Genomic DNA, 56550 nt, shown 5'->3' with positions numbered 1-56550 from the left:
GGATGGAAGGGCAGTTTGCAGAGCTGTTTCAAGCGGCCCAATCGGCTGGATACATCGATAAAGCGCTTGATCCGAAAGTGCTCGCCCGTCGATATCAGTCTGATCTTTTGGGACTGCGCGTGTCAGCGGAACGCGAAGGTGTCGACGCAAAAGCGATTGCAACTGAGATCGCAGACAGCCTGAGCAGGCTTTAAATCAACCTGCGGCGAGCGAACTTGATTTGCTAGTGAGCATATATCAAGCCGGGTAAAATGCCCAAGCGAGTTAAAGAGAACTGCTTTGCTAAGATTGGCATGAGAAACCGTTCTCGCCACCCACTGCTAATGATGTCAGTCAGATTTGTTCCGCATAGCCGTCATTCACGCAGCTCGCAGCGAAGGTCGGATTCTCTAATTGGGTGTTTGGGTCAAGCTCGTTTTCCTTGTTTTCTGGGTCATTGTCACTCATCCGGGTCACACTTCTCTTCGCAGTCTGGTTGATGCTCATTTGGCACCGCTGCACGCATGTGTTGGATCGGCTGTGGGGAGCCCCGCTAACTGGCGCGCTTCAGGATGCGCAGCGAACTTTTTCGGCTTCTTCCACAAACCTCGTCCGGTGAGGACGATCCCGTCAGGGCTGGGTATTTGGCGATTTATGTCATGCCGTGCTCCCCAGCTGTTCCTGACGGAATTCCGCGCCGTCGACCCACATACGATGCAGTAAAACGGCTAATTTTCGAGCCACAGCAACAACCGCACGGCGGCGGCCTTTGGTCCGCATCAAGCGCATTCCCCAAGACTTGATTTGCGATTGTGCCATACTTCGCATGAGCAATGCATTGCCCGCCGCATAAAGTGCAGCGCGGACATCACTATCTCCAGCCTTTGATATGCGGCCAGGGTTGTCGTGCTCTCCTGACTGGTATCGCCGGGGAGTAAGTCCAAAATGCGCGCCAACCGTTCTGGACCTTTTGAACCGAGTTGGATCATCGACGGCTGCCTTAAACGTCAGTGCTGTAATGGGCCCAACTCCGGGAACGGTCATCAGTCTCAGGCAAACTTCATCCTGACTGGCAGCCTGTTTTACGCGCCGGTCCAGCTCCAGGTATTGCTGATACAGCGCCACCCTTGCGTCGAGCAGCGGCACAAGGGCATGCGCCAGAACATCATCCATTTCGATGATAGGACGTACGATGCCATCAAAACTTCCATGCGAAACGGTTTTGGGCAGGCGGATGCCAAATATCTTCAGCAACCCACGGGTTTCATTTGCCAGATCCATCGTCTTCTTGAGCAATGCCTTGCGTGTACTGAGGAGCGCTCTAAGACCATGGGCCTCACGGCTCTTCATGTGCACCGGGCTGAACCAACCGGTGCGCAAAACATGCGCAATGCCTTTGGCATCATTTTTGTCGGTCTTGTTTCTCATTGCGGACAGGGCAGCGTTCACTTGCCGTGACTCCATGCAAACCACATCAAAACCGGCAGCCTGCAGTCCAAAGTAAAGATGCTGGCTCATGGTTCCGGCTTCCAGGCCGACACATTCTATCGGGAATTCGAACTCGGAAAGGCACTCTGCAATGTCATCGACCTCGCAGGCCAGCTCGCGCTCTAGAAGAACATTACCCTTTGTATCAACAATACAGAGCGCACATGAGCGAAGCGACACATCAAGTCCAACAAAGTAGTCCATCATTTATCTCCCTTGTTCACGGCTATCTTGTGATCATACCGGGAGCTCGACCTCAAAACAGAGGTAGCCCAATTACGCATGCTAACCGCCCTTAGTGTCGGATGCTGCACTATGCACCAAGGTCGCGAAAGTGCAGTTAGCTGACATTGCGGAGATGTGTCCAACAAACCCCAGCAAGGCAATTCCTTGTTCTAACGTTGACCGACAGTCACAGACGCATTTTGACTGCGACATTTTGCGCCAACAGGCTGGTGACGCGGTAATCCCCCCCGAAACTAAGGGGATGTGGAAGTAGAATTTTCTCGGCAGAATGCATGAGGAGATTTTGATGAAGATGACGAGATATAGCGAACCCCAAATTCTTGCGATCCTACGCCAAGCCGAAGGCGGTGTGCCTGTAACGGAGCTGTGCCGCGAGCACGGGATGAGCAACGCGTCGTTCTACAAATGGCGATCAAAATACGGTGGTATGGACGCGTCGATGATCAGCCAAATGAAGGCGCTTGAAGACGAGAACCGGCGGCTGAAAAAGATGTATGCCGAGATGAGCATGCAAGCAGAATTACTGAAGGAAGCCCTGGGAAAAAAGTGATCCGGCCAGCCTTGCGACGGGGTCTGGCCGAGAAAGCGGTGGCGCGCCACGGTATCAGCATTGCGCTGGCCTGCCGCACGTTTGATGTCAGTGAGACGTGCTATCGTTACAGCCCGCTCTTGAGCGATGAGAACGAAGAGATTGCCGATCTGCTGGTTGGGCTGACGGCCGCACGGAAGACTTGGGGGTTTGGGCTATGTTTCCTGCATCTACGTAACGTGCAAGGTCATTCGTGGAACCACAAAAGGGTTTACCGGATTTACTGCGAACTGGAACTGAACTTGCGGATCAAACCTCGGAAACGGTTAAAGCGGGACAAACCCGATGCGCTGGCAGTGCCGGACGCCCCGAACATGACCTGGTCGATGGACTTCATGGCGGATCGCCTCGGGGATGGTCGGGCGTTTCGGCTCTTGAACGTGCTGGATGATTTTAACCGCGAGGGTTTGGGCATCGAGGTCGATTTTTCTTTGCCAGCCGAACGGGTTATTCGCAGCCTTAATCGGATCATTGAATGGCGTGGGAAACCAGGAACCATTCGGGTCGATAATGGGCCGGAGTACATCAGTGGTAAGCTGCTGGAATGGGCTGAGAAACAAGGTATTATCATCCAGTACATTCAACCCGGAAAGCCGCAGCAGAACGCTTACATCGAGCGCTATAATCGCACCGTCAGGCATGAATGGTTGGACCAACATATCATCGAAAACATAGAGGAGGCACAGGACTTTGCCACACAATGGCTATGGACTTACAATAATGACCGCCCGAATATGGGCCTCGGCGGCATCACACCCGCAATGAAACTGAAAATGGCCGCGTAAATTCTACGACCGCCCCCTGTTAAAAATGGGGGGATTACCCGGATTGCCCAAGTTCACTTCGATTTCTCCTTACTTGGGTTGAGCCGCCCAAGCCACCACCCGGACAAAAGTGAACCGCAGAGCAAGTTTGGTAACGAGCCCTGCGGTTCCAATTGAAAAGTTACTGATGAAAAACGTCCACTCACTAGCCCGAAGCAAACTCCGAAACTCTACTGTGAGGTAGTCTCACTATGATACCCACTAGGGTTTTCCTGACTTTACTCAACGCCGGATGTCAGCAACTATGCGCCCAAGTATCCTCCTTATTTGGACGTTTAGGCGGCACTTACATCCGGGTCCAAAGGGACTGTTCGCAAACTTCCATCTTGCAGCCTATGACTTTCAGCGAATTGCCTTTCAGGGACATCTTAGGCGTGACTTTCACATTCACCAGCGGTACCCAGAATATACCGCCGCCATAACGGCCAGCTCCTGTCCGCTTCACGCCCCAGAACAGTGGTTTACCGATATTTGGTGTGGTCATTTCTTTGCCCGACTGGTCAAAGGCGGCCAGGATCAGGCCGCAGAATCCATCCCGGCAACTGCTGATCTGAATGTGGGAGGTTAGGTTCTTGCGGTCCGGCTGGGTCTGCCATTTCCCGACAATCGGGTCCGCCGCCCATGCCGTATTTGTGCAGGCCGCAACAACTACGGCAAGCGTCCACAATATTCTCAACGCATGAGGCTTCATTTCTACAACCTTTCCAGAACCCAAGGGCGCAGTCGTATCCTTGTCGGTGCATACTGCAAAATGCACCCGCTGGCCTCCAAGGCAAAGGAATTCCAGAAATATTATGGCGGAGCAGTCTTTGGAAGGCTGGGATGGGGAAGATCTGGGAGCCGGGAAATCCCTTACGAGAGCTTCGTAAGAACTCTCCTTTTCTGGACGGCATGCAGTCGCCTAATTGGTGAGCGGCACATTAAGGCCGCACACCTTTATGCGTCCATTTTGGACCGCTCATTTACTGTTGTTTGCGTTCTTCTGGGACTTGCCGGGGTCAATCTCAACCTTCGGCGCTTTTGCATCGTGCGACGGGTCGTCAGGATTTTCAGAACTGTCAGGTATGCTGGTGAAGTATCTCTCGCCATCATCGGTTGACCAGTCCGACCCATTTCCGATGCCGGCATTCGATCCAATCGTTTGTTCCAAGCTAATCCCCGATTCTCCCGGAGACGTCTGTGCCGCCACCACGACAGGCACGATTAAAAAAATCAAGAAGATACTCGCGGATGAGACGATGCGATGCATACCAAAACCCTCCAACTCGTGAAACCACGCCCCATTTTACCACAAAAACCTGAAATTGTCGCTCAGTACTCTGCAAGAATTCCTCCTTTGATGGACTGTCCGATGACCGCTTCGGTGCAGGCTTCTCGGACATTCTTGCTGGCAGTTTTAAAGGTCTGGACCTGTCCCGCTTTCGTTCCGCCCCTTGTGCTCATTTAGGCGGCGATCTTTTCAAAAGCCAAGGGACTTTTCCAGCCTAATGCCGAGTGTCTCCGGCGGGGATTATAGAACCCATTAATGTACTCGAAGATGGCGATCTCAGCAGCCCTGCGGGTTTGCCAAGAGTGCCGCCAGATCAATTCCGCTTTGATGGTTTTGAAGAAGGTTTCCATTGCGGCGTTATCATAGCAATTACCCTTGCCGCTCATGGATACCTTGAAGCCATACCGGCGCAGGATTTTCTGGTAATCCTGCGAGCAATATTGGCTGCCCCTATCAGAATGATGGATGCATCCTTTGGGCGGCCTGCGCAGGGTTATGGCCATGTTCAGCGCCCGTATGGCCAGATCGCGCTTCATCCGGTTGCTGACAGCCCAACCGACCACGCGCCTGGAGTACAGGTCCAGAACCACGGCCAGATAGAGCCAGCCCTCGCGGGTCCAGATGTGGCTGATATCAACAACCCATTTTTGATTGGGTCGATCTGCTGAGAAGTTCCGGTTCAGCAGGTTTGGCGTGATGTTGAACTTGTGATTGCTGTCCGTTGTGGCCTTGTACTTACGGGTTCTGACAACAGATATGCCGTTCTGGCGCATCAATCGGCCGACACGGCGGTGACCAATATCCAGACCAAGCTCTTTCAGTTCTTCGACCATTCTCGGTCGGCCGTAGCTCTGCAAACTCAGGCGGTGCTGCTCCCGGATGTGGGCCAACAGAACCATATCCCCACGTTGACGCTGGCAGGCAGGGCGTTTGCGCCAGGCTCGGTAGCCACGTGGGGTGACATCCACAATCCGGCAAAGTCGCTCTGTGGGAATGCTATTGCGGTGCTTTTCAACAAATGAAAACCTCATTTGCTTTGGTCCGCAAAGAAGATTGTTGCTTTTTTTAGCAGCTCCCTCTCCTCACGTAGAAGGCGGTTTTCCCGGCGAAGGCGCTCGTTCTCATTGGCCAGTTCCTGATCCTCTTTCGAAACAACGTCCGCGTCACGATAGGTTCCGATCCACTTGCACAGGGTGGACATACCAACCCCAAGATCGGAGGACGCCTGTCGGCGGGTCAGCCCGCTGGTCAGTGCGATCCGCACTGCGTCGCGTTTGAATTCTTCGGATGGTCGTGGTGCCATGGTGTATCTCCTTTGGGGCAGAATATGCTCTCAAAGGGGCGGAACAATACCGTGACAGGTCCACTTGAGGGATCGGGCATCATTGGGTCTCACTATGACGTATGGCGAAGGATCATCGATTTTGATGTCTTCGACTTTAAGGCCAACGACTTCGCCAAGACGCATGCCAGTGTCGATCATCAATGCAATAATCCAACGCATATCATCATCTTGTTGAACACAAGCCGACCAGATGGTCTGGAGTTCCGTATTGGTGAATGGGAGCCGGTCCTTGGAATCCTCTCCAAGATTGGGAATGTGGTTCCCCTCAAAGATCTGGCGATCAGTCAGCTCAAACTCACGACACACAGTCTTGAATACAGGTCTCAAACCATTGAGTCGGCGCTTTACCGTTGCCGTCTTGTTGCCCTTCTCTGTGAGCAAGTAGTGAATGTACTCGTTTGCGTGTTCTCGACTGTAATCTAGGATCTGAAGGTTACCGACAAGACCAATGAAGTCTTCAACAACACGAACTCTATCAGCACCCTTCTTGGTGGTTGGGTCTTCCCCCTTAAGTTCCTGAAATTTCACCAATGCGTCGGACAGGAACAATGGCGCTTTCTTCCCGTTGAACAAATCTTGGGCCATTTGATACTCAGGAGGCACCTCACGAAACCAATTTGGTCGGGCTCGAGTGTCATCGGCCGAGTGCACATCAGCTTCCATCCGCAAGGTCGACATGAAATCCTCTGGCTCAATACAGTAGGTATCATATTCAGCTTTTTGGCCGGGCTTCAAATCGTGAGCATCAAGGATGGCATGAGCGACCTCAACCGTTTCAGGCCCAACTAGATTAACATTGCCACGCACTGAATCCCAGAGACTATCTTGCTGGGTTGCCAACTTATCAGCCATTCTTGCTGCTTCCATTGGATCTTTCGTCTTGAGCGAATGGAAGATCTCACCGCGCTTACCCAATTTGGGGTAGTAGTGGCGAACATCCTCAGGAACACGACGACGGAAGTACCAAACCTCTGAGTTCTTCTTAAGATGAATATACTTAGCCAAAACGACTATGGCTCCAAGTTCAAAGATGACGACTGACACGCTTGTGTCTCCTAATGTGTCACCTATGAGGAACGCACTTCAACCCTATATGCATGATTATACACGCAAAATGCTGGATGAAATGGTGCCCCCACACGGACTCGAACCGCGGACCTACTGATTACAAATCTTACGGACCGCACTTTCCACTGCTTCTACACATTTCTCTTCCGCTCCATATTGCCCATAAATGTAAAGGGATTCTGACACTTCACTTCGATCCCCTTTACATTACTTCTTACAAATTCTCTCGTTTATGCTTACCTAGCGCTTACCCAGTGCTTACCCAATTTTAGCCAGAGAGCAAAAAATGCCAAAGCAACGATTATCAAAATCTGTCGTCGACAAACTCCAACCTCTGACTGCGGAATTGATCTACTGGGACATATCTTTCCCGGGCTTCGGCGTTCGTGTCAAACTCAACGGCACGAAGTCCTACGTCGTCCAATACAGAACGCGATCCACCGGTAGATCGCGCCGAAAGACTATTGGCCAGCACGGCCCCTTAATGTCCTTTGCTCAAGCTAAGGACATTGCGACGGGACTGCTTTCGGATGTGTTGCGCGGCGGAGATCCAGTTACAGAAGCACAGATGGTCCGCGAAGCACCCATCATGCAAGATCTCTGTCAGCAATACTTGGACGTGCACGCGATCCCCAAAAAGCGGCCAAAGAGCGTGGCCAATGACAGATCCATGCTTACGCGCCTAATCTTGCCAAGGTTCACCTCGCAAAAGATCCGCGACGTTCGTCACAAGGATATTCAGACGTTTCACAATTCGCTCAAAGTGACGCCATATCAAGCCAATCGTGCTCTCGCACTTCTGTCAAAGATGTTCGAGTTGTCGATCAAATGGGGAATGCGATCAGATAACCCTGCCAAAGGTATCGAGAGATTTCACGAAGAAAAAAGGCACCGATGGTTGTCTAGCGACGAGTTGACCCGTCTGTGCGTGGCTTTGGACAATCATCCGAACCAGAAAGCTGCGAATGCGATCCGCCTGCAACTGCTAACCGGCGCACGGATCGGGGAAGTTTTGACTTCCAAATGGGAAAATTTCGACCTCGACCGCGGTGTATGGATCAAGCCCTCTCACCATACCAAACAGAAGCGAACAGAGCACTTGCCGCTCTCCAAAGCAGCCGCGGCCCTATTGAGCCGGATCAAGAACGGTGCCGCCGGGTCGGAGTTCGTCTTTCCGGGCAGATCTAAGAACAAGCCGATTGTGGATCTCAAGAAATTCTGGCGATCCGTTCTTTCGAAGGCCGGTATCAGCGACTACCGCATCCACGACAATCGCCACACACACGCATCACAGCTTGTGTCGAGCGGGATGAGTCTCGCAATCGTTGGGCGCCTGCTTGGGCACACAAATCCTATGACGACGCAGCGCTATGCCCATATTGCCGGTGACCCACTAAGGGAGGCGGCGGAAGTGATGGCAGAAAAAATGAGCCTAGGCACCCGGATGCGCGATCGTAGCACCTGACCGGGCTCTAATCCGCTTACCGCCGGGTGTCTGCCTTGTTAAGAGACGCAGGCTGGCCCCTCTCGGCGGTGTAGACACCGCCTGTCGGCAATGGGTGAATAACAAACGTGTTGAGCGTTTGTGGAAACGTGAGGGGCTTAAAGTGCCAATGAAACAATCGAAGAAGGGGCGGCTCTGGCTAAACGATGGATTCTGTGTCCGGTTTTCGCTCGCAGCCAGATGAGGCATCAGCGACCGTCGCGACGCCGCAACCGTTGGTTGGCCCAACGCGCCGCTGGAATGTCAGTCTTCTCTTGCTGATCCCCTACCAGCCCTGCGCCAGGTCGCGCTGGATGCGGGCGGCGCCGGGGAAGCCGCCCTCCTCGCGGCGGCGTTTCTGCATCGCGATCAGCGCCCGACTAAAAATCTCGGTGACCTCGATGCCGTCCAGATGGCTGGCCATATGCGGGATGTCCTGATCGCGCATCGAGGCGTTGACCACCACAAACAGGTGATCGCCAGCATTGGCGACGATCAGGTCATCCATGATGCCGCCATCGTCATTGGTGAAGAAGGTATAGCGCGCCCTGCCTTCTTTCAGAGGGTTATGGCGGCAGGGGATCAGTCGCGGATAACCATGACGGTGCAATGGGCATTGCGCACCACACGGGCCAGGTTAGGGCCGATTTCGTAATTGGGGAAGTCACCCTTGGCGGAGGCGATGACGATCATGTCAAAACCATCTTTGTGGGCGAGTTTGAGGATTTCACGGTAGACGCTGCCTTCTTTGATATGCACCGGAACATCTGATGCATTGCCTTGATCGAGGATCGCCTGCACCGCCTTGCGCACGAATTCTTTGGCGCCAGCCCCATAGTTAGCAGGCAGATTTGGCAATTGGATGATTTCGGGGATGACCTCGACAGTGTGCAGTTCGGCGCCGTAGAATTTGGCCTGTTCCAGTGCAATCGGCAGTGCTTTTTTCCACGAAGTGTCATCGGTGTGATCAATCGTCAGCAGGATTTTGGTGGCCATCTGTCATCTCCTTAAGAGGTTATCTTAAATTGGGGATCCGAGGGGCCAGCTGGCCAGCCCTTCGGAGTTTTGTAGGGGTCGCTTATTTGGTCTGCGTCCCGGGGCCTTCGGTAGCGCCACCGGAGGCGAAGAATTCGCGGGTGAGCTTGAAGACGACCGGGCTTAGCAGGGCCAGCGCGATCAGGTTCGGAATGGCCATCATGGCGTTCAGCGTATCGGCCAGCAGCCAGATAAAGCCGAGGTCAGCAGTCGCACCAAAGTAGATCATCACAATCCACATCACACGGTAGGGCATCAGCGCCTTTGGGCCAAAGAAGAAACCGACACATTTTTCGCCATAGAAGGACCAGCCAAGGATGGTGGTGAAGGCAAAGATCGACAGGGCTACCGCGATCAGGGCGCCACCGATGCCGGGCAGCGAGGTTTCAAAAGCCAGCGAGGTGAGCGCCGCTCCGGATTCACCCGAGGTCCAGGCACCGGACGCGATGATTGCGAGACCGGTGATTGTGCAAACAATGATGGTGTCAATGAAGGTACCCAGCATCGCAACCAAACCCTGGTTTACTGGACCAGCAGTGGAGGCAGCAGCATGGGCGATTGGCGCCGAGCCAAGACCAGCTTCGTTGGAGAACACGCCACGGGCAACACCAAAGCGGATCGCCATCCAGACCGCCGCACCAGCAAAGCCACCTTCGGCAGCCGAAGGCGTGAAGGCATGGGTGAAGACCAGGTTCAGCGCATTGCCGATACCATCAATGTTGATCAATAGAACCAACAAGCCGGCAATGATGTAGCTGACGGCCATGAAGGGCACCAGTTTACCGGCAACCGCACCAATGCGGGTGATACCGCCAAGGATAACGGCAGCGGTCAGTACCATCAGAATAACGCCGGTGACCGAGGTATTGACGCCGAAGTTCGATTCCAGAACCGAGGCAACACCATTGGCCTGCACACCGTTGCCGATGCCAAAGGCTGCAATGGCACCAAACAGTGCAAATGCACCGCCAAGCCAGGCCCATTTGGCGCCAAGACCGTTTTTGATGTAATACATCGGGCCGCCAACAAAGTTGCCCAGCTCGTCCTGTTCACGGTATTTCACCGCCAGCACCGCTTCGGCATATTTGGTGGCCATGCCAACAAGTGCAGTCATCCACATCCAGAACAGCGCACCCGGACCGCCCAGATAGACGGCGGTGGCGACACCGGCGATATTGCCGGTACCGATGGTGGCCGAAAGCGAGGTCATCAGGGCGTTGAAGGGGCTGATTTGCCCTTCCCCCTGTGTTTCGCGGCCTTTGAACAGCAGCCTAAAGCCGGTGCCCAGTTTCAGGATCGGCATGAATTTCAGACCGGCCATCAGGAAAAAGCCGACGCCCAGAATGAGAACCAACATTAGTGGTCCCCAGACTATGCCGTTGATGGCTCCGACTATTGAAGTTAACGCTTCCATGGTATTCCTCCCTTTGCGTTGTACTATTTGCTCACACTGCCAACATGTGTTGGCGTGCTTTTTTGAGAGCGGCGAAATCTTCGTCAGCGTGGAACGAGGATCGGTCAGCGGTGTGGCTGACACGCCCAAGAACCCTTTGGCGCGGGCAATCTGCTCCAGCTGGGCGAATTCTTCCGGTGACCAGAACCGGTCAATCGGGTGGTGTTTAGCGGTGGGCTGTAAATATTGGCCCACGGTCAGGAAATCGACATTTGCGGCCCGTAGATCGTCCATCACCTGACGGATTTCGTCAAGTGTTTCGCCAAGTCCAACCATCAGGCCGGATTTGGTGAATATCTGCGGCTGCGCCCGTTTGGCGTCATCCAGCAGTCTCAGCGAACTGTAATACCGCGCCCCGGGGCGCACCCGCGGATAGAGCCGCGGTACGGTTTCAAGGTTGTGATTGAACACGTCAGGCGCCGCCTCAAACACCAGCTGGCCCGCCTCTCCCTTGCCGAGAAAGTCGGGGGTCAGCACTTCGATTGTGGTGTTTGGGGTTTGGTGACGCACAGCGCGGATGGTCGTCGCAGACATGATCGAACTGACGCGTCAGTGCGGTCGATATGGCTATCGCCGGGTGGCTGCTTTGCTGAGGGACGCGGGCTGGCAGGTGAATGACAAACGTGTCGAGCGTTTGTGGAAACGTGAGGGGCTGAAAGTGCCCATGAAGCAACCCAAAAAGGGGCGACTGTGGCTGAACGACGGATCATGTGTCCGGCTGCGTCCCGAATATCGCAATCATGTCTGGTCGTACGACTTCGTCCATCACCGAAAGAGGACGGCCCGACCGCCAAAGCACGCAATGAAATCCTCCGCGCGTCAAGGCACTTCGGACGAGCATTTTGGAAACGATGGAGCGGCTATCACACCCGAAGTCGCGTCGAAGCCAAGATGCGATGCCTCAAAGCATTCGGCGAACGTATCATGGCGCGAGACCCCGACCGACAAACCGCCGAAATCCACATCCGCATCGCACTGATGAACCGCTTCTCGGCCCTCGGCACGGCCGAGATCGTTCGCGTGGATTGAACTCAATGGGGAAAGGGGAAATCACGCCTCAGGCGTCAGTTCTGCAACAACGCCCTTCACAACAGACAATGCCCAAACAAGGCTAAAACAACTCTACCCGGCGTTTTAGGTGATACAGCGCACTAGTAACAATTTGCGGTGATAGTCGTATCGGTTACAAATGGGACGAACCGGCTGCTTCGGCCAAAAAGTCTGGCGACCTGATGTCCACAACAAAAGCAAAAGTAAAATATGGTCCGCATCGAATACAACACCGACACTCTGGACGGCTCTGTTGCACAACTCAGCCTGAGGTCGGACTTCCCCTTACGCCAGGCGGACTTATCCTACGGCCTCTGTCTGGGGTATGCCAAGAGCTGTGAAGCCATTGAGGATCGCGGCGCGGATTTGGATCTCAGCAACCTGGCGCTCGAAGTCTCTTGCGGAGAGGCGCTGACCTAAAAGTTTCATACAATGCATCTTCGTTTCGACGCGGCTACGGCGGTGGTATCCGGCCAGTTGCCTCCACAACGCGCGACCCAAATACTTTGAGCACCGGACCGCTTCGTTTCGTGCTTGTGCCCCAGGCGTGTCGGACTTCCATAACTTGGCATTCTTGCGCGGTGGGATCACAGCATGGGCATTGCGAGCAGCAATTGCGTCGTGGCATTTGCGCGTATCATATGCCCCGTCTGCTGTGACGCTGCCGATCTCCTGACCTGGCGGGATCTGATCGAGGAGTTCGGGTAGAATGGGTGCGTCACCGACGCCGTTGCTGGTCACTTCGATTGCACGTATTTCCATGGTATTGTCGTCAATCCCAATGTGGATCTTGCGCCAGATACGGCGCTTCGTGCCACCATGTTTGCGCGCATTCCACTCACCTTCTCCCTCGGCTTTGATGCCGGTGCTGTCCACAAGAAGGTGCAGCGGCCCTGCTGAACCCCGGTAAGGAATGGTAACTGACAGGGCTTTTTGCCGCCTGCTAAGCGTACTGAAATCCGGCACCTCCCAGTCGAGATCAATCAGCTTCAGCAAGCTTTCAACAAACCCAGTTGCCTGCCTCAAGGGCAGCCCGAACAGCACTTTCAGCGTTAAACAAGCTTGGATCGCAGCGTCGCTATAGGCTTGCTGCCGCCCCGGCTTGCCTGAAGGCTTGGCCTCCCAATCCATTCCAGCGTCAAACCAGATCGATAGCGAACCGCGTCGCTTCAAGGAAAGGTTATAGTGCGACCAGTTCTTGGTCTTGTATCTCGTCGGTGCCCAGCTGCTCATGGCAACCAGCTACCATGCTGGATTCACAACATGAATCCCTAAACTGAGTTGTGCAACAAAGCCGTTCCACGAATGACCTTGCACGTTACGTAGATGCAGGAAACATAGCCCAAACCCCCAAGTCTTCCGTGCGGCCGTCAGCCCAACCAGCAGATCGGCAATCTCTTCGTTCTCATCGCTCAAGAGCGGGCTGTAACGATAGCACGTCTCACTGACATCAAACGTGCGGCAGGCCAGCGCAATGCTGATACCGTGGCGCGCCACCGCTTTCTCGGCCAGACCCCGTCGTAAGGCTGGCCGGATCACTTTTTTCCCAGGGCTTCCTTCAGTAATTCTGCTTGCATGCTCATCTCGGCATACATCTTTTTCAGCCGCCGGTTCTCGTCTTCAAGCGCCTTCATTTGGCTGATCATCGACGCGTCCATACCACCGTATTTTGATCGCCATTTGTAGAACGACGCGTTGCTCATCCCGTGCTCGCGGCACAGCTCCGTTACAGGCACACCGCCTTCGGCTTGGCGTAGGATCGCAAGAATTTGGGGTTCGCTATATCTCGTCATCTTCATCAAAATCTCCTCATGCATTCTGCCGAGAAAATTCTACTTCCACATCCCCTTAGTTTCGGGGGGGATTACCGATGCACGGCATGTCGGGCCAGGGCGGACAGAAGATCGGGAACATTGTGAGAGAAAGGTGTGTAACAGCCCACTGCGGTCATTGGCGCCAAACACGTCTAACGGCAGCTCCCAGCCCCTCTACGACATTGATTCTCAAAATTGGTTCTCAAGACTAGTTTTATGCTCTACGATTCAACAGTCGGGTAGTGCATGAAAACAACATCAGCTCCATCGTAAGCACTATCCCCACGCAAGATAAAGGTTAGGTTTTCTAGGTTGCTCTGGTTGGAAAACGCAATATTGAGATCGCTGGTGTTTGGAAGGGAAAGAACATTCTCTCCATCGTACTGGATTTGAAGCGAAGTACCGTCGTGAATCAGTTCGAACAGTTCATTTTGAATGGGCGCCACAGCCCCCTCCACACTTGGTTCCTCCGGAAGAAACGAGATTATGCTGTCACTTCCGACTTCAAAATCCTGAACTGAATTGTGATACCCGAAGAGGAAAATTTCATCAGAGCCGGTTCCAGAGTTAACAATGTCCCCGCTCGACGCAACGATAACATCATCTCCTGCTCCACCTGAAATCGTGTCTATACTAGTATCAGAATAGTCCTCAAATCGACTAGTTGCCGAGGGGGTGACCCAGTCACCGTTGTAGGCAAAAATTGTATCGTTACCTTCACCTCCATCAAGATACGCCGCTCCACTATCAGAAACCAGGAGATCATCCCCCCCTCCAGCCCGAATCAAATTCCCATCATTCAGGGCTACAAATATCCCATCACCGTCTCCGCCTTCTACAACAGAACCTCCGCCAGAGATCACGGCAAACTGATCGCCCTCTGGGTGGTCATCGCCACCAATCACTGTATCGCCCTCACCCGAATAAACAATGGCGTGCGTCCATGCGGAGACATCAACATTTTCGGCAAGTTCAGTATCGGCAACGTAAACCGCCTGAGCCGTGTTAATAGAATTACCCATGAGTTCCTCTGGAGAAAGAGACTGGAAGTTTTCAGTGTCCCAATGAGCTTCATCAAGATCTGAAAAGACGATGCCAGGAAAGGCCGGTGCAGATCCACCATCAGTAGGGCCTTCCTGATCTCCCTCGTCGTCGCCCCCAAATATTCCAGTCACTAAATCTGGTCCATTGTTGTCTTCTTCATCTAAGACATCCTCAGGCATTTCATCATCCCCAAAGAGACTACCAATAGCTAGGGAAGCAAGCATTGCTACACCCATCAACATTAGAGCTCCCATAGCATTACCTCCGGCTAAAAATTGAAGTGATATTCTTTCGGAACGCTGCGAGCGCTAATCCCAAGATTTTAGGCGTCCATACCAACATGAGAACGCTTGATAAGTTCGGAATTGGGCCTGCCTGTGCAATAAAATCAGCCATACTCAACCCATCCCGAGCAGGGCTAGCAATGGTAAAAAGGCCAACAGTATCCCAGATATTCCTGAACTATCATCACCGCCGTCATCAGAATCGACTTCGGGGTTTTCTGGATCTTCGATTGGTGGATCCGTTTCTGGAATTACTGGTTCGTCATCTGGATCCGGGTCGTTACCTTCAACGTTGGACCAGTAGTTTTCCATGTCCTCGGTCCAAGTCGGGGAAGTTATTACCACTTGCATAATTTCATACGCATCAAGATCGACTTGCACCATTCCGTCAACAAAGATTTCCTGCTGTACTTCTTTCGCCGAGGGCTCTTCGACGAGGGCGCCTGACGTAACGCCTCCAGGTGCGTCGCCTGGCTGAACACCTAGGTATGTCACGTAGGCGGAATCATCCTCGTTCAGCAAGTTACGCAGGTCGATAGTAGTGCTGGTCACTTCGTCTGATGTGGAAGCCAAATACATGACAAACTTTTCAGGGTTGGCGAAGGTATGCACATCAATATCAGAGACTGTTATTTCTGTCTCTCTTCCTTCCGACCCGATGAGATCAAGCGGCCTAGTTCCAGTAAGCTCCTCTTCCATTAGGCGGAACATTTCTCCTGGAGGCGAAAGCTCATCATACTCAAATCCTCGGCTTAAAGCGTTGCTCGTATTTTGAGACAGGGGCCAGACGTGAGCCGCGTCTACGCCATGGTCTGAAAATGCTTCGAGGATATTCAGCATCTCATGGGCTTGTTTAAGCCCGTAATCGCCACTGTCTAATGCTCCGACCCCTGACTTTAGATTCCACTCAGTGATATAGGTTTCTAAATCTGGAAATTTTTCAAGCCAGGAGTTATCTATCTCCTTTAGAAAAAAATCACGAGTTCCTGGGACTTCTGGCTCTCGTGAGTAAACATGTGCCGCAACAGCATCTAAACCGCCTATCTCCTCAGGGGTATCGAACTCTCTCATAATCAGTTCATTGTTAATCGCTGTCCAATTTAGAGCGCCCGAACCAAATTTAAAGTCTGCTTCAAGATCTAAGCCGTAATCTTCCGCAAGAGCTTCCAAAATTTCATCAGGATCGGAAATGTAAGAATACTGGTCGTCCAGTTGAGAGTAAGAAAAATTTGTTCCTGATTGAACGACAATGTCAATTGCATTAGAAGGAAAGGTATCATTAGAAACAGAATCTAATGCAGCATCCAATACCTCCACCATCCTGCTGGAGACACGCCCGTATTCGACGGACGACATCTCACCTGATCCCCAATACTCATTACCGATTTCGAAGGCATCAATCTGGACGTTGCCATAGACACCAGATGCGACATCTATAGCGAACTGAGAAAGAACCTGCTCATCAAACTCCACGAAACGATTGTCATTCATGTCCGTTTCATCGGAGAAATAAGACCTCGTAGGCAACACAATTGTCACTGAATGAGCCTCTTGTTCCGCAAACGCCATAAATTCAGAAAGCGGGACAATTTCAACATTCGCGCCTGCGTGATCGTCAAAAGCTATGCTTCGATCCGGATCAGAAACATCAAACAATCGTTCAGTAATGGACCCCCCAGGGTATCTGATGTTTTCAGTACCTAAAGCAGCTGAAAGCTCGTCATAAGTACCTTCATCACCTAGCTGATCACGGGTAAACAGAAAGTTCCCCCCAAATAGAGCTTGTGACATCGGGTTTCCGATTTCGGAACTTATTTCTAACGCAACCATTTTCAACCCCCACAGTTTGTAGGAGGGAGTGTTGAAGTGTTATTGATAATAAAACGGAAACAATAAAATTTTACACGCCTCAGTGTTGGCGTGTTTTGGGCGTCATTACCTCGAGGGCGACCCTCAATTTTCGGTTTGAGGGGATACTATTTCCTGATCGAAAACAGTATTGTTTCGCCATTCCCGCATGTCGATAATATGAAAGTGACCCCAGGGCGCTGCATTTGTCGACCTTTCTTGTCAGTAAGTTAGGAGGTTGCTAGCTCTGTAATTCACCAAAAATTGGAGCAGAAAACAAACCTCTCATCTGAGTTGCTAAAGTGAGGCACTTCTCTATTTGCTTTTTAGGCATTTTTAACGCAAATGAATTACATTTAGGCGGATCTGCGAACAATTCACCACCAGCCCAAGCCAATCCAAGTGAGTGGTTGTGAAACCAAGGCCGATCTCTTGGATGCACTTGCTTTCCTCAGATTGGCACAATGAACGGTCGTCGATGAAGTAAATATGTCCGGCCTGTCAGCATCCAAGTGTCCTCGCTTCTAGGTCACAAGGGACTTTTGAGTTCAAAAGGTCATCCACTATTTCTTCGTAAAAACATTGTCAAAATGTGTTCAAAGCGCGAACACCATGTCGGACTTTAACTTTCCGTTAATCATCCTTGTTCACATTATGTTCACCAACGCAACTGATTCAATTTAAAGGTGAACGAGATGCTGGAAACGCTCCAATCTGGCTCAATATCGCAAAATGTCTATGCACTCTCTGAGGTGCGGGGATTATTGAGTATAAACAAGAGGGACCTGAGCGTTCTACTCAGTGACAATATCCATATTGCACGTTACCGAGGTAACGATGAGTCTATGCTTCACTCAGCTCTAGATATTCTGGCAGTCCACCTATATCTCACAGTTGCGACTAGCCAGGAGCGACCGCCCACAAGGCATTTGCTGAGTTTTATGGCAATTTTTGTTTGTGAAGAATTGCTTTCCCAAATTGAAACAAAGCCGCCGCCATCTAGTCCAACAGAAATTGAGGCGAGGCTTATAAATGACAGCACACTCACCTTGATGCACTTGGATCACTATTACAGCGATCTCGCTAAAGAGATTCACAGGTTTTGGACCAAGTTGCGTAACCACAACATGCAGATTGGCAGGGGCTAGGCTTAAAATGTTTAGATGGATGTCAAACCATTTTCCCTCTGGCAGCCTCGAATGGCACTGCCCACCAATAAGAAAATTACTTTGAGGTCATGTCAGCTAAATATGCTGACTGAGCAATAAATATTTCTCTAACCATAATTTTGAGATTTTCAGCCATGTTGGCTGGATTTCTTTTTCTTATGGTCGGAAGGCAATTAAATGGAATGCTCAAATCAAATTAAGGAAAAACCTCATGCCGACTCACATTTTCGCGAACTCAGCTAACAGAGTTGGAATATGTTCTGATCGATCAGCGTTGACATTACCAGAACACATGGGGCCGTGGCATTCCATCACCCTGAAAAGGGCAAGGTTCAAAAAACCAAAAATTCGCGAACCTACCCGAGGGTTTCGTGATGAAGAGGTGATGTCCAAAATTCTGGACAGGCTTGATGAAGACCTATTTAAAGAACTAATAAAGCACCTCGAAGATAGCGGATTTGAAGTAATAAAATACCCGACTGATTGTTGAGGATTTTACTGATACAATTCGCTAATTAAAATTTCGTTCGGTGCGATCCATTGATTTTATACAATATGCAGCCTGATTTTCAAATTCGAACGAAAGGAACTTGAGATGCAGGCGGATAGTGACGAGTGAATGTTTAGTATCAATGCGCATTGGCCGGTCGTGAGGTCAATGACTAACGACCGGTGCCAACCTTCGGTGCAGAAACATTGCAGTTAGAAAATGGGAAAAGGGCTTGTTCCGGCCATCCTCTCGAAGTGATCGCGGACAGGGGCGCTTGGCCCTTATAACTGCATTATTGTTCAGCTTCTAATGGGCGCCCCAGATATGGCCGCCCCCTGGGCGAGCGGAAATATGTCGGAGTTTTTGGGCTGTTGAGAATGCAGCCCGTCTTTCGGTTCTGTGAACCGCCCGCGCCCTATCAGGACACTCGGTAGTCCAGATTTTGCAAACGGCGCTATCCACACATGCCGTTGGAGTTGACCGCAGCGAAGGTCCGGTATCGTCGGTCATCTACTGTCGCCTCTACTGCTCGACGACAAATGTAGCTGCTACGCAACTGCAAGTATAGCATTGATGCGCAGAGCAGCATATCTACTGACATACGAGTATGAATAAGCAGCATTGGAGCAAAAGATGAGCCGCGGATGGATACTATTCTGGGCAATCGTGTGTTTCCCGATTGCTATACTCGGATACATGACCCCTGAAAAATCACCACCACCACCACACGACTATACCAAAGACGGAGACTGGAACGAGGAAGGGTACCGCGACCCTGACACCGGCCAGCTCCTTACAAAAGACCAAGTAAGAAAGGAAAAGAACCGCTGGAATGAGCAGAACCGCTGGGCGCTAGCAATACTCATATCGGTTATTTTAGTCATTGCACTTGCAAACGCATAAACGAAGGCAATGGACTCCATAAGCGCATTGGACCTGTCCCGCTTTCGTTCCGCCCCTTGTGCTCATTTAGGCGGCGATCTTTTCAAAAGCCAAGGGACTTTTCCAGCCTAATGCCGAGTGTCTCCGGCGGGGATTATAGAACCCATTAATGTACTCGAAGATGGCGATCTCAGCAGCCCTGCGGGTTTGCCAAGAGTGCCGCCAGATCAATTCCGCTTTGATGGTTTTGAAGAAGGTTTCCATTGCGGCGTTATCATAGCAATTACCCTTGCCGCTCATGGATACCTTGAAGCCATACCGGCGCAGGATTTTCTGGTAATCCTGCGCCGGTATGGCTGCCCCTATCAGAATGATGGATGCATCCTTTGGGCGGCCTGCGCAGGGCTATGGCCATGTTCAGCGCCCGTATGGCCAGATCGCGCTTCATCCGGTTGCTGACAGCCCAACCGACCACGCGCCTGGAGTACAGGTCCAGAACCACGGCCAGATAGAGCCAGCCCTCGCGGGTCCAGATGTAGCTGATATCAACAACCCATTTTTGATTGGGTCGATCTGCTGAGAAGTTCCGGTTCAGCAGGTTTGGCGTGATGTTGAACTTGTGATTGCTGTCCGTTGTGGCCTTGTACTTACGGGTTCTGACAACAGATATGCCGTTCTGGCGCATCAATCGGCCGACACGGCGGTGACCAATATCCAGACCAAGCTCTTTCAGTTCTTCGACCATTCTCGGTCGGCCGTAGCTCTGCAAACTCAGGCGGTGCTGCTCCCGGATGTGGGCCAACAGAACCATATCCCCACGTTGACGCTGGCAGGCAGGGCGTTTGCGCCAGGCTCGGTAGCCACGTGGGGTGACATCCACAATCCGGCAAAGTCGCTCTGTGGGAATGCTATTGCGGTGCTTTTCAACAAATGAAAACCTCATTTGCTTTGGTCCGCAAAGAAGATTGTTGCTTTTTTTAGCAGCTCCCTCTCCTCACGTAGAAGGCGGTTTTCCCGGCGAAGGCGCTCGTTCTCATTGGCCAGTTCCTGATCCTCTTTCGAAACAACGTCCGCGTCACGATAGGTTCTGATCCACTTGCACAGGGTGGACATACCAACCCCAAGATCGGAGGACACCTGTCGGCGGGTCAGCCCGCTGGTCAGTGCGATCCGCACTGCGTCGCGTTTGAATTCTTCGGATGGTCGTGGTGCCATGGTGTATCTCCTTTGGGGCAGAATATGCTCTCAAAGGGGCGGAACAATACCGTGACAGGTCCAGTCTTGACCGCAGAAGAGGCCCGAACTCAGGCTAAGAAGCTGTTGGGGGACGTCGCCAAAGGGGAAGACCCCTCCGGCACGCGACAGGCCCACAGGCAGGCCCCAACGGTTGCCGCGCTATGTGGCAGGTTCCTCAGCGAATATGCAGAGCGGCATTGTAAACCTTCGACCGTGCGTGACTATGCCAGCAGTTCTCGTCGTTTCGTAATTCCTGCCTTGGGGCCAATGCTGATCAACGACGTCAGTCGCGCAGACGTGGCTGCACTGCACCTCAAAATCAGTGAAAAGACCCCCTATCAGGCAAACCGCGTTTTGGGGCTGATTTCCAAGATGTTTAACACCGCCGAAGATTGGGGCCTGCGCACAGAAGGCACCAACCCTGCCCGCCGGATTAAGAAAAACCGCGAAGAGGAAAAGAAGCGCTATCTTCGTGACGAAGAACAATCACGCCTTGGGCAAGTCCTGATGCGTTCGCTCGAAGATGAGACTGAAACAGTACATATCGTGTCTGCAATCATGCTTTTGATGTTGACCGGCTGTCGCATGAGCGAAATCACCACCCTTAAATGGGACTACGTGACGTATAGCCACTTGGAATTGCCCGACAGCAAGACGGGACGGCGGCACATCCCCCTGCCCCGCGAGGCCCATGACATTCTGATGGGTCTGCCACGCTTGCAGGGAAACCCCTATGTCATCTTGGGGAACACTGAGGACGGTCACCGAACCGACCTCGAAAAACCGTGGCGGCGCATTCGCAAGCGCGCAGGTCTCGAAGATGTTCGGTTGCATGACCTGAGACATACCTATGCATCCGTTGCGGTTACAAACGGTATTGATCCGTTCATGCTCAAGGAAATCATGGGCCACAAGAACCTGAGCACGACGTTGCGATACGCGCATTTGGCGGATGATGCCGTGCAAAGGGCCGCTGGCTCCGTTGCCAGCCGATTGGCGGGGGCATTGCAGGCTCAGACAACGGCAAGGCACAAGTTGAGGGTTGTTTCTTAAGGGCTGAACGGTTGCGCCAGCCCGTAGCAGAACCGTTCGATCCAACCGTTCAACCGTCTAATAGGGCCACTCGTAGACCATACGCATTGGTCCGTGATCTGCTTGCATCCTTAACAATAGGGCGCAACAGTGCAGCTGCTAAATAACGGATGACCCGAGGAAATATATGGTAAATCTACGGCTTGATCTGCGGTCAAAATATTCATTACTGCACGCATTTGATGAAGTAGGTCGCGCACAGTTTCCAAAGGATTGGCAGGGTGACGAAGCCTGGGCCAAGCCTGCCCCGACTGACCTTGTTGATGTCCAGCGGCAGCGCCAGGAGGCAGAAGCCAATTTGGCGAACGTGCTCAAAAAAATCCTCCAGATCAAAACGGAATTTGATGTCAGCCGAACCATGGTGGAACGAGATATTTTCTCATCACTCTTGTCAAAGCTCTATCAGGAGCAAGCCGGCCATAGAGAGGTAATTATCTCACTACCCAACCCGAACCAGGGCGAAATTGAAGATGGCGAACGGTTCGCCCGCCGAGCTGCTGCCGAGAGGCACTTGAACGCGGCTTTTTGCTCGGGTGAGCTGATGGTTCAATTTGGTCGAAACTGTTTGGTGCCATGGAATGATTGCGTTCGAGAAGATGGGCTAACGATCAATTACATCTTGTCGCAAGTCACCCTGCCCGCCGACAAGGCTCCCGCAGGTTCGCATCCAGCCTTCATAGATCGCGCGCAGCTTGATGATTGGCTAGGCCGCATGTTCGAACTCCAAGAGGATGGAAACGCGGTCTTGACCACCTCCGAACTCTTGCGGCGGCGGCTGGAAGAACAGGTTCGAGATCTGCAACCCCGCGAAAAAACCAAAACCGCTCTCAAAAGGGAAGCGATGAAGAAATATCCAGACCTAACCAATCGAAAGTTCGATCACGTCTGGGCCAACACAGTGCCGGAAAGCTGGACAAAAGCCGGTCGCAGGTAACTAAATCATCACATCGCGCGTGATGATTATCCAGCATGTATTTTTTTACTCAATTAAATCAACGGTATAAATCATTACATTCATGCGTTGTGATTAAAGAAAACCGTGCAGACTATTTGCATCATCCCCGCTGCTTTACCCTTTGTCACATGAAGTCTGGCGCAAATTGCAGACACAGCAACGGGGGATAAACCCATGATTAAACTGAACAATGATCCGATCATCGACCATAACCGTTTGATGGACGAAAAAGAAGCGGCGAGCCTGATTTGCTACTCGGTGCGCGCCTTGCAGAACTGGCGTCATCGCGGCGGAGGACCGAAGTTCATTCGCGTCTCGTCCCGCTCCATTCGTTATGCCTATGGCGACGTAATGGCATGGATCGACCAGCGCCGCGTGGCCAACACCTCGCAACTACTTTGAGTTTTGCCCGTGCGGGCTTGGCAGCACCGTACGGGATTTTGGGGCCGGATGGCTTCACGAAGGCGCGGGATCAAATGGTATTCCGCGCCTTTCCCACATTCAAATTCAACCTAACGATCAATTTTGGAGACATACCATGTCCAACCTTCCCGCCCATAAAATCAAGCTGGGCCTGACAACCGCAACCATCTGGAAAAATGAAGGGTCTTACTCGGTCGACATCACCCGTTCCTACAAAACCGGCGATGGCGATTGGAAAAACTCATCTGGTTTTTTCCATTCTGACCTTCTGAACATCGCCAAGTGTGCCGAACGTGCTGAAATCTGGATCAGCCGACAGCTTAGCACCCAGCAATAACAACCGAGCCGGGCACCAGCCCGGCCCCAAAACACAAGCTGCCCCGCCGGAGGCACCACTTACGGCGGGCAACACCCAATCAAACACTCCAAAATTCGCATCGCCATAACGGCGCAATTAAGGGGGGTCTTGTAACACCCCCCTCCACGAATACGAAAGCGAAGGTCAGCGCATATGAACGTGGAGATCCTGCATAGTGGCTTTGACGGGCTGAAGTTCACCCTGCAAACTGACATTCCGCCAGAGCTTCGTGCTAAACTGGCCTCTGCCAAGGAACACGCAAAACAAACCTACAGCGATTGCCTGGTTGATTTTGGATCTGTCACTTTGAGCGTCACCAACAAAGGCGCGCGGGGTTTTACTGCCCATACCGGTGATCATGGCGCATATTGGCTGTTTCAGGACCCAGAAGACCGCATTGCCAACAACCCCGGCATCACTGTTGATTTCCGGGCTTTCGGACTTGCGACCGGTGGCCTTGAAGGTGCTGAGCGGCATTTCAGAGACTGCATGGACGCCTTCGGGATAAACTACGCTGAAACCCAACTACGGATCGCGCGGGCAGATTTCGCGGTAGATTTTCTAGCCCCTTGGTTTGAGCCTGATCGCGACGCATTGGTGGTGCCACCAGGCACCAATGTCACCGAATATGCTGGCGTTGATGAAACCACGACCAATGCCATCGGCGCGCGCGTGAATGGTCTACGCGCAGGGGCGCTCGGCAACCGGCAGTTGGGGATTTATGACAAGCGGGCCGAAGTGATCCAAACAAACAAAATGGGGTGGCTGACAATCTGGAATGCCGCCCTCGTCGCAAAAGGAAAACCACCGCTTGATCTGCGCGACCGTGACCGAAGCCAAGTCTGGCGATTTGAGATGCGTCTTGGTTCCAAGCAGCTTCGCAACCGGTTTGAAATGCGCAACTGGCAGGATGTGCGCGACGTCATCGGAGACGCTTTCACAGACGCGCTAGGCCGTATCCGCTACACAATCCCCACAACAGACCGCAATCGCGCCCGCTGGCCCGTTCATGGACTCTGGCAGCAGTTTGAAGCCGTAATTGGCAGTGATCTTTTGCAAAACTGCGCCGGTGTTTTGCCCAGCGACGTGATTGAGGCCAATCGCAATGCAAAAATGCGGGAACTGGATGCGCAGCTAGTTGGGCTTTTCATCACCCGCGCGGCGATTTCTGACGTATCAAGCGACGGTTTCGACGACTTCATGGAAACCCATCCGGAAGCGCTCATGCGGCTGGCAAAAGAGCATCCGGTTCCGGTCGGGGATCGGATTGGGAAGGCACGGTCTAGGTATCGGCTGACGTGAGATCGGAGGAAAGGCGGTTGCGGGCTTTCGCTGCAGTCAGCACCGTTGGCGGCTATGCGCAGTTATTGACCTTTGCAAAGTCGGCCCCCAGGACGCGCCAACATGTCGCGAACGGCCCATTGCAGACCTTCGTGGACGGCTCAGAGAAGTTCCGGTTTGAGCCCAAATTGGAGACCACGCCTGGTTTCAAATTTAGATACAAGCGCTTATTCTGGACTGGATTTTTCCACTCCCATCAAACTCGTTTCAAAACGGCTATCTCGATCTGACCGCTATGTTCGGGCAAGCCAACAGTATCTGTATGCACCAACGTCGGGGCCGGCTTAACGGGCTTAAAAAAAGTAGGGTCTTGCCCAACTTGCTCGTCGCACATCACTGCCAATTTTCGGAAGGCATAGGTTTGGAAACTCATTTGGTAGCCGACATTTTCCTCTCGCCGCTTTAATCGCACGTCTAAACGCAGGCCCTGGGACACCGTCGATTCCAGACGTGTAAAACCCATACTCTGAAAGTATCTTTTGCACCTCGATGATTGTTTGTGGCGAAAATCGCGGCACCCACTTGCTATAAAACGAATTGTCACCTCCACCGATATCTTCGCCTAAATCTGCAAGAAAAGGCGCGGCCATTAGGAAAAACCTCGCTGCGGCATAGTGTTTATCATCTTCATTCGAATTCTTCTCAATCACCCATGCGGTACCCATAGCAATTCTTCCGTCGATAGAGAAATTCCGTAGCGCGGAAGCACCAAGTAATATCATCTTTTCAGCAAACTCATTGTCCACAACTCCATAAGATCCGTGATCGCCGTGTAACGCGTAAGCGCAATCGGATGCGATGTTCGCCACTATCAATGCAAAATATTGTGTGTAGCGGCGAAAACCCGGACTTTTGTCCGCATTCCAATTTGGGGCTGCGGAAACCTCAACAAACTTACCCATATCCAGCAGTGCTTTACGGGGATTTGGAAATCCGGTGAATTCTGCCCGAACATCAATTCTACCTCTGTTTGACCCGATGTCAGGTGCCATTAATCCGCACACATTTACAATATTTGGTGCGTCGCCAAACTTATACATATATGCAGGACCATATCCCAACTCCATAGCCGCCGATAGATTGGCATCAGCCGTTGCAGCAAGTGCGTCCGAAATTTCAAGAAGGTCTGGATCGACGAGTTCCGCCGCTACGTATCCATATTCATCGGTCCGTACTTCATACTTTTTCGGAAACCCATAAGTTGTATGCAAACTGATCTTACTATAATTTGTTTCCGTACTCAATTTACCATCCGACGTGACGAAGCTCGTCAAGATTTCATCAAGCGTTGTCTTTAGAGAATCCATTTGGAGGTCTCCGACACCACCGAGTATAGCCAACGCCGTTGCTCCGCGGGGGTCACCACCATCTCGAATTTCACGAAATTTTTCCAATTGCCGTTCTAAAGGTTTGGGATAGCCCAAAAGGTGCAAGCTTAAAGTCAAATACATTATATCGGTGTTTGCACGCCCCGGAGCGGCGATAGAGAACATGACATCATCGGGAATATCAAATTTCAAAAACTCTTCCGCCACAGCGGAGGGCAAGGACTTCAAAAACTCATCGTCATTGCACCCGCTTAGAAGAAAAAGCTCCATCGCAGAAAGGATAGGAATTCTATAACTACCTTCATTGAAAACTCGGTCAAACCTTCCTCTACTTGAAGGTTTAATGACTTTCTTATTGACCCACTGCTCGACGGTGTAAGTCCGGTCGGAAAAAGACTCTATATGATGGATGCAAGTTCCTTGTGCCGCCGCAACACCACCGAGAAACAAACTAAACAAAGCTTGAATGAAAATTGACTTCATCGGATAATTCCTTTTCTATCAACTGCATATGCGTTAACTTTAGTTAGCGGCGGCCATGCGGGGACTTGCAGTCATTCACTGATGTTGACCCACCTGGAGCGAACGGCCCAGACCTGCCGTTCGAGACCACTGCGGCGAATGGTTGGTCAGAGCCCAGAGTGGGGGTCTTTTATTCTGATTCAACAGCTGGCGCGACGGTCTCTTCCCCACCTCCAGAGCCGGTCAGATAGTAGCCACCGACAGCGACAACGATCACGGCTGCAACTATGATGGTGATATTCTTGGCATTCATTTCCATATCAAGTCTCCCGGATTAGAGAGCGGCGGCCTGTTTTGGAAGGCCGCGAGCGAACCTCCAGAAACGAACTAGCACAAAGCTCCGGTTTGTCATCAAAGCGGCGCCTACTCCGGCGCGACGACCATTGGTCCAATGGCGACCTTGTCCGCTCAGCAGGCATAGGTGCTACGCGCAGCGAAGGTCGGCAGTCCGCCCTTTGTGCTCGATATACCGCGTCATGCTGCACCCGGCACGAATGTCGTAGAAGGGCTGGAACCGGTCCTTCGCCGCGTGTTGGACGAAGGACCGCTTTAAGCCGCTAGTGCTTTCCCCTAAGCAACCAGCCAATTTGCAAACCTCAATTTCCGTCCACTGCGCCTTCAGAAGCAGCGGCCTTCCGTTTGGCGCGGGCGGCTGCGCTGCGTTTTCCAAGCTCTGACATCGCCTGGCGGATAATCAAGCTTCGCTCTGCGTCATCGGCGGTCTCATCAGATTTAGGGCGCGCTTCTGCCTCATCGCTGACCTTGACTGGGGCCTCCAACTGAACAGCCGCTTGGGCGCTAACCTGCGACGGTTGAGTGGCCCCGGCTTTGGCCACCCGTGTTTTTGCGGGCAGTTTTTGAACGGTGTTTGACGGTACATCGCAACCGTCCTCTTCATCATCGCGCAAGAGGTTATAAATTCCCCAACCAACCGCTCCGAGTGCAACAAAACCGAGTGTTGCCGGGTTGAGCAGAAGTGGAAGCGCCGCTCCGATGCCTGCCTTTTGAATATTCATAAGTAAGTGCTCCAGTATAAATATAGCCGTTGTTCAACCGTTGGATCTCGTTGTTTGAACGGTTGAACAACGGTTCATGTGTTGGAACAAATGAGTCACGCAAGAATCTGGGTCAACATGGCAAGCTAGATTCGGATGTCGATTTGGCCAGATGGCGTAGTGCAACGATGCAACAGTGAAACTGTCGGTTCTGTTGCTTCCGGTATGCTTCCGGCAGCGGAACGAAAATCTACAGTCCGCACGGATACAGAGGTAAGTTGCTGATATTAAAATGAAAAATGGTGCCCCCACACGGACTCGAACCGCGGACCTACTGATTACAAATCGAATAGTCTTGTAACGGCTTGAACCGCCTTGAACTCGGTAAAGTGATTTGTTTCCGTAATTTCAGGGTGATACCATAGTTCATCACGTTTCACTACGCCCACAAGGTTAACCGCGAAATGGTACCCAGGTGGTACCCGGAAGCCGATGCCACAGAAATCCTTCACAGCCCATTGGGTCGAGACCATCGCTGCAGCGGGTGCCCGTGCAGACTATTTCGACCAGAAGCTTCCCGGCCTCGGCCTGCGCGTCAGCCCGACCGGAGCAAAGGCTTGGTTCTACATGTACAGGCCCAAGGGGAACCCAAAGAAGACGCGCCTGACCATTGGACGCTACCCTGCCTTATCCCTGGCAGATGCCCGGGAAATCGTGCTGGAGAAGGCTCTTATGGTCTCCAGAGGGCAAAATCCGGCAAACGAGCAGCGCGCCTTGAAATTCGCTTCGGTATTTTGTGACCTGGCAGCGGAGTATGTCGAGAAATACGCAAAAGAACACAAGCGCAGCTGGCGGGAAGACGAGCGTGTCATCAAGCACGATCTCCTGCCCGTATGGGCCCATACGAAGGCGCAGGACATCACGCGGCGGGACGTGATTGCCCTTCTCGACAGGATCGTCGCGCGCGGCTCCGGCATCCAGGCCAACCGAACCCTTGCCCTGATCCGCAAGATTTTCAATTGGGGCTTCAGCCGGGATCTGGTCGCGCACAACCCCTGCCATCAAGTCGTCGCCCCGGCCAAAGAACGCCAGCGGGACCGTGTGCTCAAAGAGGGCGAAATGCGGGCGCTCTGGGCCGCCTTCGAACAGCAGGGCACTCTCGTCTGCGCCATGTTCAAATTGCGCCTGGTGACGGCACAGAGGGGCGGAGAGGTCTGTTCCATGGCATGGTCGGACGTGGATTTTGAAGACGGGTGGTGGACCATACCGGCACAGCGGGCCAAGAACGGCCTGACACACCGGGTGCCCCTTTCCGGTCTCGCCCTTTCCATTCTGCGCCCCCTTTACGACCACCGCAGCGAAAGCGGTTGGGTGTTCCCCTCCCCGGTCAAGAGCGCCGGGTATATGGCCAACACTCAAAAGGCAGCACAGCGCATACGTGAAATTGCCGGTATCGTGGACTTTGTCCCACATGATCTGCGGCGCACAGCGGCCAGCTACATGACCTCCTTGCAGGTGTCCCGCCTGGTGGTCTCGAAGATCCTCAACCACGTCGAGCCGGGCATCACACGCGTGTATGATCGGTATTCCTATGATCAGGAGAAGCGGGAGGCGTTGGAAACATGGGCCGAGCGGCTGGCAGACCTCCTGAACGGTTCCCGCCTTCAACAAGGAGGAGGTGATGACTGAGTATTGTACAGTTGCGGACATCAGCGAATGGTACGATCCTGAAAGCTACCGTGATGTCCAAAATTTCAGCAAAACCGACTGGTTTGTTGCTTTGACCTCAAGGAAGAGCGCGCGCGGTTTCGATGAGCATTTCCTAAGAAGTTTTTTTACCGATGATCAGAGGTGGGATTGGTATCAAAACCAAGCTGTTTGCTCAAAGCGCAAAGCAGAAAGTCTAGTAGGCCACTACACAGATCCGTTGGTTTCCGACATTGGGGAACCGCTTGAAGAGGTGGACTCATCGCTAGTTTTTGACACTGATCTCTTCCACCCCACTGGAGAATGTCGCGTATTGCTCGTGGATCCACGAGCTTCCGATCCAGCCTTGATCTCCGCTTTCAGCGAATGGTTGATGTCAATTCGCAAGATCCACCCATACCCTATTAGTATCCCAGGCAAAAAAGCCCTCAATGCCCACTTCAATGAACACCACTTCAAAAAATGGCAGAGTTACCATGTACTTGAGTGCTTCGACCTCGATATGTGGGCAACTATTCACGGAATGAAGATGCTTCCTCACGAGCGCTTGTGCGGTCTTTTTATGGGTGAGATGTACACGGGGAATTCGAAGTTCTGGGGAGTAGAGGCCAGAAAATCCGCGAAAAAGGCTGTCAATGCCGCAACGGCGCTAGGCTTTTAATTTTCCGGCCAATTTCTGCAAAATAACAAGTTATTTCAACCTCCTACCAAAGGTAGGGTCGCATTGGGCCGAAATACCCCCAACGACCCGGTCGTGAATCATTTTGCATACTAAAGGCACAAGTTGAACCGAAAGGGAAAACGCGATGCCCCAAGTGCTCAAAATTTCAGAAGTCTCCAATATGGTCGGGCTTTCCCGCACGACTATCTGGCGCAGGGAACGCGAAGGCGACTTCCCTCAGCGCATACACCTCGGAGGGCGCAGAGTTGGCTGGCACGCCGATGAGGTGATCGCCTGGCTGGAGGCCCGACCCAAGGGGCTCATTGGCCAGAGCTGCAAAACGCATCACGGTTGAACACCTCGCGATCACCACTGATCGCCCCCAGCCACCACAAATGAAAGCCCCTCAACGATGGCGCGGTCCAAGTCTACGCCACGCCTCGTCCGGGGTGTGCCCCCCGCATATCCGGCTGTTGAAGAGCTGGAGCCTGAAGAAGCCCAAATGCGGCTGAAGGCCGAGATAGCGGGTTTTCTTAAGCAAGTGACCGGAGACAGATCCGGTGCACGCAAAGCCGAAGGATCAACTCATGAAAATCGATCTGGAAGAACTTGATAACACGACGATCGAGCAACGCTGCCAAACTGTATACTGGCAAAACCTCTGGCCAACTGAAGCCGATGAGCAGCCCCCTGCCCCAGCGCTCCAGATCAAGGCGACCACGGGGCTCGGCAAGACAACTCTCGCCATCGAAGAAATTGCAAAAGATCCGGTATTTCAGGGCAGCGAAGTCCATTTTTATGCGCCAGACAATACGCAGGCAGCCGAGGTTGCGCAATTCGCCCGGCAGTCTGGTTTGAGAGCCAAAATTGTTCGCGGGCGTACATCCTCCAAGAACAGCACCGGCTATTGCGCGCGGTACAAGGTCACTGAGGCAGCCGCCAAGGCAGGCCTGAACGTATACAAAACCTGCTGCAAACACTCGGGCAAGATCTGCCCACATTTTAAAACCTGCCCATACCTCAAGCAATGGGATGATCCAGATCCCGCATTTCGTATTTTCAACCATCAATATGTGTTTCTACCCAAACCATCACGTGATGGGATCGGCCTGCCCCACCCGGAATTGGCAATTGTGGATGAAAGCCTGGTGTCAAAGTGCACAGCCGAACATTCCTTCGGTGTTGATCGCTTGCAGGGCCCATTCTTAGAGGCGGTGGAAGACGATCTGCACGGGCGAAAGGAGCTCTCGGCAGGGCTAGCTGCACGCAACGTTGATGCTCGCTGGGCATGGGACAAAGCGGAAGCTATCAGCCCCGACGGCACCACCGGTATAACACCTGAGACAAGTGACAAAGTTGCCTTAAAGGCGCTCAAGGAGATCGACCTCAACGAGGCGGTGGCGCAGACAGCTTTCTTTCGTGCCATCGCTCGTGAAATCGAATTCGCCCGGCCCATCTACGGCATCACTCTGGTCAAAGACGAACTGGTACGGGTCAATGGCAAAACCGAGCACCAGAACCGTGTCCATGTTCACACAAAGCGCGACTGCCAGATACCGCGAAGCACCCCGCTCATGCTTCTCGATGCAGATGCCAATCTTACCTTGAACGAAAAGATCTTTGACCGACCGATTACCCCGGTCGAAATCCACGCCAAGCAATCCGCCAAAACCTTGCAAGTATTTTCCACCCGCCTCAGCAACCGAACACTGCTTGGCCCCGACCCCAAGAAACACCCGCAGATAACTGTGTCGCTGAGCAAAGTGGAGGCGATCATTAAGCGCGAGACAAAGCGCACTGGTAAAGTGCTTGTGGTCATGCCTAAGCAAGTCGAAACCGTGCTGAAGGCAAAAGGTAAGTTCCAGGAATGCGACAAGACCCTCTACTGGCATGGAGCGGAAGTTGCCCACTTCGGTGCCATTCGCGGTCAAGATTGCTGGAAGCACTTCGGCACTATCGTAATCGTCGGTCGAAATGAGCCGCCGGGTTCAGCCATCGACCATGTCCTGCGCAGCTTGTTTTCTGATGAGCCGTCGCCCCTGGTGTTCGCCGAAACCAGCCCGTTGCCGCAGGAGTGTCGCGGATACCGCCTCGAGGGCATGGCTAAGGCAGGCGTTCTAGCATCCGTCCATCCCGACCCGAAGGGCCAGCTCATCCTGGAGCAAATTCGGGAATGTGAAACAACCCAGGCAACTGGACGGCTGCGCTTGGTTCATTCTCAAAACCCAAAACGAGTTGTGATCCTGTGCTCTCTTCCCGTCGACATCACTGTCGATGAGCTGAGAACCCTCGACGACTTTGCTCAGACCCCTGGCCGGAGGGGTGCAACTGCCCGCATCAGGGAGGCCGTCGGGCGCAAAGGTATCCTGCCACTTGGCACGCGGGATTTGACTCAGGCCTTCCCCGATCTGTTTCCATCCAAATCGGTTGCAAAGGATGCCCTCAAGGAGCTGCGCCGGTGGGTGTTGCATGCCCCCTCGGACAAGCCCTGTACTGACTCAGGAACCGCCGCAAAGCAAAAAGGCAGCGGCACACACATGAGCCTGAACGGCCCACAGCCCCTCCCACAGACAGGCTGTGGCGAAGGCAATGCAAGAGCGCCGCCCATTGTTGCCAATGCCTCCGGATTAAATGGGGGTGAACATCAAATAGAATATCTATTTGGTATTACCCCCCATTATCGGATCGCCACCTATCGCCGCGTCGGCCAGAGGGGAAAATCATCACGGGCTATCATCGATCTATCACGGCACGCCGACCCCAAAGCCGCCCTGGAAAATCTGCTGGGGGAAAAACTCACCCAGCTTTAAGTCACCGACAGTAACTAGTTGAAGGGATACGAACATGACCACTTCTAATAAAGGAAAATGGTTAGGGCTATCACATATGGAAATGATTGCTCTCATAACGTTTCATGAAAATGACAAAATGGAAATCGACGAGATTGCTTGCTTAGTATGCACCACGCCCGAGAAGTTGAGCAATCTCATCACCTCTGCGAAAGGAATCTGTGTAATTCAAACGCTAAGCGCCGTAAAATGCGATCTTTCTGGATACAGCATACCTGATGATCGCAAACTTCCCGAAGAACTTCAAGTTTACCTATCTTGGCGATCACGCGGACGTAGTGAAATTCTCATTTACGACGGGGCTAATGATCCGGACAAACGTCTAATTAAACTCGGAGTATTCGATGAATAAGGGTCAATACCCTGCCTGGCAGCGCCGTCATGAGGCGGTGCTGCTATGGATGGTACAGCACCCCGGCGGTAAGCTGTATAATTGCGCCGAGGTGACCGGTTACTCCCGCTGGCAGGTCAGCCGGATCGTGAACTCCCCGGATTTCCAGCAACGCTACAAGGTGGTTCTTGACCTGCAGTTGAAGCACACGGTTGCCCATATGTTTCGCGAAATGGATCTCTGAGCAGCGGGGCTAGGTTAACACCAATCGACAGCTCCAGCGTCACCGGGCCGCCTATACTGCATTAACTTTTTTTCGTATTTTTTTGCTTTCCTGCGCTTTGGTGCGGAAGCTGGTTTGCTGGATGATTGAGGCTGAGAAAGCAAAGAGTGGCCCGGCCTGTCGTCCGCTATGTCGGTGTGTATTTCTCCCTCGAGGCCCGGTGCAAATTGACCCGCTTGTCATAGCCGCAATTGCAATTGGGGCAATTCAGCTTGAAGGCGTCCCGCGAGAAACGACGGTGCTTGTCGGTGAAAAGCATTTCCGACAGCCTCTGCTTGTGCAGCGAGCCAAGATTGAAGGTCACGAAGCAGAGTTGCACTGTTCCATCCGGGCCAATCCAGATCATGTCGTAGCTGGTGCAGGGAATCCGCATTTGATCCTTGAGGATCAGCCAGTCGGGGATCGAACGGATGCCGCGCTCGGTGTTGCGGATGAGATCCGGCTCACGCTTCTTCACCTCGAGAAGGATGCCAGAGATCTCTTCCAGGAGCGGACGGTCTTCTTCCTCAAACCAGAATGGCTGGTTGTCGCCGGACTCGTCCTTTTTGACGAAATAGGGCAGCGAGTAGTGGATGAGATTCACGTAGATCTGCATGTCGAAATCGCGCGCGAACTGCAGCGTATCGCGCACTGTTTCGGGCTTGCTGGTACCGCGCATCAACAACCAGTCGAGGCTCATCGGAAGCTTGTCGGCCCCGTGACGCTTGCGTGTAGCGGCAAGCGAATTGCGCACCAGCTCAAAGGAGCCGCGGCGCTGGACATAGGCGTCATAATCCTCGCCTAGCCCGTAAAGACCGACCGAGACGCGTTTAAGTCCAGCGTCGACCAACTGGTCAATCTTCTTGTCGAGCAACAGACCGTTCGTGGTGACATACATGTTAAGACCGCGATCGGCAGTGCGCTCGACGAACTTGTGGAGATCGCGATGGAGCAGGGGCTCGCCGCCGTATAGGCGGATATTGCCGATGCCGAGATCCTTGCAATCGTCGATCAGTTGCGCTCCGATCTTCCAGGGCAACTGGTGCCCGTGCATGAAGTCTCGCCCGTAGCAGCATGCACCGCAGCGCAGGTTGCAATTCGCAGTTAGGCTGAGAAAGACTTCACGCGGCGCAGGACGCACCACTTTGTCGGTCACCTGCGCTAGCGAAAAATGCGCGCGTCGCATTTGCTCCTTGACCGCCTTGGCTGGGGCGTAGAGCCGTGATTCCTGAAGGGTATTCTTGATAAAAGTTTCAATCTTGTTGCTGTTCAGCATAGTTTTCCCTCCAAATGATCTCGTTATGGCTGGTACTTGTCGTTGAAATATCGTCCTGCCCCGGCCAGGGACGTCCCTGTCAGCATCTGCCGGTAGAGGTCGCAGAGCGCCCCGCTCCAGTCCTCTACGCGATGGCTGTTGGAGACCCGGTCATAGGCAGCGCGGCCGAGCGCGCGCCGCAGGGCCCCGTCCATGGCCAATTCTTCCATCGCGCGGGCAATCGCCTCGGGATCCTCGGGCGGAACACGACGGCCGACAGTTTCATCGATCAGAGCAAAGGCTCCACCCGCAGGGGTCACGATGGCGGGCATCGCATGGGCCATCGCCTCGAGCAACGAAATTGACATCCCTTCAACCCGGGACGCGCTCAAATAAATATCATGCGTGGCGAGAAGCCGCGGAACATCCGGGCTTGCTCCGTGGAAAACGACTGTGTCCTCCAGTCTGAGCTCGCAAGCAAGATCCTGCAGGAAGCCTTTCTCGGTGCCGTCTCCTACAATCGAGAGGCGGAAGGACATGTCGCGCTCGGCCAGCCGCCTAGCGGCTTTCAATATTACATCCAGCCCCTTTTCCGGCGAGAGTCGGCCAACGACGAGGAAGCGTACTGGGTCTACGGAGGCACGGCTGGCCGCGCGCAACGCCTCGACGCGTGCTATATCTAGCGCCTCCGGGGCTGGGTTCGGGACCACGGCGATTGGAAGGTCCCCGAGCCTCCGACGATTGTCTGAGCCGACTGAGGCGGCGCAGGCGACGGCGCCGCCGGAAGCCAGCCGCAGGGACCAACTCTCCGCCAGTCCCCGCAGACGTGCGCGCCATGCAAGTCCCGGGCTCGGCAGATGCAACCCACCCAGCACTGGGAGGCCGACCAGCGCCCCGGCGGGAGGCGCCACCGTGTTCGCCATTCGCAGATGGGCATGCACAAGTTGCACGCCGCTCTGGGTGAGTTCCCGTGCAAGACAGCGGATCTGCGAGACCAGCCCTCCGCGTCCCCGGGGCAAGTAGGTGACCGGCGCATTCTCGGCGATAAGCCGGTCGGCATAGGGCGTCTCTGAGGGGGCGGAGAGAACAAAAACCTGCAGGCGCAACCCCTCCTGCTGCTGCCGCTGGGCGAGGTACACGAGCAGTTCCTGCGTGCCGCCCCAGTTCAGATTTCCGATCACCTGCGCGACGCTAAGGCGAACCTCGTTCTTGCAATCGCGTAGGCCGTCCCTTGGTATCATGTTCCCGCCCTGTAGAAGGAGTTGAATTTCGAACTGTGCTTCGTCAGTTCGTCGTGCGTACCGGACTCTAGCACGCGCCCCTCGCCGATCAGGTAGATCAGGTCGCAGTTGCGGACGGCACTCAGCCGATGCGCCACGATAACAACCGTCTTCTTCCCGCGCAGAGACTGCACAGCCGCTGTCAGTTCGACCTCGCTGATCGTGTCTAGGCCGCTGGCGGATTCGTCCATGACCAGAAGTTCCGGGTTCCGGAAAATGGCGCGGGCAATGCCGACCCGCTGCCGTTGACCTACCGAGAGGCTCAGTCCGCGCTCGCTCAGTTGTGTATCATAGCCCTCTGGAAGCTCAGCGATCAGTTCTCCGAGCCCAGCGAAGGCGCTGGCGCTGCGGATCCTGTCCAAAACGTCCCCGGCGGATTTCGCCCCAAAGACGATATTGTCTCGGATCGTGCCCCCGATCATGCAAATGTCCTGCGGCACATAGGCGACGGAAGCGCGCCAGCGCGCAACGTTCGAGGCGTCGATCACCTCGCCATCGACGGTCAGCGTCCCGGAATTCGGGGTGGTAAGGCCCGTTATCATGTCGAGGATCGTGCTCTTTCCCGCGCCGGTGGCACCGACGACGCCGATGATCGACCTAGCCGGAATGCTTACGTCCAGATTCTTAATCAGCTGGCGCTTTCTATCCGGATAGCTGTAGCTCACAGCGCGCAGCTCGAGAGCCTGCTCGAGCCGCAGACCGGTGCGGGTCGTTTCCACCTGCTGCGCCGTAGAGCCTACGGCTGCGAGATCGGCGTAGATCTCCTCGAGCGCGGGTAAATCGGTGCGCAGCGTCGCGGCTGCTGCGTAGATACGCTGCAGCGACGGGAAGAGCCGGGCGGCGGCAAAAGCGTAAAGCGCAACAAGCGGCAGAGCAACACTGCTTTCACCCTCCTCGACCAAAGTCCAGATGACCAGAAGGATCATTGTCCCGAATGTCAGGATTTCGAGGATGGATTTAGGAATGTCGCGCAACAGGTCAGATCTCGTGCTCGCCTCAGCCCTGCAGCGGTAGGAGTGCTCGAAACGCTCGAGATAGTTGCATTCCATCCCGTAGAGCTTCATTTCGCGTGAGCCTGCCAGCGCCTCGCTAAGGAGGCGTGCGGTCTCCCGCGTAGCGGCCATGCGCTCGACACCGATACGGCGCATGGGGCTCCGCACCAAGGCGAAGGCGGCGAAATATCCGCAGCCAAGCAAGAGAGCCATGGTCAATGCGGCCCGCGGCTCGACGATAATCAGCATAATCGCAAGGCAGGCTGCGGTGCTTACGCCTGTCATCAGGCGCACGGAGTTCATCATCACTCCGTTGACGACCCGCTCCACCTCGGACTGGATATTGGTAACCAGTTCGGCCGAGTGCCGCCGGTGCGTGCGGTCCAAGGGTTCGTTCATGTAGCGGACGACCAGGCGCAACGCGAGGCTCACGCTCTGTCGCCGCACGAAACTGCGCAGGAAGTAGTAACCCCCGATGCGGAACAGGATCGCTGTGCCCAGCATCGCCAGCGAGCCGATCGCAAGGCCGATCAGAAAAGACGTGCTGCTGGAAAAACCGAGCAGGTCGTAGATCGTGTTGAGCGAGCTGTTCCGCAGCGCTGCATCCGGATCCGTGGCCACCATCAAGAACGGCGCAATCGACAGGACGGCGGCTACCTCTGCGAGTCCCATGCCGATACTCGTGCCAATGACTTTCCAGAGGCTACTGCGCTCACGATTGTCGAGAAGAAATAGGCAGTGCCCAATGGTTTTTCTCAAATCTTCCTCCTATGGGGCCGACAATAAAAAATATGCCCGCCGAAATCGCCACGGATACACCTGCGCCATCGTGCAGATGAATAGAGAGTAGAGAGTAGAGAGTAGAGAGTAGAGTAATTGAAAGTGCTGAGGCCTCAACATAACACAGTTCGATATCCGCAGAGTGGTATTGAAGGTTTGGTGAAAGTGGTCCGGAGCCGAATTGATAAACCAGAATGTGCTGACGGTGCTCTGCACCGAATGCGGCGTTCAAGACTCGATTCGAGCTATCCCGGGAAAGGCTTTTGAGATGAGCTTTCCATGATATTTTGATGCGGTCTGGAGAGCCTTCCGGACCGGTTGCCGTCTCCATGAATTGTGGTTCTCCAGCGGCAGTTCGGAAGCCACCGCGTTGTCCTCTCTGAAGGTCCTGCGGTAGAGGGCCGCGACCAGCGCGGCATATTCGGCGCAGGCAAAGGCGCTATGATGCGCACGCACTAGCGCAAGATCATGAATATGATAGACACCCTCAAGGTCAATCATGGTGTTCTTGGCGCGGAATTCCATAGTGTGAGCGCGACCGAACTGCACAGCAAAATGCTGTGTCGCGACGGTGCGTTCGGCGACGGTCCGGAAAAATGCGTCATCCCGGATTTCCGGTTTCTGGCACGTCTCCATAGCGTAGCCGCGGCATATGCCTCCGGAAAAGATAAGCGCGCGGAGCGCCGGAGTCGTCACCTCATCGTAAAAACCGATATCTAGGGCCGCAAGGATATTGTCGCAGCGGATATGCGAGCGGTTCCAGATTTTGTAGAACAAGCGGTCGCTGCCACCCTCACTGCCATTGGATGTGGAGAAGACCCAGCGAGAATGATCCTGATCGCCGAAATGTTTGCGGACAACCTTTTGGACGTTCAGGGCATGGAAATTGATCTGCGACAATTCAATGTGATCTAGCTGCATGAAACCCTCCGGGACATAACTGGTAGGAAAGCTAGAGCGGTCGCGAGGCGTGTCAATCGCCCCGGCGCCCCTAACCCTCTGCAACGCTCACAGAACGGCCCGGGATGGCAGATCCGGTGGGTATCAACCGCCAATCCTGCCTTGGGGGGGTTACAGAGGCGCATACGGCCGGTCACAGCCCTTTACGGTCCTTGCTGTTCCTTCAGGAATGGGTCGGGAAGCGGAAGCTTACTGCAAACGCGATGTTTCTATGCAAGAATTATGGATCGAGACATTCATTGCTCGGTTTCCAATGCGCCATCGCCTTCGAGTGGGAGGTCAAAGAAGCGAGCTAAACGTTCTCTACAAAACCCGGGCAGGTCCACAGAAAAAAATGGAAAACGGATGAAGCAACGCATATCAAGGCTTCGGCGAAGTAGGAGGTGCAGCCACCTAAGTGGCCAATCCAATTGCTCGTTAGTTGTGTGCCTTACTCTCGGGAACGGAGGAACACGCGCGCAAGCCCTGGGTTTAGCCGAAGCGCTCGAAAGTAGGTTCGGTTCAACAATTCAAGAGCGTCGAATTGTGATTAAGTCATGGTCGAAGCGCCTCCCGGCAAGAACCTGGCATTGGGCATCTCGCAATCTCTTCGGATGGCCCGAAATCGGGATAATGAATGGCGCGAGTGCAATGGCGCCGATTGCCTCCCGAGGAACGAGAATCATCATTGGCGCCGGTCGGCACGTAGCCCCACTTGTGTCTGCTCTGGCATCCCGCTTACAAGGAAAGAGCATCGCAGTTCTTAATCCCGAATTACCCTTCGACAATTTTGATATTGTGGTGTTGCCAGAGCATGATGGATTAAGTGGTTCTAATGTCCTGACGGCGCTCGGCTCGCTTGGGCGAGTAACTCCTAAGAGGATAGAACGAGAGGCTTTGCTCCAAGCAGCCCGTTTCGCACATCTGACCCAACCAAAATTGGCGGTCTTGATTGGTGGCCGGTCGCGTGAATTTACCTGGACCGACTTAGACGAAGCGCGGCTGCTCGCGGCTTGCGCGAAACTTGTCGCCGGGGGATGGACGCTACTTGTTACACCATCGCCTAGGACGGATCCGATCCTCATGGATAGGCTACGCGCCTCAGTCGACCCAAAACGCTGCTGGGTCTGGGACTTGCTGGGACCGAATCCATATCCCGCCATTCTGGGCTTAGCGGAAGCGGTGCTGGTTACCGAGGATTCTGTGAATATGGTCTCGGAAGCTTCGTCGAGCGGGTTGCCGGTGCACGTTTTTCGTGTCAGCGGCAGGCACCCCAAAATGGCAAAGTTCTACTGTGCAATGCAAGCGCGCAGTGCTGTCCGCGAATTTGATGGAATGATAGAACATTGGTATTATGCCCCTCTTAGTGAAACTGACCGCCTAGCTGAAATCATTGGTCTGCGGCTTTTGACGCACTAACGCAGGGTCAAGGATCAACTGTGATAACTTGCGGCAAACCGGGCGCCATTGAATGCCCTTCTACGGCTGGACCCCATTAAAAATGGGGGATTACCCGCGGACCCATTTGAAAGTTAGTGCATGGTTGGCCTTTGGTCCACCGGTACGATATTGCCAGCGGCGCGCGCGTGATCGGTCTACGGGCTGGAGCGATCGTCAACCGGCAACTGGCGATCTACGACAAACGCGCCGAAGTGATCCAAACAAACAAAATGGGCTGACTGACAATCTGGAACGCTCCCCTCGCCGCAAAAGGAAAATCCCCCCTTGATCTGCACGACCGTGACCAAAGCCAAGTTTGGCGCTTTGAAATGCGTCTAGGCTCAAAACAGCTTCGCAACCGGTTTGAGATGCGCAATTGGCAGGATGCGCGCGACACCATCGGAGACACCCCCTACAGGCGCGTTAGGCCGCATGCGCCACCGCAACTCCACCACAGACAGCAACGGCACCCACTGGCCCGCTTTTGGACTCTGACGGCGGCTTGAAGCCGTGATCGACAGTGATCTTCTGCAAAACTGCGCCGGGGTTTTACTCCGCGACGTGACTGAGGCCAGCCGGGCCGCCAAAATGCAGGAACTGGATGCACGGCATGTCGCGCCAGGGCGGACAGCAGATCGGGAACATTGTGGGTCAGAGGCATGTAACTGCCCTAAACCGCCATTCACGCCTAACCCGCCTAACGGCAACTTCCAGCCCGAACTTGACGTTGCTCAGGTCTGAGTTCTCCCTGAAATAGGGCATCTGTCTGTGCAAGTTCCATGGTCTCCTAGTCGGACTTTGCGACCCTTGTTTGATTACCCGGCAATGGCTGCTTTGAGTTAGTCTGCGTCGGTTTCCACTAATCCAGTGAGCATTCTAAGAAGGTCATTCAGCTCGCCTCTTTGCTTGTGGGAAAAGCCATCCATCAGCCGATGCTGTGTCTTCACATGGTCGGTCACTGCGGCCTCAATTTTTGTCATACCGTCTTCGGTCAGACGGATAAGAAAACCACGCTTGTCTTCGGGGTTCGGAACCCGCGCTACAAGGCCCCCCTTCACCAACTGGTCGACGCGATTGGTCATTGTTCCGGACGTCACCATTGTCAGGTCAAGAAGCTCGCCCGGGGATAATCCATCCGGTTTCCCTGATCTGCGTAGGGTCGCCAGAACATCAAAACTGGCGGGGTTCAGACCATAGGCCTTCCAGGTTTTTTCCATCTCACTTCGCAACATCGCCGCGAGGCGATACAGCCGACCGATGGTTTCCATTGGTCCAACGTCAAGGTCGGGGCGGGCGCTGTTCCATTGCGCGACGATGCGGTCAACTTGATCCATGAGGTAGTGAGTAATGATAATTTATCTTGACGTCAAGATTGCTCCATGTATCTTGACGTCAAGATACATGGAGCCTCAGCATGAACCGACAAATTGACATTGCCCTCACCGCCATCGCGCCCTTGGTCTGGGGCAGCACCTATTATGTAACGACAGAGTATTTGCCTGCAGGCTATCCAATCACGATGGCCGCACTACGCGCCTTGCCCGCCGGGTTGGTGCTGCTCGTACTGGCTCGGCAATTGCCCCAAGGGATTTGGTGGGCACGTATATTTGCGCTTGGGGCACTAAACTTTACACTGTTCTGGACCTTGCTTTTTGTCGCTGCATACCGGCTTCCGGGGGGCGTCGCCGCGACGGTTGGGGCGGTTCAGCCGCTTTTAGTTGTATTCCTCGCCTCAATCGTCCTCGGGAACCCCATAAAGCCTACATCACTCGCCGCCGCGGCCATGGGTATTGTCGGTGTCGGCTTTCTTGCACTTGGCGGAGGCGTTGTTCTGGACCCAGTTGGGCTGGCTGCGGGGCTTGGCGGGGCAGTCTCTATGGGGGCCGGGACGGTGCTGACGCGCAAATGGCAACCTCCGGTACCACTCCTTACCTTTACCGCATGGCAATTGACGGCGGGCGGGCTGTTGCTGGTGCCGCTTGCTGCTTTGCTTGAGCCACCTCTGCCAGCGTTGGACGCCCAAAACATCCTCGGTATTGGGTATCTTGGCCTCATCGGCGCAGCACTGACCTATATCCTGTGGTTCAGGGGCATTTCGCGCATCGAACCGGGTGCGGTATCTGCCCTAGGTTTCCTCAGCCCGTTGTCCGCCGTTCTGATCGGCTGGGTGTTGCTTGGTCAAGCTCTCACCGTCTGGCAGATCGCCGGGGCTGGAATCGTTCTTTCCGCAATATCGCTGGGGCAGCTCTCTGGTCGGTCCCTGCGCCCCACTCCCCTACAACACGCAACTCATACAACCAACTAAAGGAAATCCAGATGAAAATCATAGTATTTGGAGCAACCGGTAGCGTCGGCTCTCGCGTCGCCACAGAAGCCGTCACTCGCGGTCATGACGTTACTGCGGTGGTCAGAAACGAGGCTGGGTTCGCTAAGCTACCGGAAACCGTCACGGGTCTTATCTCAAATGTCAGCGATCCCACGGCCGTTGCAAAAGCCATGGCAGGCCATGATCTGGCGATCAGCTCTCTTCGCACGCCGCGCGGCCACGAAGGCGACGTCGTCAGCCTCACGCAATCCATCCTCAAGGGCGCTTCGATCACGGATGTCCGGGTGATCATCGTGGGCGGTGCCGCGCGGTTGCGCCTGCCAAACGGCAGTCCCCACACCGTTCTTTCCGACCCTGACTTCCTGCCCGAAAGCATCGTTCCAACCGCCAGAGCCTCACTCGCGCAGGCTGAGCTTTGTATAAACACCGTCGATGCGGACTGGACCTACGCCAGCCCCTCTGCCCTTCTGCAGCCCGGGGTGCGCCGGGGGGAATTCAGGACTGGCACCGATACGCTTTTGGTCGACGCAAATGGCAACTCGGAGATCTCAATGGAGGATTTTGCCGTTGCTTTGGTGGACGAAGCGCAGAGTGCACAGTTCATACGGACCTCTTTTACCGTCGGGTATTGAGAACCAGCGCCTAGAGTCGTGAGGACATTTAGCACTCCGCCACTCCCATCTGGTGGAGTGTTTTCATATATTGGATCGTTCAATTCGGCTGGATTGTGCTAAACGCTTTCACGGTTGGCCTGTTGTTGTCGAAGCAGACATTTGCCGCGCCGCAGAAAACAGTCATGTTGGTCTCAGAACGGTCCATCCCGGCTCTGTCCGCCAAGGACCGCTTTCGGGAAGGCAGCCAGACTTTGCAACGCTCACTTCCTTCGCATTGCTGATAGGGACTTGGTTTGCGGAACCCTTCAGGGCCAGCGGTCAAAACCGCGCAAACAGGCCGGGCACATGACTGCTTCTGACAAAAGCACATATCATATCAAAAATGTCTTGCTATGCAGGGGCCATCCACACATGCCGTTGGAGCTGACCGCAGCGAAGGTCCGGAAACTAACTTTCAAATTGGACCACGCAAATGGGACTGCTCAGTATTCAATTTGGGAAATGTCGGCTAAATGAGGCTGGAGTTTAGCTGCAAAATCATCAAGGAATAGCGGGCAATCACTACTTTTCGTAGATAAAAAACTCCATCTCCCAATTTGATTGAGCCGTGCCTTTATTGGCACAGCGCAAGCTCTAGTGCAATGCAGGGATTGATTTGTCGAAATATTGACCGCCTAACTTAGGTGGGTTTATTTTTTTTCGTCGCTTTAAGGGTTAACTTTAATGAGTGTATTGTTAAAGATTAGAGGCTTTGGTGTGTTTGGTGTTTTTGCTGCCAACGGGGAAAGTATTGCTCTCGGTGCCAAACACCAGGCCTTGATGGCTCTGTTGTCAAAAGCTGACAGTGGCGTACGCACCCGGGCTTTTCTCGAAAACATTCTGTGGAGTTCATCACAGCCAGAGCAGGCCAAGGCCGGTTTGCGGACCGCACTCAGTACATTGCGCCGCCATTTGGGATCAGAGGCATCTCAGTTGCTAACGGCCAATCGAGAACGCGTTGTATTGGATCTTAACCGCGTCGATTTTATTGGAAGCTATGAAGATGGAGCCTTTATGGAAGGCTTTGAGCTTCCGTACCAGGCGTTATTTCGTGATTGGCTGACGCGGGATCGGGATGAAACCACCTACCGTATCCCGCGACATCAGACGGATTTGGGATCCAATGATACTCAAGTTTATTCGAGTTCTGGTTCCTCCAAACAAAAATCAAAACCAACAATGTTGGTAAGCGAGCAGCGTATCGGGATCCTCAAATCTGAGGTCCAGCAACTCCTTCATATTCGCGAACACGCAATGACTATCATTGACGGATTGCAGCGCGAAAATGAGGCTCTCAAAATTGCGCGTGATATGCAGCCGAAATCTCCGACAATTGCAAGAACCTCGAAACAGGCCTAACACCGATCACTCAGAGATTGACTTGGCGCTATTTCATCATAACCTCCTTTGGGAGATACCCACCAAATAAAGGTGTGGCCGTGCTAAGGGGGCGGGGTAAAGTGGACATTGCGAGGCGTGCAGCGAACGACGGCACAGTCCGCTCAACTGCCGTTGGTCCAGATCGCAGCGAAAGGCCTGTATCCGCCCTTTGTGTCGAAATGTGCATGGTGCAGCAATCAGACCGCCCCCCTTCCATCACGGTCACGCACGGCCCTAAGCCGGCCCCTTCATTCTGGGGCCGACTTTTGGATTCGGTTTTGACCGCTCTTTCCAGAATTGAAACGATGAGCCCCTCAGGTCCCCGCAGAATGGCCGAATTATCAATGTGGGTGGGTTCGCCTCGCCAGCCCTCAGGTGGCCTGAGGAGGTGTTTCTGACCCCCTACGCGGCCAATCGAGAGACTAGGACCAATCCGCAATCGAAAATGGCCCGGTGGTTTTTGGGCTGCGTGTGACGCCATCAAGAGCCCAGACCTATCAGGCGCAATATCGCAAAGGTGGAAGAACTCGCAGGGTGCCCATCGCGCGGCATGACAAGACTACCGAGGACGAAGCGCGCAAGCTCGCCAAGGAAGGCATGGGACAGGTCACCAAGGGCGACCCCCACTCTGCCGAGGATAGGATTGGTAAGGCATGGGGAAAGTACCGACTGACGTGAGATCAGCACAAAGTGCGGAGAGCCGACTTTCGCTGCGGTCTGTGCCATGGCCCGTTTTGCGTCAGCTTGTAATATTTCAGCATGTTATGGCGTTTGCGCGCACAGCCGGTGCCCGAATGAGAACGACAGCAGCAAATATGTGATCCAAATTGCAAAAAATGGTCGCCGGAAGCGTGACTGTTCTCTCTGGTGCTCCACATGGGAGATGTCGGTTATGAAGCGGCTCACTCCAATATCAGAAAGCCTAAAATTCAAAAGTCAGGTGCAAGCTGATGTTGGCTATCTCGAGCAGCAAAAGCGGGAAATCGCCCCCCAATTATCAGGAGAAGTGAAAGTCCATTTTTATCGCATGAATGAATAATTTCCTGCAAGGACGGTCTATAGTAGCCGGGAATCTTTTATTTACGACAGCTATTTATATTCGTCCGATGCGGGCCGAAGGAATAAAATATGAAAACGAAAACACTGTTTTCCAGTATCTCGACCATGATGGTTCTGACAATTTTTCTCTTTCTAGGAACAGTGGTCGCAACCGCGTTTTGGATGTCTAACCAGTTGAACATTCGCGCGCGCGCCGACACGCTGACGATGATGAGTGGTGCGATTGCGGAAATGCAGGGTTTTTTGTCCCGTACTGCCTTAGACTACAGCCATTGGGACACAGCCTTTCAAAACCTTGAAGACGGAGACTTGGAGGCATTTTTCGTCAACTATGCCAGTGGCGCAACGGATGGTGACGCCTTTCATATTCTGGCTGTAACAGGCGGTCGGGTCGAGGGTGTTATGTCGTGGATATGGAATGGCCCCGAGAAGCCTGTGCCTGATCTGGTATCTCCGGATGTTTTGGAGGCCGTGCAACAAGCCTTGCCCGCAGTCCCGATGTCCCAATGGTCAACGATCAATTTTTTTGCCGAATCGAACGGCAGCCTTTATGCTTTTGCTGGAGTCCGCATCGAACCCTTGGATCCTGCTGCAGAGGGCCTCACCTCTGCTCAGATGCTATCTTCGGCAGCATTTGGGTACCGCATTGGCGAGGATTTCCTCGCTGAATTCTCAAACAAATATCATGTTGATGGTCTGAAGGTTGTCTCTGAAGAGCCCACAGGGGATCCGTCTATTTCGCTGACTGGATCAGGCGGCAATCCGGTAGCGCACTTAACTTGGCCATCGCCACGTCCTGGGGATGCCGTGTTAAAGCGCATTTCCGGCCCGCTTTCAGGGGTTCTGGTGCTTTTTACTATGGTCGCCGCGGCAGTGACCGCTGTGGCCCGGCGAAGCGCCCGGGAACTGGTTGAGCAGGAGGCGTTGGCTTACCGGGCTGCACGGACTGATAAGCTGACCGAATTGCCCAACCGTACCGCGTTGCATGAAGAACTCAGACGGCGCAACGAGTGTTCGAAAGGTGAACTTTCAATCCTTTTTCTGGATATCAATGGGTTCAAAGTTGTCAACGACTGCTTGGGCCATCTCGGCGGCGACAGGTTGATCATCATGGTTAAGGAACGGCTTGAAGCGCTAGCACTCAAGCCGTCTCTTATCGCACGGGCCGGTGGGGACGAGTTTGTTGTGCTCGTAGATGGGACGGGGTCTGCAAAGCGCGCCCATGACATCAGTGATCAGATCCGGGATGTTATGCTGCCCGAATTTCGGATTGAGGACCGGGGTTTTCATATCAGCTTTGCGATCGGGCATGCCCAACAGACCGGATCGGCACACCCGAGTGAGGAAATCATGCGCCGGGCAGACGTGGCTATGTATTTTGCCAAAAAGCACGGCATGGCTGAAACCGTGAACTACGACCCCTCGCTCGAGAGCATCTCCGAAAAACAGCGGGACATTGAAAACGCTTTGATCTCGGCCCTGGAACGGCCGGAGGAGTTCACAATCCACTATCAACCGATCGTCAGCGCAACGACGGGCAAGACGGTTAAGGCAGAGGCTCTGGCCCGCTGGACTTCGCAAAAACTGGGAAAGATCGGTCCGGACGTTTTTATTCCAGTCGCGGAAGAGACCGGGCTTATCGTTCAGTTGGGCAAGATCTTGTTCAGCCAGATTTGCCAGGACTTGATTGAGCGGCCGGATTTGCGGGTTTGCCTCAATATCTCGCCAGCGCAGTTGAATGACGGCGATTTCGTCCGTGATGTCATCGAAACTCTACGCATCATGCGCATTGACCCAGACCGGATCGAAATGGAACTAACCGAAGGGTTGGTGGTTACAAATGCCGAAATGGCAGCACTTAAGCTGGATCAGCTTCACGAGGCTGGATTCCGGACTGCGCTGGATGACTTTGGGACCGGTTTTTCCTCCATAGGATACTTGAAACGACTGCCTTTCACTACTCTGAAGATCGACAAATCCTTCGTTGACGGCCTACCAACGAACAAGTCTTCGGTTGGGATGGTGCATGCCATGATTTTGATGGGGCATTCTCTGAGCAAAAGCGTGATCTGCGAAGGTGTCGAGACAGAAGAACAGGCCAGTTTGCTGCGTCAATTCAATTGCGATATGCTGCAAGGTTACCTTTTTTCGCGCCCGGTCCCGCTTAGTGATCTACCGGAGATTTGTTAACGGCGTGGTTTCTGGATCGTCATTTTGGATCCGGAGACCCACGGGTCTGCTCAGTCGGAACCAAATCTCGAAGTTCTTCGCCAGAAGCAGACCTGTTGGATGGTATCGTGTCATCATAACTTACTCTGGCGCGGCACTCTTCTTGTCGCGCTTGTTGACACAGACTGCTGGTGGCGTGGAAGAGCTCGCAGGGTGTCCATCAGGCGGCACGGCAAGATTACCATGGATGAGGCGCGCAAACTCGCCAAGGAAGTCATGGGACAGGTCGCCAAGGGCGAGAACCCTGCCGAGGATACCCGTAACCGAGGCCGCGAAGTAGATCCGTCAAGAGAAAGGAGAGTGCCGTCCATCAGCCGATTTGTGCAACAGAGCCGCTTCCATCGCAATAATGTCACTACCCGCCCTTCGTGTCGGATGCTGCACTGCGCAGCAAGGTCATAAAAGGGCTGAGTGCAGTCCTTCGACTGCTTAGCTGACGCTCGGCAGCTTTGGGTCGTTCTTTTTTGGCTGGCTTTCCCTAGAACGTAACGAGACCACCTCCGTCCCTTCGTGGGCATCAGTGGCCCGTTGGCTACCCTCCTACGTAAACACCGTCTTTGGGACGGTAGAAGACACATTGGTTGTGTAGCCGTCCAAGCAATTCATGAATTCGGCGCACAGTTTCCTCGTTATCACTTGTTACCTCGTCGGGGAACTCAAGCTGCATTTGAGATAAGTCACCCATTGTTCGTCTCAATGCCGCTTCTATCAACACCATGTCTTCAACAGTTAGCTCAAACATATCATTGTACTTGGGCATCTTTCCCTCCTACGCCTAGATTTTTCCGCACTATACGTTGGTGATGTGTACAGGCTGACTCAGGTCGCGGCAGGTATCTACCAAAAATTCAATTTTTTTGGGGCTGTCTTCAATTGGGGCGGGAGAAGCACTGTGCTATTGTTGCCCCCCATTCTGTATCCACGTGCTTCCACACCGAATTTACAAACACAGAAAGCCCGCGATTTCAGGTCGTAAATATTTAATCTGTATGCGTTTTATTGGTTGCGGGAGTAGAATTTGAAGCTACGACTTTCAGGTTATGGGCCTGATGCGCACCGCAAATACCCCCAACAAGAGTAAATTCGCAAGACCAAACCTTAACCGACCGCCTCCAGAAATTCGCCAATATTTTCCGTGCAGTGTTTAACAGGTGCATAGTTGGAGGCCATGGGGGGTCGCAGGGGGGGGACTGATAGGTACAGCCATGAATACGACAGAGTTTTTTCGAACTGCGCCGGAGTCGTGTCGTTGAGCTGCGATTTGGTACCCGCAGCGGTACCCGAACAACAAATTAACGAAGCGAATACCATCTAAGTCATTGATTTAATGGTGCCCCCACACGGACTCGAACCGCGGACCTACTGATTACAAATCAGTTGCTCTACCAGCTGAGCTATAGGGGCACTATGTGGCACCGATTAGCGCCTCTTTGGGGGGGGTGCAAGCGGCAAAAGCACTGTCGTGGCACTGCGGATACGATTTTTTTCAAATCTGTCTTGCTCGGTCGAGAAATTTGACCTGACAAGCCGCGCGCCGTACTCAATACAGATTGATAAAACCACGAAGGACCAAACAATAAGATGCAGGTTATTGTGCACACCGGCGCTCATGCCACTGAAGAAGACCGCCTGCTGAAAAGCCTGCTGCGCAACAAGCAAGACTTTTCCAAACGCGGCATCGCAGTGCCGGGACCGGGCAAGTATCGCAGCCTGCTGAAAGATTGCTTCTCTGCCCTCAAGGCTGGCACCGCCGCCGCGGATTCGCGAGACGTGTTGTGGGATGCCATCCTTGACGAAGAAAACGCTGACCGGGTGGTGCTGTCAAATCCGCATTTCTTTGGGTCGCAGCGCAGCGCCCTGCAGGATAACTTGCTGTACCCAGAAGCCGTGCAGCGGATGCAATACCTGCAACAATTATTCCCCTATGATCAGATTGAGATCTTCATGGGGCTGCGCAATCCGGCTGGTTTTTTGCCGGCACTGCTGGAAAAAGCCTCACCCCAGAGATTGCGTGACGTCAGGAAACAAACAGATCCACGGCAACTGCGTTGGTCGGAAATGATGCAGCGGATGCGGCAGGCGGTACCGGATATTGCAATCACCGTTTGGTGTTATGAGGATATGCCGCTGACCTGGGGGCAGATCCTGCGCGACATGGCCGGCCTGGAACCGAACCAGGCCTTGCTGGGGGATCTCGACCTGCTGGCCACTATTTTATCCGCCGAAGGCATGACCCGTCTGCGCAGCTATATGGGGACGCATGGTGAGATGAGTGAAATGCAAAAGCGCCGTGTTTATGCGGCCTTTTTGGACAAATTCGCCCTGGAGGACGCGCTGGAGGAGGAATTGGATCTGGCCGGCTGGACCGACGAACTGGTGGCAGACCTGACCGAGAACTACGACGAAGATATCTATCATCTCCAGCGCATCCCAGGCGTCACACTGATTGCGCCCTGAGAAAAATGATGACGATGCCCTGCCCTTTCCGCCGCCTGACTTCAGCCCTGGCTGTCTGTGCGGCGCTGTTTCCTGTGGCGCTGTTTCCGGGGGCGCTGGCCGCTGAAGAGGTCACCCTGTTTGCCGCCGCCAGTCTGAAAAGCGCTTTGGACGAATTGTCGGATGACTACCCGGGCGCCACCTTGCACATCGCTTATGGAGGCAGTTCTTCGCTGACGCGGCAGATCCTTCAGGGCGCACCTGCGCAGCTGTTCATATCGGCAAATCAAGCCTGGATGGACCGGCTGGAACGGGACCGAGTACTGGCCCAAGACAGTCGCATTGATCTGCTGAGCAATCGTCTGGCGTTGATTGCCGCGCCGGGCAGCACAGTGCAACTGCCCCCTGCCCGCGGGTTTGATTTGGCCGCCGCTATTGGCGACGGTGTGCTGGCCATGGCGCTGGTCAAGGCGGTTCCGGCGGGGATCTATGGCCGCGAGGCGCTGCAGGCATTGGGCGTTTGGGACAGCGTGCAGGGCAAGATCGCACAGGCAGACAATGTCCGCGCCGCGCTTCGGTTGGTGGCAACCGGCGAGGCGCCGCTGGGGATCGTCTATGCCAGTGACTTGGGGGCCTCACCCGATGTCCGGTTGCTTGGCCTGTTTCCGGCCAACAGCCATAGGCCAATTCGCTATCCGATGGCGCTGATTGATCCGGTCACCCCCGAGGCGCGCTCTGTGTATGACTTTCTAAGCAGCGAGGCGGCCTGGGCGGTCTTTGCCAAACATGGATTTATCCGCCCGCAGGTGCAGCCATGAGCACTTGGCTGGGCCCCCAAGAATGGGCGGCGCTGGGACTGTCGCTAAAGGTGGGTTTTTGGGCGACGCTGATAAACCTGCCCCTGGCGCTGCTGGTCTCGCATGCGCTGGCGCGCTGGCAGTTCCCCGGCAAGCAAGTGCTGAATGCGCTGGTGCACTTGCCGCTGTTCCTGCCACCGGTGGTGACCGGATATCTTTTGCTGATCACCTTTGGCCGCCGGGCACCGCTGGGCGCCTGGCTGGAGCAGAGCTTTGGTCTGGTGCTGGCCTTTCGCTGGACTGGCGCGGTGCTGGCGGCTGCCATCATGGGGTTTCCGTTGATGGTGCGCGCGATCCGACTGGCGATTGAGGCGGTAGATCCCGATCTGGAGCAGGCCGCCGCCACCCTGGGGGCCTCGCGGTTATCGGTTTTTGCCACCATCACCCTGCCGCTCATTCTGCCGGGGCTGATCACCGGAGCGGTGCTGGGCTTTGCCAAAGCCATGGGGGAATTTGGCGCCACCATCACCTTTGTGTCCAATATTCCCGGCCAAACCCAAACGCTGCCTTCGGCCATCTACGGCTTCCTGCAGGTGCCCGACGGGGAGGCGGATGCGCTGAAGCTGGTCGCGGTGTCCGTCGCGGTTGCTATGGCGGCGCTGATTGCCTCGGAAATGCTGGCCCGCAGTGCCGCAAAACGGATCAACGGTCGATGAGCCTGTCTGTAGATATCAGCCACAATCTGGGGGATTTGACCGTTCAGGTGGCGTTTCAGGCCCCCAGCGGCATCACCGCTCTTTTTGGCAAGTCCGGGTCCGGCAAGACAACCGTAATCAATGCGGTCGCAGGGCTGCTGACGCCCGATGCAGGCCGAATAGCCAGCCAGTCCGAGGTTCTGTTCGACAGTAAGGCCGGGATAGACCTGCCCGCTCACCGCCGCCGTCTGGGCTATGTCTTCCAGGAGTCCCGTCTGTTTCCACATCTGTCGGTGCTGGGAAACCTGAACTACGGCAAACGCTTTGCGCCCAAGGGAAGCAGCGGCCCCGGTCTGGAGGAGGTCACCGCGTTGCTCGGCATCTCATCCCTGCTGCACCGCCGACCCGGGACGTTGTCAGGCGGCGAAAAGCAACGGGTCGCGATTGGTCGCGCCTTGCTGTCGCGGCCACAGATGCTGCTGATGGACGAACCCCTTGCGGCGCTCGACAGTGCCCGCAAGGACGAAATCCTGCCGTTTCTGGAACAGCTTCGCGATTCGACCGGGCTGCCGATCTTATATGTCAGCCACTCGGTCGCCGAGGTGGCCAGGCTGGCGACAACCGTGGTGGTGCTGGAACAGGGGAAAGTGGCGCAGGCGGGGCCAACAGAGCAGGTGTTTTCCGACCCTGCGATGGTGCGTCACCTGGGCCTGCGGCAAGCCGGCTCGGTGCTGCCGGCAGTGGTCAAAACCCATCACTCCGATGGGCTGACGGAACTGACCGTGTCCGGGGGCCGCCTGCTGCTGCCCCAAATCAACCTGCAGCCCAGCGCCAGAACCCGGGTGCGTATTCTGGCCCAGGACGTGATCCTGTCCCGCGATGCACCAAAGGGGCTGTCGGCGTTGAATATCCTGTCGGGGACAGTGACCGAAATTCGCGCCGGTGGTGGTCCGGGTGTTGTGGTGCAAATTTGCTGCGGCAGCGATTTGCTGCTGGCGCGGATCACCCAGAGGTCGGCAAATGCGCTGCAACTTGCCCCCGGGTTGCGCTGCCATGCCATCCTAAAATCAGTGTCGGTGGCCCGCCATGACGTTGGTCACACCTGATCGACTGGGGCCGCAGAGCGTCGCGCGGACCTTGCCGTTTTCAGCGCCTGCCTAGTTTTGCTACTGCCCCATGCGGTTGAACATCACCTGCTCTGTGGTCAGGTCGTCATAGGTGATCTGCACCTCGACCCGGGTGATCGACCCAAGGTCAAAACTACGGTATGGCAGGCCATCAGCATCTGTGATCCCATTGGGCGCGCCCTGGTCCAGATGACACTCTGGCAGCGGCCAAACCTCGGGCGCATTTCCGTTTATGCCCAGTTTCAATTCGACAAGGCCACAGCGCCAGGCCCACAGATGGGTGACATAGAGCAGATCCTGGCCATCAAATTCACGCACTGAAATCCAATTGCCCTGGGTCATTGCCAGAATGGGCTTCACTTCAACCGCGGTGGTAAACTGGCCTGACGGCACCTGCGGCTCGGCGATCAGGGTGGTCTCGGGTATAGCGGCGACAGTGACGGAGCCTGTAGACACACCGCCCCCAGCCGACTGAACCCCTGCGGCCAATACCGCCAGAATAACATCAAACATTGTCCAAACTCCAAAATTTGCAACTATAACAAAGAAAATCACCCGGTGGCACGAATGTAGACTTTTGGACCGCCGTTGCCACATCTATAGTTGCGCCAACAGGCAACAGCACCACCTGGCAAAGGTGGCAATTGAGGGCGGCATGGGCAGAACTTCCTTTAACGTGATGATTGTTGGCCAATCGGGGCGCCTGCAATATGAGGCGCTGCTGTTTGCCGCCTCGCTGCGCCATTGTTCGCCTGATTTTGACGGCCGGTTGTTTGTCGCGGTGCCGCAACCCGGACCGAATTGGCAAGGGGATCCAAGTATTCGTGACACTGAGGTCCTACAGGCGCTGGAGCAGTTGGGCGCTGAAATCCTGCCGTTTGAGAACACTGTGTTCGGACAGGACTACCCCTACGGCAATAAAATAGAGGCCCTGAAGGAGATGCCTGCGGGCGAACCCTTTGTGTTCTTTGACACAGATACGCTGATCACCGGGGATCTGATGTCGGTGCCGTTTGATTTCGCCCGGCCCTCTGCCTCGTTGCGTCGCGAGGGAACCTGGCCAAAGCCAACGCTTTATGGTCCCGGCTATACGGAGATCTGGCGCGCTTTGTACACCCGATTTGGGCTCGACTTTGACAGCAGCATGGATCTGAGCCAGCCGGATGAGTACTGGCGGCGGTATCTCTATTTCAATGCCGGATTTTTCTACGGCGCCTGTCCGCGTGTCTTTGGCAAACGCTTTTTGGTCTACGCGCAGTCGGTGCGCAATGAGCTGCCGCCCGAGTTGATTGGCCAGTCACTGGATCCCTGGTTGGATCAGGTGGTGTTGCCGCTGGTGATACATTCTTTTGGCGGTGGCCGCGACAGCCTGCCGGCGGGGTATCTGGACGGCGATGTCAGCTGTCATTATCGGTTTTTACCGCTGCTTTATGCCCGCGAAAGCGACCGGGTGGTTGAGGTTTTGACCGAGGTCAGCGCGCCAAATAAGATCAAGAAAGTGTTAAAGGGAGCTGAGCCGATGAAACGCATGGTGTATCAAAAGCGCGGCGACAAGGTGCGGGCGATGTTTGATCGCGACAATCTGCCCAAACGAGAACAGGCCATTCGCAACCAGATCAAAAAGGCCGGTTTCTGGATGCGATGAGAGGAAGGATTGGGGCGCTGCCCCAAACCCCGGGATATTTTTGGCCAGATGAAGCATGGGATCTGATTGAATTGGACCCACCTCCGGGTATCATCGCGCTTGCGTTGGGCGGGGTAATCGGGTGTTTTAGGGCAAAACCAGTTAATATGCACTTAGGGAGACAGCACGATGACAGACGAGCCCACCTTTGGATTTGATACCTTGCAGATTCACGCCGGGGCCAGACCTGACCCGGCCACCGGTGCCCGCCAGACCCCGATCTACCAGACCACCGCCTATGTGTTTCGCGATGCGGATCACGCCGCTGCACTGTTTAATTTGCAGGAAGTAGGCTTCATCTATTCGCGCCTGACCAACCCCACCGTGGCGGTTCTGCAAGAGCGTATCGCCACATTGGAAGGTGGCGTCGGGGCGGTTTGTTGTTCCTCGGGGCATGCGGCGCAGATCATGGCGCTGTTTCCGTTGATGCAGCCGGGTTGCAATGTTGTGGCCTCGACCCGGCTCTATGGTGGCTCTATTACCCAGTTGAGCCAGACCATCAAACGCTTTGGCTGGAGCGCCACCTTTGTCGACACCGACGATCTGGACGCGGTGGCGGCTGCGATTGATGAAAACACCCGGGCTGTATTTTGTGAATCGATCGCCAATCCTGGCGGCTATGTCACCGATATCCGCGCCCTGGCTGATATCTCGGACGCCGCTGGCATTCCTTTGATTGTCGATAACACCTCGGCGACGCCATATTTGTGCAACCCGATCAAACAGGGCGCGACACTGGTGGTGCATTCGACCACCAAATACCTGACGGGCAACGGCACCGTCACCGGCGGTTGCGTCGTCGATTCAGGGGTTTTCGACTGGTCTGCCAATGACAAATTCCCCTCGCTCAGCGCCCCGGAGCCCGCCTATCACGGGCTAAAGTTCCACGAGACCTTTGGCGGCTTGGCCTTCACCTTCCACGGCATCGCCATCGGATTGCGGGATCTGGGCATGACCCTGAACCCACAGGCAGCGCATTATACACTGATGGGGATCGAGACACTGTCGCTGCGGATGCAACGCCATGTGGAGAACGCCGAAACAATTGCGGCCTGGTTGGAGAAAGACGACCGGGTGGACTATGTCACCTACGCCGGATTGCCATCGTCGCCGTATTACGAGCGTGCCAAGGCCTGCTATCCCAAAGGCGCTGGGGGGTTGTTCACCTTTGCCGTCAAGGGCGGCTATGACGCCTGTGTTGAATTGGTGAGCAGGCTGGAACTGTTCAGCCACGTGGCCAATCTCGGCGATACTCGCTCGCTGATCATCCACTCGGCCTCGACCACCCACCGGCAACTGTCGCCGGAACAGCAAGAGGCCGCGGGGGCTGGCGCCAATGTGGTGCGCCTGTCGATCGGCATCGAAGACAGCAAGGACCTGATCGCGGATCTGGATCAGGCTCTGGCCAAAGCCTGCAGCTAATTCAGGCCGAAACCAAAGTGATATGGCCGGGCAATACGCCCGGCCATATTTTATTCAGCGCCTTCAGGTGATGAGATAGCAATCACCACGGATACATTATGTGAAAAGCGCAACTGTCCGGCCTCAACCGGCATCGCAACGCTACGAGTCATTTCCATTGCCATAGGCCGGCCACCACCACCGCCGCCGTGATCCGTTATCGACATCACCGGGCCTAGGCTAACTCCGGCTGCGGCGGCCAATTGCTCGGCCTTGCGGATGGCGTCTCTGACCGCGCTGCCGCGGATCTGATCCTGGACCGCGGCTGGATCCGCGACGCCAAATATCAACCCCCGAAATTCATTTGCTCCGGCTTGCAGCACCTGATCCAGAATGTCCCCCAGCTGATCCAGATCCCGAACCCGTATCTCCAAGCTATTGCTGGCCGTAAAGCTGGTGATATTGCGATCATCGCTGCCGCTCAACGATCCCGATTGCCTGCGATTGGGGGAGACAGATATCTGCTGGGTCTGCATATCATCTGGATCAAGTCCGGCCTGGTGCAACCGGTCGATCACCGCCACCATTGATTTTGACACGGTCCGCATCGCGTCAACCGCCTGGTCTGCCTCGTCGGTCACGCCCAGGGAAATCAA

General features: G+C 54.3%; 54 protein-coding genes, 1 tRNA gene and 6 pseudogenes (2 of these 61 only partly in view). 34 read left to right on the top strand and 27 right to left on the bottom strand.

Features of this window, described 5'->3' with window-relative positions; translation table 11 throughout:
- Positions 1-194: the 3' end of a TetR/AcrR family transcriptional regulator gene (locus tag QPJ95_RS17440; protein ID WP_270920893.1), read on the top strand. It extends 379 nt beyond the left edge of the window; 194 of the gene's 573 nt are visible here — the last part of the coding sequence; the start codon falls outside the window, past its left edge; it ends in the stop codon at positions 192-194.
- Between the two features lie 139 nt (positions 195-333).
- Here the strand turns inward: QPJ95_RS17440 and QPJ95_RS17435 are convergent, their stop codons facing one another.
- Positions 334-486 carry a hypothetical protein gene (locus tag QPJ95_RS17435; protein WP_270920876.1) on the bottom strand — a complete coding sequence of 51 codons (153 nt, stop codon included), beginning with the start codon at positions 484-486 and terminating at the stop codon, positions 334-336.
- A 150-nt stretch (positions 487-636) separates the two neighbouring features.
- Positions 637-1671, bottom strand: coding sequence for an IS110 family RNA-guided transposase (locus QPJ95_RS17430; protein WP_270920875.1), 1035 nt, complete (start codon positions 1669-1671; stop codon positions 637-639).
- 328 nt (positions 1672-1999) lie between these two features.
- Between QPJ95_RS17430 and QPJ95_RS17425 the strand changes: the two genes are divergently transcribed.
- Positions 2000-3087, top strand: a protein-coding gene (locus QPJ95_RS17425) for an IS3 family transposase (protein WP_286018159.1) whose coding sequence is annotated in 2 segments (ribosomal slippage) — positions 2000-2261 and positions 2261-3087 — 1089 coding nt in all. Because the reading frame shifts where the segments join, the coding sequence is not laid out codon by codon here.
- 325 nt (positions 3088-3412) lie between these two features.
- On the opposite strand, the gene QPJ95_RS17420 is transcribed toward QPJ95_RS17425, so the two are convergent.
- From QPJ95_RS17420 to QPJ95_RS17405, 4 genes are all read right to left on the bottom strand, one after another.
- The gene (locus QPJ95_RS17420) at positions 3413-3883 is read right to left on the bottom strand and encodes a DUF2147 domain-containing protein (protein ID WP_270921296.1); all 471 of its coding nucleotides are present in this window, start codon (positions 3881-3883) and stop codon (positions 3413-3415) included.
- A gap of 201 nt (positions 3884-4084) precedes the next feature.
- Complete coding sequence (locus QPJ95_RS17415) at positions 4085-4375, bottom strand: hypothetical protein (RefSeq protein ID WP_270921295.1); 291 nt, start codon at positions 4373-4375, stop codon at positions 4085-4087.
- 194 nt (positions 4376-4569) lie between these two features.
- A protein-coding gene (locus QPJ95_RS17410) for an IS3 family transposase (RefSeq protein WP_390922428.1) occupies positions 4570-5699 on the bottom strand; the annotation gives its coding sequence in 2 pieces (ribosomal slippage) (positions 4570-5456 and positions 5456-5699; 1131 coding nt in all).
- Between the two features lie 30 nt (positions 5700-5729).
- Entirely contained in the window at positions 5730-6785 is a 1056-nt protein-coding gene (locus tag QPJ95_RS17405) for a site-specific integrase (protein WP_270921283.1), read from the bottom strand.
- 310 nt (positions 6786-7095) lie between these two features.
- Between QPJ95_RS17405 and QPJ95_RS17400 the strand changes: the two genes are divergently transcribed.
- Positions 7096-8274, top strand: a complete 1179-nt coding sequence (locus QPJ95_RS17400; RefSeq protein WP_286018157.1) for a tyrosine-type recombinase/integrase — start codon at positions 7096-7098, stop codon at positions 8272-8274.
- A 17-nt stretch (positions 8275-8291) separates the two neighbouring features.
- Positions 8292-8476: pseudogene (locus tag QPJ95_RS17395) on the top strand (hypothetical protein); the annotation flags it as partial.
- Between the two features lie 102 nt (positions 8477-8578).
- Here the strand turns inward: QPJ95_RS17395 and QPJ95_RS24295 are convergent.
- From QPJ95_RS24295 to QPJ95_RS17375, 4 genes and pseudogenes are all read right to left on the bottom strand, one after another.
- A complete protein-coding gene (locus QPJ95_RS24295) occupies positions 8579-8902 on the bottom strand; it encodes an aminomethyltransferase family protein (protein WP_390922424.1) in 324 nt (107 codons plus the stop codon).
- Positions 8875-9288: a universal stress protein gene (locus tag QPJ95_RS17385; protein WP_270921239.1), complete on the bottom strand. Its 414-nt coding sequence runs from the start codon at positions 9286-9288 to the stop codon at positions 8875-8877. The genes QPJ95_RS24295 and QPJ95_RS17385 overlap by 28 nt, the downstream gene beginning before the upstream one ends.
- A gap of 82 nt (positions 9289-9370) precedes the next feature.
- Positions 9371-10741, bottom strand: a complete 1371-nt coding sequence (locus QPJ95_RS17380; protein ID WP_270921240.1) for an alanine/glycine:cation symporter family protein — start codon at positions 10739-10741, stop codon at positions 9371-9373.
- A gap of 31 nt (positions 10742-10772) precedes the next feature.
- Positions 10773-11308: pseudogene (locus tag QPJ95_RS17375) on the bottom strand (lipoyl synthase); the annotation flags it as partial.
- A gap of 1 nt (position 11309) precedes the next feature.
- Between QPJ95_RS17375 and QPJ95_RS17370 the strand changes: the two are divergent.
- Positions 11310-11567, top strand: a pseudogene (locus QPJ95_RS17370) (IS3 family transposase); the annotation flags it as partial.
- A pseudogene (locus tag QPJ95_RS17365) lies at positions 11552-11809 on the top strand (IS5/IS1182 family transposase); the annotation flags it as partial. The pseudogenes QPJ95_RS17370 and QPJ95_RS17365, both read left to right, overlap by 16 nt.
- 321 nt (positions 11810-12130) lie before the next feature.
- Here the strand turns inward: QPJ95_RS17365 and QPJ95_RS17360 are convergent.
- The 4 genes and pseudogenes from QPJ95_RS17360 to QPJ95_RS17345 all read right to left on the bottom strand — a co-directional run bounded on the left by QPJ95_RS17360 (position 12131) and on the right by QPJ95_RS17345 (position 16802).
- The gene (locus tag QPJ95_RS17360) at positions 12131-13063 is read right to left on the bottom strand and encodes an IS5 family transposase (protein ID WP_286018156.1); all 933 of its coding nucleotides are present in this window, start codon (positions 13061-13063) and stop codon (positions 12131-12133) included.
- Positions 13064-13126: 63 nt separating this feature from the next.
- Positions 13127-13629 (bottom strand): annotated as a pseudogene (locus tag QPJ95_RS17355) (transposase); the annotation flags it as partial.
- A gap of 236 nt (positions 13630-13865) precedes the next feature.
- Positions 13866-14930: a calcium-binding protein gene (locus QPJ95_RS17350; RefSeq protein WP_270921175.1), complete on the bottom strand. Its 1065-nt coding sequence runs from the start codon at positions 14928-14930 to the stop codon at positions 13866-13868.
- A gap of 156 nt (positions 14931-15086) precedes the next feature.
- The gene (locus QPJ95_RS17345; protein ID WP_270921176.1) at positions 15087-16802 is read right to left on the bottom strand and encodes a type I secretion protein; all 1716 of its coding nucleotides are present in this window, start codon (positions 16800-16802) and stop codon (positions 15087-15089) included.
- Positions 16803-17515: 713 nt separating this feature from the next.
- Between QPJ95_RS17345 and QPJ95_RS17340 the strand changes: the two genes are divergently transcribed.
- The 3 genes from QPJ95_RS17340 (at position 17516) to QPJ95_RS17330 (ending at position 19382) form a co-directional block, all read left to right on the top strand.
- Complete coding sequence (locus QPJ95_RS17340; protein ID WP_270921177.1) at positions 17516-17968, top strand: hypothetical protein; 453 nt, start codon at positions 17516-17518, stop codon at positions 17966-17968.
- A gap of 232 nt (positions 17969-18200) precedes the next feature.
- Positions 18201-18479, top strand: coding sequence for a hypothetical protein (locus tag QPJ95_RS17335; protein WP_270921178.1), 279 nt, complete (start codon positions 18201-18203; stop codon positions 18477-18479).
- A 633-nt stretch (positions 18480-19112) separates the two neighbouring features.
- Positions 19113-19382, top strand: coding sequence for a hypothetical protein (locus tag QPJ95_RS17330; protein ID WP_270921179.1), 270 nt, complete (start codon positions 19113-19115; stop codon positions 19380-19382).
- 66 nt (positions 19383-19448) lie between these two features.
- Here the strand turns inward: QPJ95_RS17330 and QPJ95_RS17325 are convergent.
- Positions 19449-20576, bottom strand: a pseudogene (locus tag QPJ95_RS17325) (IS3 family transposase).
- 51 nt (positions 20577-20627) lie between these two features.
- Between QPJ95_RS17325 and QPJ95_RS17320 the strand changes: the two are divergent.
- From QPJ95_RS17320 to QPJ95_RS17300, 5 genes are all read left to right on the top strand, one after another.
- Complete coding sequence (locus QPJ95_RS17320) at positions 20628-21650, top strand: tyrosine-type recombinase/integrase (RefSeq protein ID WP_286018155.1); 1023 nt, start codon at positions 20628-20630, stop codon at positions 21648-21650.
- Between the two features lie 166 nt (positions 21651-21816).
- Complete coding sequence (locus tag QPJ95_RS17315) at positions 21817-22623, top strand: hypothetical protein (protein WP_286018154.1); 807 nt, start codon at positions 21817-21819, stop codon at positions 22621-22623.
- Positions 22624-22818: 195 nt separating this feature from the next.
- Positions 22819-23046: a helix-turn-helix transcriptional regulator gene (locus QPJ95_RS17310; protein WP_270921303.1), complete on the top strand. Its 228-nt coding sequence runs from the start codon at positions 22819-22821 to the stop codon at positions 23044-23046.
- Positions 23047-23182: 136 nt separating this feature from the next.
- Positions 23183-23404, top strand: coding sequence for a hypothetical protein (locus QPJ95_RS17305; RefSeq protein ID WP_270921302.1), 222 nt, complete (start codon positions 23183-23185; stop codon positions 23402-23404).
- A 174-nt stretch (positions 23405-23578) separates the two neighbouring features.
- Complete coding sequence (locus QPJ95_RS17300; RefSeq protein WP_286018153.1) at positions 23579-24727, top strand: hypothetical protein; 1149 nt, start codon at positions 23579-23581, stop codon at positions 24725-24727.
- 332 nt (positions 24728-25059) lie between these two features.
- Here QPJ95_RS17300 and QPJ95_RS17295 read toward each other — a convergent pair whose 3' ends face one another.
- The 3 genes from QPJ95_RS17295 to QPJ95_RS17285 form a co-directional block, all read right to left on the bottom strand.
- A complete protein-coding gene (locus QPJ95_RS17295; protein ID WP_270919499.1) occupies positions 25060-26577 on the bottom strand; it encodes a peptidoglycan-binding domain-containing protein in 1518 nt (505 codons plus the stop codon).
- Between the two features lie 169 nt (positions 26578-26746).
- Complete coding sequence (locus QPJ95_RS17290) at positions 26747-26875, bottom strand: hypothetical protein (RefSeq protein WP_270919500.1); 129 nt, start codon at positions 26873-26875, stop codon at positions 26747-26749.
- Between the two features lie 337 nt (positions 26876-27212).
- On the bottom strand, positions 27213-27632 hold the full coding sequence (locus QPJ95_RS17285) for a hypothetical protein (RefSeq protein WP_270919501.1): 420 nt from the start codon (positions 27630-27632) through the stop codon (positions 27213-27215).
- Positions 27633-28103: 471 nt separating this feature from the next.
- Here QPJ95_RS17285 and QPJ95_RS17280 point away from each other — a divergent pair, with 471 nt between their 5' ends.
- The 6 genes from QPJ95_RS17280 (at position 28104) to QPJ95_RS17255 (ending at position 33403) form a co-directional block, all read left to right on the top strand.
- The gene (locus QPJ95_RS17280; protein WP_270919502.1) at positions 28104-29300 is read left to right on the top strand and encodes a tyrosine-type recombinase/integrase; all 1197 of its coding nucleotides are present in this window, start codon (positions 28104-28106) and stop codon (positions 29298-29300) included.
- Positions 29293-29979 (top strand): DUF6387 family protein, encoded by a 687-nt coding sequence (locus QPJ95_RS17275; RefSeq protein ID WP_270919503.1) that lies wholly within the window; start codon positions 29293-29295, stop codon positions 29977-29979. Before QPJ95_RS17280 ends, QPJ95_RS17275 begins: the two co-directional genes overlap by 8 nt.
- A 145-nt stretch (positions 29980-30124) precedes the next feature.
- The gene (locus QPJ95_RS17270; RefSeq protein ID WP_270919504.1) at positions 30125-30334 is read left to right on the top strand and encodes a helix-turn-helix transcriptional regulator; all 210 of its coding nucleotides are present in this window, start codon (positions 30125-30127) and stop codon (positions 30332-30334) included.
- 232 nt (positions 30335-30566) lie between these two features.
- The gene (locus tag QPJ95_RS17265) at positions 30567-32789 is read left to right on the top strand and encodes a hypothetical protein (protein WP_270919505.1); all 2223 of its coding nucleotides are present in this window, start codon (positions 30567-30569) and stop codon (positions 32787-32789) included.
- 34 nt (positions 32790-32823) lie between these two features.
- On the top strand, positions 32824-33180 hold the full coding sequence (locus QPJ95_RS17260) for a hypothetical protein (protein ID WP_270919506.1): 357 nt from the start codon (positions 32824-32826) through the stop codon (positions 33178-33180).
- A complete protein-coding gene (locus QPJ95_RS17255; protein WP_270919507.1) occupies positions 33173-33403 on the top strand; it encodes a hypothetical protein in 231 nt (76 codons plus the stop codon). Before QPJ95_RS17260 ends, QPJ95_RS17255 begins: the two co-directional genes overlap by 8 nt.
- Before the next feature lie 166 nt (positions 33404-33569).
- Here the strand turns inward: QPJ95_RS17255 and QPJ95_RS17250 are convergent, their stop codons facing one another.
- From QPJ95_RS17250 to QPJ95_RS17235, 4 genes are all read right to left on the bottom strand, one after another.
- Complete coding sequence (locus QPJ95_RS17250; RefSeq protein WP_270919508.1) at positions 33570-34697, bottom strand: radical SAM protein; 1128 nt, start codon at positions 34695-34697, stop codon at positions 33570-33572.
- A 23-nt stretch (positions 34698-34720) separates the two neighbouring features.
- Positions 34721-35917, bottom strand: a complete 1197-nt coding sequence (locus QPJ95_RS17245) for a glycosyltransferase family 4 protein (RefSeq protein ID WP_270919509.1) — start codon at positions 35915-35917, stop codon at positions 34721-34723.
- Positions 35914-37707, bottom strand: coding sequence for an ABC transporter ATP-binding protein (locus QPJ95_RS17240; protein ID WP_270919510.1), 1794 nt, complete (start codon positions 37705-37707; stop codon positions 35914-35916). Before QPJ95_RS17240 ends, QPJ95_RS17245 begins: the two co-directional genes overlap by 4 nt.
- Before the next feature lie 249 nt (positions 37708-37956).
- Positions 37957-38649, bottom strand: a complete 693-nt coding sequence (locus QPJ95_RS17235; RefSeq protein WP_270919511.1) for a hypothetical protein — start codon at positions 38647-38649, stop codon at positions 37957-37959.
- A 261-nt stretch (positions 38650-38910) separates the two neighbouring features.
- Here QPJ95_RS17235 and QPJ95_RS17230 point away from each other — a divergent pair, with 261 nt between their 5' ends.
- On the top strand, positions 38911-40086 hold the full coding sequence (locus QPJ95_RS17230) for a mitochondrial fission ELM1 family protein (protein WP_313860109.1): 1176 nt from the start codon (positions 38911-38913) through the stop codon (positions 40084-40086).
- A gap of 860 nt (positions 40087-40946) precedes the next feature.
- On the opposite strand, the gene QPJ95_RS17225 is transcribed toward QPJ95_RS17230, so the two are convergent.
- Positions 40947-41441 (bottom strand): MarR family winged helix-turn-helix transcriptional regulator, encoded by a 495-nt coding sequence (locus tag QPJ95_RS17225; protein ID WP_270919513.1) that lies wholly within the window; start codon positions 41439-41441, stop codon positions 40947-40949.
- Between the two features lie 80 nt (positions 41442-41521).
- Between QPJ95_RS17225 and QPJ95_RS17220 the strand changes: the two genes are divergently transcribed.
- From QPJ95_RS17220 to QPJ95_RS24290, 7 genes are all read left to right on the top strand, one after another.
- Positions 41522-42412: an EamA family transporter gene (locus QPJ95_RS17220; protein WP_270919514.1), complete on the top strand. Its 891-nt coding sequence runs from the start codon at positions 41522-41524 to the stop codon at positions 42410-42412.
- Between the two features lie 11 nt (positions 42413-42423).
- The gene (locus QPJ95_RS17215; protein WP_270919515.1) at positions 42424-43065 is read left to right on the top strand and encodes an NAD(P)-dependent oxidoreductase; all 642 of its coding nucleotides are present in this window, start codon (positions 42424-42426) and stop codon (positions 43063-43065) included.
- Between the two features lie 705 nt (positions 43066-43770).
- Positions 43771-44445 carry an AfsR/SARP family transcriptional regulator gene (locus tag QPJ95_RS24080; RefSeq protein WP_313851513.1) on the top strand — a complete coding sequence of 225 codons (675 nt, stop codon included), beginning with the start codon at positions 43771-43773 and terminating at the stop codon, positions 44443-44445.
- A 492-nt stretch (positions 44446-44937) separates the two neighbouring features.
- A complete protein-coding gene (locus QPJ95_RS17205) occupies positions 44938-45144 on the top strand; it encodes a hypothetical protein (protein ID WP_270919516.1) in 207 nt (68 codons plus the stop codon).
- Between the two features lie 214 nt (positions 45145-45358).
- A complete protein-coding gene (locus QPJ95_RS17200; RefSeq protein ID WP_270919517.1) occupies positions 45359-45505 on the top strand; it encodes a hypothetical protein in 147 nt (48 codons plus the stop codon).
- 89 nt (positions 45506-45594) lie between these two features.
- Entirely contained in the window at positions 45595-47715 is a 2121-nt protein-coding gene (locus tag QPJ95_RS17195; protein ID WP_270919518.1) for a bifunctional diguanylate cyclase/phosphodiesterase, read from the top strand.
- A gap of 99 nt (positions 47716-47814) precedes the next feature.
- Complete coding sequence (locus tag QPJ95_RS24290) at positions 47815-48156, top strand: integrase arm-type DNA-binding domain-containing protein (protein WP_390923840.1); 342 nt, start codon at positions 47815-47817, stop codon at positions 48154-48156.
- Between the two features lie 130 nt (positions 48157-48286).
- Here QPJ95_RS24290 and QPJ95_RS17190 read toward each other — a convergent pair whose 3' ends face one another.
- A complete protein-coding gene (locus QPJ95_RS17190) occupies positions 48287-48514 on the bottom strand; it encodes a hypothetical protein (protein ID WP_270919520.1) in 228 nt (75 codons plus the stop codon).
- A gap of 568 nt (positions 48515-49082) precedes the next feature.
- A tRNA-Thr gene (locus QPJ95_RS17185) sits at positions 49083-49158 on the bottom strand.
- Positions 49159-49335: 177 nt separating this feature from the next.
- On the opposite strand from QPJ95_RS17185, the gene QPJ95_RS17180 reads away from it, so the two are divergent.
- From QPJ95_RS17180 to modC, 4 genes are read left to right on the top strand one after another with little or no spacing between them, the layout of a single operon-like run.
- On the top strand, positions 49336-50211 hold the full coding sequence (locus QPJ95_RS17180) for a hypothetical protein (protein ID WP_270919521.1): 876 nt from the start codon (positions 49336-49338) through the stop codon (positions 50209-50211).
- 8 nt (positions 50212-50219) lie between these two features.
- On the top strand, positions 50220-51008 hold the full coding sequence (gene modA / locus QPJ95_RS17175; RefSeq protein ID WP_270919522.1) for a molybdate ABC transporter substrate-binding protein: 789 nt from the start codon (positions 50220-50222) through the stop codon (positions 51006-51008).
- Positions 51005-51703 carry a molybdate ABC transporter permease subunit gene (gene modB, locus QPJ95_RS17170; protein WP_270919523.1) on the top strand — a complete coding sequence of 233 codons (699 nt, stop codon included), beginning with the start codon at positions 51005-51007 and terminating at the stop codon, positions 51701-51703. The genes modA and modB overlap by 4 nt, the downstream gene beginning before the upstream one ends.
- A complete protein-coding gene (gene modC / locus QPJ95_RS17165; protein ID WP_270919524.1) occupies positions 51700-52788 on the top strand; it encodes a molybdenum ABC transporter ATP-binding protein in 1089 nt (362 codons plus the stop codon). Before modB ends, modC begins: the two co-directional genes overlap by 4 nt.
- A gap of 60 nt (positions 52789-52848) precedes the next feature.
- On the opposite strand, the gene QPJ95_RS17160 is transcribed toward modC, so the two are convergent.
- Positions 52849-53322 (bottom strand): hypothetical protein, encoded by a 474-nt coding sequence (locus tag QPJ95_RS17160; RefSeq protein WP_270919525.1) that lies wholly within the window; start codon positions 53320-53322, stop codon positions 52849-52851.
- Positions 53323-53464: 142 nt separating this feature from the next.
- Between QPJ95_RS17160 and QPJ95_RS17155 the strand changes: the two genes are divergently transcribed.
- Complete coding sequence (locus tag QPJ95_RS17155) at positions 53465-54454, top strand: hypothetical protein (RefSeq protein WP_270919526.1); 990 nt, start codon at positions 53465-53467, stop codon at positions 54452-54454.
- 168 nt (positions 54455-54622) lie between these two features.
- Positions 54623-55915 (top strand): O-acetylhomoserine aminocarboxypropyltransferase/cysteine synthase family protein, encoded by a 1293-nt coding sequence (locus QPJ95_RS17150; RefSeq protein ID WP_270919527.1) that lies wholly within the window; start codon positions 54623-54625, stop codon positions 55913-55915.
- Between the two features lie 50 nt (positions 55916-55965).
- On the opposite strand, the gene QPJ95_RS17145 is transcribed toward QPJ95_RS17150, so the two are convergent.
- On the bottom strand, positions 55966-56550 hold the 3' portion of the coding sequence (locus tag QPJ95_RS17145; RefSeq protein ID WP_270919528.1) for an SIMPL domain-containing protein. The gene runs 138 nt beyond the window's last position; 585 of the gene's 723 nt are visible here — the last part of the coding sequence; its start codon lies off the right edge, out of view — the gene reads right to left on this strand; it ends in the stop codon at positions 55966-55968.

This window comes from Parasedimentitalea psychrophila (genome assembly GCF_030285785.1).
Lineage (GTDB): Bacteria > Pseudomonadota > Alphaproteobacteria > Rhodobacterales > Rhodobacteraceae > Parasedimentitalea > Parasedimentitalea psychrophila.
The sequence above is the reverse complement of the archived record's forward strand: the minus strand, read 5'-3'. Positions and strand labels throughout refer to the sequence as shown.

What these genes read in the sequence shown, in the direction of transcription:
- QPJ95_RS17270 (WP_270919504.1), top strand. Translation starts at nt 30,125, where the DNA reads ATGCCCCAAGTGCTCAAAATTTCAGAAGTCTCCAATATGGTCGGGCTT.
- QPJ95_RS17345 (WP_270921176.1), bottom strand. Translation starts at nt 16,802, where the DNA reads ATGGTTGCGTTAGAAATAAGTTCCGAAATCGGAAACCCGATGTCACAA.
- QPJ95_RS17215 (WP_270919515.1), top strand. Translation starts at nt 42,424, where the DNA reads ATGAAAATCATAGTATTTGGAGCAACCGGTAGCGTCGGCTCTCGCGTC.
- QPJ95_RS17190 (WP_270919520.1), bottom strand. Translation starts at nt 48,514, where the DNA reads ATGCCCAAGTACAATGATATGTTTGAGCTAACTGTTGAAGACATGGTG.
- QPJ95_RS17430 (WP_270920875.1), bottom strand. Translation starts at nt 1,671, where the DNA reads ATGGACTACTTTGTTGGACTTGATGTGTCGCTTCGCTCATGTGCGCTC.
- QPJ95_RS17385 (WP_270921239.1), bottom strand. Translation starts at nt 9,288, where the DNA reads ATGGCCACCAAAATCCTGCTGACGATTGATCACACCGATGACACTTCG.
- QPJ95_RS17155 (WP_270919526.1), top strand. Translation starts at nt 53,465, where the DNA reads ATGGGCAGAACTTCCTTTAACGTGATGATTGTTGGCCAATCGGGGCGC.
- QPJ95_RS17285 (WP_270919501.1), bottom strand. Translation starts at nt 27,632, where the DNA reads ATGAATATTCAAAAGGCAGGCATCGGAGCGGCGCTTCCACTTCTGCTC.
- QPJ95_RS17335 (WP_270921178.1), top strand. Translation starts at nt 18,201, where the DNA reads ATGCCGACTCACATTTTCGCGAACTCAGCTAACAGAGTTGGAATATGT.
- QPJ95_RS17380 (WP_270921240.1), bottom strand. Translation starts at nt 10,741, where the DNA reads ATGGAAGCGTTAACTTCAATAGTCGGAGCCATCAACGGCATAGTCTGG.
- QPJ95_RS17350 (WP_270921175.1), bottom strand. Translation starts at nt 14,930, where the DNA reads ATGTTGATGGGTGTAGCAATGCTTGCTTCCCTAGCTATTGGTAGTCTC.
- QPJ95_RS17295 (WP_270919499.1), bottom strand. Translation starts at nt 26,577, where the DNA reads ATGAAGTCAATTTTCATTCAAGCTTTGTTTAGTTTGTTTCTCGGTGGT.
- QPJ95_RS17150 (WP_270919527.1), top strand. Translation starts at nt 54,623, where the DNA reads ATGACAGACGAGCCCACCTTTGGATTTGATACCTTGCAGATTCACGCC.
- QPJ95_RS17225 (WP_270919513.1), bottom strand. Translation starts at nt 41,441, where the DNA reads ATGGATCAAGTTGACCGCATCGTCGCGCAATGGAACAGCGCCCGCCCC.
- QPJ95_RS17300 (WP_286018153.1), top strand. Translation starts at nt 23,579, where the DNA reads ATGAACGTGGAGATCCTGCATAGTGGCTTTGACGGGCTGAAGTTCACC.
- QPJ95_RS17330 (WP_270921179.1), top strand. Translation starts at nt 19,113, where the DNA reads ATGAGCCGCGGATGGATACTATTCTGGGCAATCGTGTGTTTCCCGATT.
- modA (WP_270919522.1), top strand. Translation starts at nt 50,220, where the DNA reads ATGACGATGCCCTGCCCTTTCCGCCGCCTGACTTCAGCCCTGGCTGTC.
- QPJ95_RS17435 (WP_270920876.1), bottom strand. Translation starts at nt 486, where the DNA reads ATGAGCATCAACCAGACTGCGAAGAGAAGTGTGACCCGGATGAGTGAC.
- QPJ95_RS17415 (WP_270921295.1), bottom strand. Translation starts at nt 4,375, where the DNA reads ATGCATCGCATCGTCTCATCCGCGAGTATCTTCTTGATTTTTTTAATC.
- QPJ95_RS17235 (WP_270919511.1), bottom strand. Translation starts at nt 38,649, where the DNA reads ATGCAGCTAGATCACATTGAATTGTCGCAGATCAATTTCCATGCCCTG.
- QPJ95_RS17200 (WP_270919517.1), top strand. Translation starts at nt 45,359, where the DNA reads ATGAAGCGGCTCACTCCAATATCAGAAAGCCTAAAATTCAAAAGTCAG.
- QPJ95_RS17250 (WP_270919508.1), bottom strand. Translation starts at nt 34,697, where the DNA reads ATGCTGAACAGCAACAAGATTGAAACTTTTATCAAGAATACCCTTCAG.
- QPJ95_RS24080 (WP_313851513.1), top strand. Translation starts at nt 43,771, where the DNA reads ATGAGTGTATTGTTAAAGATTAGAGGCTTTGGTGTGTTTGGTGTTTTT.
- QPJ95_RS17260 (WP_270919506.1), top strand. Translation starts at nt 32,824, where the DNA reads ATGACCACTTCTAATAAAGGAAAATGGTTAGGGCTATCACATATGGAA.
- modC (WP_270919524.1), top strand. Translation starts at nt 51,700, where the DNA reads ATGAGCCTGTCTGTAGATATCAGCCACAATCTGGGGGATTTGACCGTT.
- QPJ95_RS17305 (WP_270921302.1), top strand. Translation starts at nt 23,183, where the DNA reads ATGTCCAACCTTCCCGCCCATAAAATCAAGCTGGGCCTGACAACCGCA.
- QPJ95_RS17290 (WP_270919500.1), bottom strand. Translation starts at nt 26,875, where the DNA reads ATGGAAATGAATGCCAAGAATATCACCATCATAGTTGCAGCCGTGATC.
- QPJ95_RS17160 (WP_270919525.1), bottom strand. Translation starts at nt 53,322, where the DNA reads ATGTTTGATGTTATTCTGGCGGTATTGGCCGCAGGGGTTCAGTCGGCT.
- QPJ95_RS17275 (WP_270919503.1), top strand. Translation starts at nt 29,293, where the DNA reads ATGACTGAGTATTGTACAGTTGCGGACATCAGCGAATGGTACGATCCT.
- QPJ95_RS17195 (WP_270919518.1), top strand. Translation starts at nt 45,595, where the DNA reads ATGAAAACGAAAACACTGTTTTCCAGTATCTCGACCATGATGGTTCTG.
- QPJ95_RS17230 (WP_313860109.1), top strand. Translation starts at nt 38,911, where the DNA reads ATGGATCGAGACATTCATTGCTCGGTTTCCAATGCGCCATCGCCTTCG.
- QPJ95_RS17360 (WP_286018156.1), bottom strand. Translation starts at nt 13,063, where the DNA reads ATGAGCAGCTGGGCACCGACGAGATACAAGACCAAGAACTGGTCGCAC.
- modB (WP_270919523.1), top strand. Translation starts at nt 51,005, where the DNA reads ATGAGCACTTGGCTGGGCCCCCAAGAATGGGCGGCGCTGGGACTGTCG.
- QPJ95_RS17180 (WP_270919521.1), top strand. Translation starts at nt 49,336, where the DNA reads ATGCAGGTTATTGTGCACACCGGCGCTCATGCCACTGAAGAAGACCGC.
- QPJ95_RS17310 (WP_270921303.1), top strand. Translation starts at nt 22,819, where the DNA reads ATGATTAAACTGAACAATGATCCGATCATCGACCATAACCGTTTGATG.
- QPJ95_RS17220 (WP_270919514.1), top strand. Translation starts at nt 41,522, where the DNA reads ATGAACCGACAAATTGACATTGCCCTCACCGCCATCGCGCCCTTGGTC.
- QPJ95_RS24290 (WP_390923840.1), top strand. Translation starts at nt 47,815, where the DNA reads ATGGTATCGTGTCATCATAACTTACTCTGGCGCGGCACTCTTCTTGTC.
- QPJ95_RS17265 (WP_270919505.1), top strand. Translation starts at nt 30,567, where the DNA reads ATGAAAATCGATCTGGAAGAACTTGATAACACGACGATCGAGCAACGC.
- QPJ95_RS17400 (WP_286018157.1), top strand. Translation starts at nt 7,096, where the DNA reads ATGCCAAAGCAACGATTATCAAAATCTGTCGTCGACAAACTCCAACCT.
- QPJ95_RS17255 (WP_270919507.1), top strand. Translation starts at nt 33,173, where the DNA reads ATGAATAAGGGTCAATACCCTGCCTGGCAGCGCCGTCATGAGGCGGTG.
- QPJ95_RS17245 (WP_270919509.1), bottom strand. Translation starts at nt 35,917, where the DNA reads ATGATACCAAGGGACGGCCTACGCGATTGCAAGAACGAGGTTCGCCTT.
- QPJ95_RS17280 (WP_270919502.1), top strand. Translation starts at nt 28,104, where the DNA reads ATGCCACAGAAATCCTTCACAGCCCATTGGGTCGAGACCATCGCTGCA.
- QPJ95_RS17315 (WP_286018154.1), top strand. Translation starts at nt 21,817, where the DNA reads ATGGTAAATCTACGGCTTGATCTGCGGTCAAAATATTCATTACTGCAC.
- QPJ95_RS17340 (WP_270921177.1), top strand. Translation starts at nt 17,516, where the DNA reads ATGCTGGAAACGCTCCAATCTGGCTCAATATCGCAAAATGTCTATGCA.